This window comes from Sphingobium subterraneum (assembly GCF_014199435.1).
Lineage (GTDB): Bacteria > Pseudomonadota > Alphaproteobacteria > Sphingomonadales > Sphingomonadaceae > Sphingobium > Sphingobium subterraneum.
The window spans coordinates 115,344-173,014 of sequence record NZ_JACIJP010000002.1; the positions used below are offsets into that span (position 1 = coordinate 115,344).

Consider the following 57,671-nt stretch of genomic DNA (forward strand, 5'->3'; position numbering starts at 1 on the left):
AGCTTTTTCTGACGGCGCCGGTCCTGTTCGGTAAGCTTCATGTGCTGCCGGTCGTCAGCGCTCTGCTCACCCGACATGAGGGATTGAGCGTGCGCATGCTGCTGCTCGATCGCAATGTCCGCATCATCGAGGAAGGAATCGATGTTGCAGTCCGGATTGGGCCGCTGGCGGACAGTGCTTTGCGGTTCGTGACGATCGGATCAGTCCGCCGGACGACCGTCGCCAGCCCCGCCTATCTGGAGCAGCACGGAATCCCCATTACACCGGCGGACGTGCGGAACCATCGCGCCATTGTCGGCAGCGGAGTGCGCAGCGGCAATTCGTGGCTGTTCGGATCGAAAGGGGAGGTTGCGGTCGATGTTACACCGCGCCTGACGGTTAATACGATCGACGCCACCATCGCCGCGGCGGAAGCCGGTCTCGGGCTTGCCAATCTACTGAGCTATCAAACCGCTGAAGCGATCGCCGCCGGGCGGCTGGTACCGGTGCTCGCCGATTACGCTCCGGCGCCTTTGCCGGTCAGCCTGTTGTTCGAAGCGGGCCGCGCGGCCATGCCCGCCGTGCGTCTGTTCATCGAGGCCATGCAGGAACGGGCGCGGCATCAGGCCTGGGCTTGAACGCAACAGCCCTTCGTCAATGACCGCCTAAAAACGTCCCGCGACAAGGGGTGCGAGCTGCGCCAGGTCGTCGCGAAATCGCTGCTCCTCCTTCGCGCGGGCCTCCCCGTCGAGGCGCAGAAGATAGCTGGGATGCGCGGTGAGCAACAGATGGCTGCCATCGGGCAATGTGGTGAGCGTGCCGCGCTCTTTGGCAATGCTGGGGGTACGGCCCAGAAGTGCCCGACCCGCACTTGCTCCCAGCGCGAGGACAAGATTCGGCCGCACCAGACGCCGCTCGGCATCCAGCCACCAGCGGCAATGGTCGATTTCTCCCGCGGTGGGGCTCTGGTGCAGGCGACGCTTGCCGCGCGGTTCGAACTTGAAATGCTTGACGGCGTTGGTCACGCGGGCACGCGACCGGTCAATCCCCACGTCGTTAAGATGGTGGTCGAGCACCGCTCCCGCCGGACCGACAAAGGGTCGCCCTTCCCGCTCCTCGCTGTCGCCGGGCTGTTCGCCGACGATCATCAGCCGCGCATCGTCCGGCCCCTCCCCGGCCACCGCGCGCGTTCCGTTGCAGCCGATCGGGCAGGCGCGGCAGGCAACGATCCCTTCGGCGATTTCGGCCAGCGTGGCGGGCGGCGCGCGCGAAAACGGATCGCTCCCCTGCGCCACCATCGCCACCTCCCGCGCCTGCGCTCCGGCGATCAAATCCGGGATCAGCCGCGCCTCGGGCAGATTTTTCCAGTAGCGGCGCGGCATTTCCTTCACCATCATCGCCACTTTCAAACGCGCAGGGTTGAAGATCGAGGCATAATAACGCTGCCACAGATCCTCCGTTGCGTCCTCGCGCGGCGCGTCCTTTGGGTCCGCGCCTCCGGCTTCCAACAGCTCTCCGCCGTCCCAGTGCAGACACAATTCCGGCGTCAGGATCGACCAGCGCTGGCTTGCGAAACGGTTGAGGAAAAAATCGGCGTTGGCGCGCACGATATGATGGTCCGGCTCAAACCACGCCACATAGCGGTCGCGACCATCCGCCTCCACAGCCACGCGAAAGCGAACAAAGGCGCGCATCTTGTGGATGTCGCGACGCACCTGCCCCGCCATCAGGCCAAGCCGGTGAAGGTCGGGATCGCTTGTCTTGTCCATCAATTGCCGGTCGTCCTGCAAGCGCCAGAGCAGACGGTACAGCAGGGCGAACCGGGCAGGGTCGCGGTGCAGGATCACACTGCCCGCCAGCCGCAAGAAGGCCGCGTTCGCGCGCACCGCCCGCCGCGCAGGCGGCAGGGCCATGCCCTCGTCTGAGGACTGCGCGAACAGATCGCGTTCGCCCTCCGCTGCCAGCGACCACGTCACGCGCTCAGGGGGGACGCAGGCCGCCGCCATCGCCCGCGCCTGCTCCCGCCAGCCTTCGAAATCGTCGGGGCGATCGAGCAGGAGACTGTAGACATCGGCGGCGCGGGCAAGCGGCCGGTTCATCCGAACAATTCCATCTGCCGAGGCGGCGCCAGCCGGTGCCGCAGATCGAGCCGATCGATCAGCAGCGTCGGCCGCCAGTCGGCGGTCGTCACGAACGGACGCAGCTTCGTCACCGAGCGCGTCAATCGCCCAAGATCGTCGAGGCGCAGACGCTGATGCCGCCGCGCACGCAGGATCGCATCGACCGCGCGTGTTCCCAGCCCCGGCACGCGCAGCAACATCTCACGCGATCCCCGGTTCACATCCACCGGGAAATCCTCGCGATGACGCAGCGCCCAGGCCAGCTTGGGATCGATATCGAGCGGCAGCATCCCCCCTTCGTCAGCCGCCTGTTGCACCTCCGTCACCGAAAAGCCGTAGAACCGGATGAGCCAGTCGGACTGATACAGCCTGTGCTCGCGCATTAGCGGCGGACGCTTGAGCGGCAGGACAGCGCTCGCGTCCGGTATCGGGCTGAACGCCGAATAATAGACGCGCCGCAACCGGTACCGGTCGTAGAGGCGGTTCGCCCGCCCGATGATCTGGCTGTCATTGGCATCGTCCGCACCCACGATCATCTGTGTCGACTGCCCCGCCGGAGCGAAACGGGGCGCGTGGCGAAAGCGGGTGCGCGCGTCCTTTGCCTCGACAATCGCATCGCCGATCCGGCCGATCGCCCCCTCGATCTGCTGGCTGTCCTTGTCGGGGGCCAGCCGCGCGAGCCCCGCGTCGGTGGGCAACTCGACATTGATCGATACCCGGTCGGCCCACAGCCCTGCCTGCTCGATCAGCGCGGGGTCCGCCTCCGGTATCGTCTTGAGGTGAATATAACCGCGAAAGCCATGATCTTCCCGCAGCGACCGGGCCACCTCGATCATCTGCTCCATCGTGTGGCTCGACGATTTGACGATCCCGGATGAGAGAAACAGTCCTTCGATATAATTGCGCCGGTAGAAACTGAGCGTCAGGTCGACCACCTCTTTCGGCGTGAAGCGGGCGCGGCGCACGTTCGAGCTCTTCCGGTTCACACAATAATGACAATCGAAGATGCAATGGTTGGTCAGCAGGACCTTGAGCAATGAGATGCAGCGCCCGTCCGGCGCATAGGCATGGCAGATCCCCATGCCCTGCGTCGATCCGATCCCCTTGCCATCACGGCTGTGGCGCTTGGCCGTCCCGGACGACGCGCAGGACGCATCATATTTCGCCGCATCCGCCAGGATTTCCAGCCGTTCCGTTATGCTCGCTATTGCCATTTGTTCTTTATATGTTCACGCCCTTGCCAGGGCAACCTGATCCTGTCCGCCTAAACCGGAAATGCGATGAATGGCGCCGTGCCCTTGTAAACAGGACCGCGCCGACAAATCTGCCGTCTTCAACAGGAGAAAGACCATGGCCTTGCACGGACGGGAATTGCGATCGACGATCGACGAAAGCGGTGTCCTCACCCTCTCGCTGGAAGATGTAACGCTCTCTGACCCCGCTGAGGACGAGATCATCGTCCAGGTCGAGGCGGCGCCGATCAACCCGAGCGACCTTGGCATGATGCTGAGCGCTGGCGACATCGCGTCGCTGACGTCCGGCGGCACATCAGACCGTCCCTTCCTAACCCTGCATATTCCGGAAAGCCGCATGGCCGCTGTGCGCGGTCGGATCGGTCAATCGGTACCCATCGGAAACGAAGGCGCGGGCACCGTCATCGCCGCCGGCTCCGCTGTCCGGGAGCTGGAAGGCAAGCGGGTCGGCATGATCGGCGGCGCGATGTACGCCGATTATCGCAAAATTTCCGCACGCGATGTCATCCCCCTGCCCGACGGAGCGAGCGCGGCCGACGGCGCGGCCATGTTTGTCAATCCGTTGACGGCGCTCGGCTTTGTCGAAACGGCCCGGAACGAAGGCCACACCGCCATCGTGCACACCGCTGCGGCATCGAACCTGGGGCAGATGTTGCAGAAGATCTGCCTCGCCGATGGCATTCCGCTCGTCAACATCGTGCGGTCGGAAGAGCAGGCTCAAATCTTGCGCGGTATCGGGGCGCACCATGTCCTCAACAGCGGCGATTCCGACTTCAGGCAGCAATTGGCGGAGGCGCTGGAACAGACCGGTGCGACCATCGCCTTCGATGCAATCGGCGGGGGGACATTGGGCAGCACTATTCTCCAGGCCATGGAAAGTGTCGCCGTCGGCCAGATGAGCGAATATAGCCGCTACGGATCGGAGCGTTTTAAGCAGCTCTACATCTATGGGGCGCTCGACCCGGCTCCGACGGTGCTCAACCGGCTTGCCTTCGGTTTCCAGTGGGACGCAGGCGGCTGGCTGCTTTTTCCCTTCCTCCGCAAGATTGGACCGGAAGTCGCGCAGCGCCTGCGCAGCCGGGTGGTTGATGAACTCACCACGACCTTCGCCAGCCATTACACGCGCACCATCAGTCTTTCCGAGACGCTCCAGCCCGACATTCTGCGCGCCTATGAGCGCAAGGCGACAGGCGAGAAATATCTGATCGACCCGACACAGGGCTGATAATCGCTCCCGCTGACAGATGATACTATCTGACCGGAAAACGCTCTAGCGGGCCGATTCCCGCACGGTTTCCATCGCGACAAAGACGCGGCGTCAGGTCTGCATCTGACCAACCGCAGGTTCCTCCCGCCGGCGCCGCGCCGCTGAGCGGCGGCGCACGGAGCGGTTGGGGCGGGCGACGGGCCGCGCGGCGCTTTTGCCATCTGCACGTGCCGTGCCACCATGCGCCGCCATGACGCGCTGGATCAGCGCCCGCCATGCAGGCAGGCTCTGTTCGACATCATAGCGCTGGCGGACGGTCTCGATCGCCGCCTGGCGCAGTCCCTCGAAGCGCGCTGGGTGATCGAGCGCCTCGGTCAGTCGGTCGGCCAGCGCCGCCGGATCAAAGAAATCGGTCAACAGGCCGTTGACGCCATCGCGGATTACTTCGCGTACCGGTCCTGTGTCGGACCCGATGACAAGCGCGCCCATCGCCATCGCCTCCATGCACGACCAGCTCAGCACGAATGGATAGGTGAGATAGGCGTGCGCCCCGCTCACCGCCAGCACGTCAAGATAGGTGTCGTAGGGCAGCTTTCCCATGAAATGCACGCGCGCGGGATCGAAATCGACTTCCGCTTCCATCGCCGCGCGCCAGTTCGGAAAGTCGGCGGGCGCCCGGCCGTAGCTGACCTTGTCGCCCCCGACGATAATGATATCAGCATCGGGTCGCTTGCGCTGGATGTGCGGAATCGCGCGCATGAAGGTGCGGAACCCGCGATAGGGCTCCAGATTGCGGGCGACATAGGTGATGACGGGATCGCCGCGCTTGACGGTCCGTCCGTCCGGCAGCGTCACGCGGGCATCCGGCCGGGGACAGACCACGCGCGTTTCGATGCCATCGAATATCACGTCGATCTTCGGCTGCAGCATCCGGGCGTGGCTCGCCTTTTGCCAGATGGTCGGGCTGACCGCAGCGTCGGCCGCTTCCAGGCTGAGGAGCAGATGAGCGTTGCGTGCCCGCGCCCGGCAGATCGTGCTGAGGTTGCTCTTTTCCTCCGGGTCAAACCCCACATCGAGGCCTCGCCCGCGATAGCCTAGTTCGGCGAACAGGATCAGCGGCACCTTCGGCAACACGTCCTTGAGGAACATCGCCTCACCCCAGCCGGGATGCGCAATGATGAGATCGGGCCGGAAACCGCGCTTGACGATACCGTTGATGGCGCGGACCACCGCCTGCCCGTGCAGCACCGCGTCCTCGAACTGGCGCAGATAGTAATGCGTGTCCGCACCGCGCGGCGGTGGAGCAGGATAGATGACCTCCGTCACACCGGGCAGCTGTGCGCGGCACGCCTGCGTCAGGAACAGCACGTTATGGCCATCAGCCGCCAGCGCGGGGGCCAGAAACTTGAACTGCGCCGGCATGTTCTGGTGGATGAAGAGGATGTTCAGCGCCCGGCTCATGGCCCGAAGCCGATCCAGCGATCCTGCGTCGCGCGATAGTGCACGTCCGGATCATAGGGGGCGACTTCCAGATTGAAGTCGGCGGCGGTCGCCGTGCCCAGCGCGGAAATCAGACCAAATTTCGCCACATATTCGTCGTGCACGGCGTTGGCGTAGGCCGCGCGCGCATCGCGCAACTCGGCCTCCGCATCGAGCACGTCGATGGTGGTGCGCGATCCGGTCAACGCTTCCCGCTTAACGCCCTGCACCGCCGTCTCGTTCGCGGTGATCGCCCTTGCCAGCGACGCCCGCGAGCGCTGCGCGGACATCAGCCGGTCCCAGGCAACGGCCGCATCGGCATAGACTGCGCGAGTTTCCTCCTCGATCTCGATCTGACGGACGTTGCGCGTGTGCTTCGCCCGGCGGACGGCAGTGTACTCCGCCCCGCCCTGAAACAACGGAATGGTGATAGTCGCCTGAAAAGTCGCCAGGTCCTGCTTCAATTGCCGACCGAGAATCTGGACGATCTCGTCGCGATGATGGATCGACGCGATGAAGTCCACCTGCGGCGCCAGTGCGCCCTTGGCAGCGTCGACCTGATGCCCGGCGACTTCGGCTTCCAGCTTCTTTTGCCGGATGCGCGGGCTGAACTCCATCGCCATGTCGATCGCCTGATCGCGCGAAGAGGGCAACTGCGGCAAGGGCGGCAACGGGGCGAGATCGCCCGGATCATATCCGACCAACGAGCGGAACCGCGTGGCGCTCTCCGCCATGCGTTGCGCGGCCGCGCTGTAGGTCGCGTCCGCCGTCGCGAGCCGCGCTTCGGATTGCGCAACGTCCGTCCGGGTGCGGTCACCCAGTTCCATCCTGCGGTGTTCCGCGTTCAATATGGTGGTGAGGTTGCCCATCATCGTTTGCGTCAGCGCCATGATCTCGCGATCGCGCAGGACGGCAGAATATTGAACGGCGATGTCGCGAAAGGCATCGATCTCGCTCTGCCGCAACGACTCCCGTCCGGCACGGACATTCGCCTGCGCCGCACGGATGTTGTTGCGGATGCGGAAGCCGCGGAAAAGCGGCTGGGTGAGACGCGCGCCGACGATGTAGCCGGTGCCCTGCACGTCCATCTCCGCGCGGGTCAAAGTGCCCTCACCCTGCAACTGCGGTCGGCCCTGCGACCGGGCAGCCGCCACATCTTCGTCGAGAATTTTCAGCCCTTCGCGATCGGCGCGCAACGTCGGACTGGTGCCATAGGCAGCCGCGAACGCCTGTTCCAGCGTCGTCGGCTTGACCGCCGTTCCGCTATCCTGAGCCGCCGCGGGCATGGCCAGCAACGCCCCGACGAGAAAAAATGCTCGCATCATGTCCCCCCACATGTCTTTCAGAACGCGTTTATCTGCTGCGCGTGAGCCACATGCGCGGATGGAACGGTGCGCAGCGGAGGGGCCAGCGAAGCAAACAGCATGCCGAGTTCGAGCTGGCTGTTTATGCCCAGCTTTGCATAGATGCGCTTCATATACGTCTTTGCCGTCTGCTCCGTGATGCCGAGCTGGATCGCGGCCAGCGCGGACGATCCGGTTTTCACGATCGCGCTGACGAAGCGCGCTTCGGACGGAATGAGTCCATAGAGGCTGACCAGACGCGCGGCGAGCGTCAGCATATCGTTCTGGGGCAGGATAACCAGCACCGCGCGGTTCCCTTCCAGCCCCTGTCGCCCCGCGACCGGCCGCAAGACGATTACTTCCTCATCGCCATCGTCGCGCGGCAGCAGCAGATAACGGTCATTCTCTTCGTCGACGCGCGGCGGGGTCGAGATGACATCACTGATCGTCTCGCGCAGCAGTGCTGTGTTGGCCTGCATGCGGGACGCCAGCATATTGCCTCCGTTGCGGATCAGCAGACGCCGTTCGGCCAGGATCATTTCCGCACGGTAATTGGTCCAGAAGACCTGCGCCTGCCCATTCACCAGGATCAGCGCCGGAGCGAGTTCATCGACCATGCCCTCCAGAATCCGCAGACGCCGTTCACGCCGCGAATAATCGTTATAGGTGATGGCGCAGTGCCCCAACACGCGCAGTGCCAGCGACAAGCGCCGCCGGTTGACCTTGTTCTCGATCGGCCCGCGCCAGCCGATCAGAACCCAGAGCACGCCCTCACTCGACACTTCGGCACGGCCTGCCGCCAGTGCGGAGAGATGCTTCATCCACGGCAGGTTGGCAACCTCGGCCACCTCCTTCGGATCAACCATCGCGAGCCGCGATCCGTCAAAATCGCCGTTGCCCACATTGACCTCCAACCAGGCGCGCAGGCTATCCACATTCATGAACGTAAGGTCCGACTGGCTGCACCCGGAGGAAAAGATGATGCCGCGCACATTGGGATTGGCAACGTTCAGCACGCCCACACAACTGTCGCCCCCCGACAGCTCGACCGCCGCTTTCCATACACCCGCGATCGGGCTGCCGTTCACGCTGACTTGCGGATTGCCATTGGGCGGCAGGGGTCGGGGCGGTTGCCGTTCGCCCCTCCGCCGCTCTCCCGCCGACGCACGCGGAACGTCGCCGAGAACGTCCTGCCCTGCTGCTGCCGTCACGTCTGACATAGTCCCCCCTGTTTTCATTAATTTTCGCGGAACGACTTGCGGAAACTGTCGGTCAACGGCTGGAACAGGTAAGAAAACAACGACCTCTTACCCAGGATGATGTACGTATCCGTCGGCATGCCCGACAGCAGCTTGACGTTGAGCCCCTCCAACCGGCGGGGATCGTCCAGTTCGATCTGCACGGCGTAATAAGGCTGCGCCCCAGCCTCACCCGGCACGATCGCGTCTTGCGATACGGATATGACATGCCCCATCAGCATCGGCACCTGCCGACCACTATAAGGCAGCAGTCGAACTTCGGTCGGCAGGCCGACGACGACATTCTCGATATCGGTCGGCCGGACTCGCGCGGTAATCAGGAACTGCTGGCGATCCGGGACGATGTCCATCACCGGCTCGCCCGGCCGCACCACGCCGCCGACCGTTGTGTAACGCAACTGCACCACCTGTCCGTCCGCCGGGGCCAGAATGGTGCGCCGCTGGTTGACATCCGACGCCGATTTGAGTTTCTCACGCACCTCGGCCAGCTGCATCTGCACATCGCGCAGGCGCGACTGGGATTCGTCCCGGCGTTCGCTGGTAATCGCGGCAATCCGTGCTGACGCTTCGAGCATCGACCGACGGGCGCGCAGCACCTGACCGGTCAGGCTGCCGATCTGGCCTTCCACTCCGGCCACGGTGCGTTGCAGTTCCAGCAGGCGAGACCGGCGCTCCAGCTGCTCACTGACGAGCTGCTGCACCGAGACGAGCTCGCCACGGAGCAGCTCAAGCTGGGCACGCTGGGCCGCAATCTGCGCTTCGAGGCTGCCGATCTCGGCCTGCGCCTGTGACGCGGTCGCCCGCAGCACCTCGACCTGCCCGGAGAGCGACGCCTGCCGCGCGGCATTGAGCGAGCGCTGGTTCGTCATGATGTCCTGCACGCCATCGCCGCCCTTTTGCAATTCGTCTCCGAAAACGAGCGCGCCGCCCCTGAGCTCGGCTTCAAGCCGCTGCTTCTCGGCCAGCAGCGAGAAATACTCGGAGCGCGCCGCGGCCGCCGCCGCGCCGGACTGCACGGTGTCGAGGCGCATGAGCGGCTGGCCCTTGCGGACACGCATATTCTCACGGACCAAAATCTCGCTGACGATCCCGCCTTCCAGATGCTGCACGGTGCGGCGGCGGCCTTCGACCTCCACGACGCCGGGTGCGATGGCGGCCTTGCTCAACGGAGCCACGAAGCCCCAAAGCGTGAGTAGAGCGAGGAAGCCGAGCAGGACGAGCCCGCCCACCTTGAGCGCGTGGGATATTCCGGGCGTCGCACCGAACGGGGCGGTGTCGGCATGGTCGATGCCGCTCTGGTCGGTCAGCAACAGCATTTTCACGCTGCGACCTCCTTCGTATCGCCTTCATCTTCTTCGTTCGCCGGCGCCTCTTCAACAACCGCAGCAACGATTGCCCGTTCGGGGCGCGCGGCGTGGGGGCCGACCACCTTTGGTTCCTTGGCGGCCGTCCGGTTTTCACGCATGACCTCTTCGACCGGGCCGAACGCGCGGACCATGCCATTCTGCAGGACCAGCAGCTTGTCGACATGCGAGATCAACGCCTGACGATGGGTCACGACGATGGTCGTCACCCGCGCAGTGCGGAGCCGCTCCAGGGCCGATTTCAGCGCCTGATCACCCTGTGTATCGAGGTTGGAATTAGGCTCGTCGAGCACCACCAGCCGGGGCTGACCAAACAGCGCGCGGGCGAGGCCCACCTGTTGGCGCTGGCCGCCGGACAGCAGCAGGCCGCCTTCCCCGATTTCGGTGTCATAGCCATTGGGCAGGTTGAGGATCATCTGATGGCACCCGGCCATGCGCGCCGCACGGATGATCTGGCTATCCTCGCATTCGGTAAAGCGGGCGACGTTCTCGGCAACCGTGCCGCTGAACAGTTCGACGTCCTGCGGCAGATAGCCGATATGCCGCCCCAGGTCCTCACGCCGCCATTTGGATACATCCATGCCGTCGAGCCTGACCGCGCCCTGCGTTGGCCGTAAAATGCCGAGGATGATGCGGGACAGGGTCGTCTTGCCCGACGCCGCCGGTCCAACAATGGCGAGATGCTCGCCCGGCTCCAGCTCGAACCCTACTCCGCGCAGGATCGGCGACGGATAGCCGGGGAGCGCCATCGTCACGCTTCCCACCGCGATATGCCCCTTGGGCGTCGGCAGATCGGTTTCGGTCGACCGCAGGGCCGGCAGCCGGAAAAAGGCCTGGAGATGCTCATAGATCTCACGGATCTGCATCAGCGAGCGCCAGTGCACGAACATCGATTCCATCGGGGACAGCAGGCGGCTCATGACAATGGACCCCGCCATCATCGCGCCGCCGGTCATCTCCTGATTGAGCACAAGCAGCGCCGCCACGGCGTACAGCAGGATCTGGAGGATCGAGCGCGTGAAGCGCGTGAAGCTGACCAGCGTCGCGTTGCGGCGATGAACATCGTCCTGCAGTCGCAGTTCGCGGTACATGACGCGCGACCAGCGCTTGGTGACTTCCGGCGACATTCCCATGCTGTCGATCACCTCGGCATTGCGCATGATGGCGTCGCCGTCACGGAGGACCTGACCGCTGACGGCCGCCGCCGCGCGGATTTCCCCGTTGCTGAACTTCTCGTTGGCGTAAGCGAGGCCGAACAGGGCGACCATGCCGATCAGCGACACGAAACCCAACCAGGGATGAATGAGAAACGCGATGAGGAGATAGATCGGCATCCAGGGGATATCAAGCATCGCAGGGACGCCGGGGCCACCCACGAAGCCGCGCAGCTGCGACACTTCACGGATGATTTCGGTGCGCAACTGGTTGTCGACAAGGCGGCGCTCGATGGAGCGGGCCAGAACGTCAGGCCCCAGCCGCTGCATCAGCCATGCGCCCATCCGTCCCAGCACCAAATTCCGGACACCATCAAGGAAGGACGCCGTCGCAAGGGCCAGAACCCCAGCAATCGCCAGAAAAAATAACGTATCCAGGTTCCGGCTCGACAGGACCCTGTCGAACACCTGCATTGTATACAGCGGGAGGGTTATTCCCAATATGTTTATGGCGCCGGACAGAGCCAGCATAACCCCCAAGTAACGTCTAACCGGCTGTAAAGCCGTGGCCAACAGGTCATACCCCCCCGTTGCGCCCGCATTCTTCAAATGTCGTTCGCGCACGCGATCCTCCCTCGCAAACAGGGATAATCCATTAAACCGTGGGGAATTTTTTTATGTATCGAGGACTACTGATGCAGCTCTCGACCTTTGCGACTCGCCCCGCAGATGAATAGGACATCAATTTTAACTTGTCTTGTCAACTTCCAAGGAACTGGATTCAGTACTTCTGGAGCATCCCACAGTCCCAAATAGAGACACGGAAGCGCATTCTGTGTCAGCGAATCATTGCCGTTTCAAGACTGCGGGACACATGCACCTCTCCCATGATTTTATCCTTACGAATCAATGAATAAGACCCCCGATAGACACCCGGAGCCCACCCCGTGGCGGGTCTGCGCACCGCGGCATACCCCACCCGTTGAAGACTGGGTTCTTTAATGCTGTTTTTCGACTCTAAAATAAGTCCCCCATCGGGGGCATATATTCTGAAGATTTCAATATCTTCGGAGCGAATCCCGGAAATCATGCCCCAGATCAGTAACATGTCTTTATTTTGCAGATGCGAAGACCGATCTGTCTTCTGATAGGCTTCCAGCGCGGCCTGTGGCGAGTCGGCAAAGTCTGCCGAAAGAATCTCGGTATGCTTGTAAGTTAGCGACCGGACGGCAGCCGGTGACCACAGCCCGGGGGTGGAAATGGCGCATCCTTCGCTGCTCGCAGATGCGAAAGGATCAACCGCTTTCCCGGCATGGCGTATTTCGAAGTGCAGATGCGCAAACTCGGCATTACCGGACATCCCGATGGCGCCCAGTACCGTCCCCGCTACGACTCGTGTGCCCGGAATGACTTGCACGCTGCCCTGCTTGAGGTGGCTGTATTGTGTTTCCCACCCGCCGTCGTGACGAATCACCACGGCATTGCCCGCCATTCGATCACGAACGGGCGGCGCCGCAGGGTCCTTTACGGAAATGTCGGGCACGCCGTCCCGCACCCGTGCCACCACCCCCGGCGCGGCGGCCAAGACCTTTACGTTGAGGCCAAAATCCCAGGGCCGTCGTAGGCGGAAATCGGTGCCGTCATGCCCGTCGGTCGTCAGCGCGCCGCATCGGTAGTCGAGCCTTTCCGGTCCCGGATCACGGTCCACATATTTCTGAATGCTGCAATCGCGCTCCATGTCGCAATCGACCGGCAGCGCGAGAACGAGTGGAGCGCGGGGACCGCCCTGCGCATCGGCCACCGAAGGCCCCGCGCACAGCAAAACCGTCAGCAGCAGGCCGTCAGCTGAACGAGACCATGTCATAGCCGCCCGCTCCCTGGCTCAGGGCATTCAGGTCATCGACGCTGTCGACCCCGAGCGCGGCGAATCCGCCGCCCGTCAGCGAGGCGATGACCACGCCGGTATCGCCGATCATCAGGTGAATATCGGTGCCGTCGTCGACAATGCGGAGTTGCTCCATGTCGAACTGGGCGGGATCATCGACTTGCAGGACGACGCGGTCGAAATCGACAAAGCTGAAATCGGTGATGAGGTCGACGCCGTCATCGTCACCGCCCACATGGATCACAAAGATGTCGCGGCCCGCGCCACCAGTCAGCGTATCGTTGCCGATCCCACCTTCGAGCCGGTCGTTGCCGTCTTCGCCGAAAAGCGCGTCATCGCCGCCATCGCCGAAGAGCGCGTCATTACCGGCCGCGCCATACAGGCCGTCCTCGCCGCTGCCGCCTTCCAGGCCGTCATTGCCCGCGCCGCCGTCCAGAAAATCGTCGTCGTCGTCGCCCATCAGCCAGTCGTCTCCCGCATCTCCGAAGAGATCGTCAGCCCCGGCGCCGCCTTCCAGATCATCATCACCGTCGCCACCGCTGATGCTGTCCGCAGCGAGGCCACCCCAGATCGTGTCATTCCCTTCTACACCAAAAAGGGCGTCAAATCCATCCTCGCCGCGGATGATGTCCGCGCCTGTGCCACCATGGACCACATCGTCACCGTCACCACCGGCGATCTGGTCGTCGCCCGCGCCGCCGAACAGGCTGTCAGCACCACCGTCGCCGAAGAGAAAATCGTCGCCCGCCTCCCCGTCAATCAGGTCGTCGCCCGCGCCGCCGGAGACGCTGTCACTCTCGGAGGCTCCATAAAGACTGTCGTTTCCTTCGCCGCCGTCGATGCTGTCGACGCCGTCGCCACCATCGATCAGGTCGTTGCCAGCCCCGCCGGAAAGCACGTCATCGTCTGCCCCGCCCTGGATATAGTCGTGGCCTTCGCCTCCGGTGATGCTGTCCGCGCCGCCATCGCCGCGCAGGTCGTCGGGTCCCTCGCCGCCGTCGATCGCATCGGCGCCCATGCCGCCGTCAATGCGGTCGGAACCGCCGCCCCCGGACAGAATGTCGGCTCCGTCGTCTCCGTACAGCAGGTCAGCGCCGCCGCCCGCGACGACACGATCGTCGCCGCTGCCGCCGTGGATGACATTGTCGCCGTCGCCCGCATTGATGACGTCGTTCCCCGCATCGCCGTAAAGGCTGTCATTGCCGCCGTCCGCACCGATCGTGTCGTTGCCCGCACCGCCGCGAATGCGGTCGTTGCCGCCTTCGCCGAGCAGCAGGTCATCACCCGCTCCGCCCCAGATTTCATCGTCTCCCATGCCGCCGCGAATCTGGTCATTACCCGCGCCGCCGCTCAGGAAATCGTTCCCTGCCCCGCCGTAAAGAACGTCGTTTCCTTCGTCGCCGGACAGGCTGTCATCACCCCCGCCGCCCCACATCAGGTCGTTGCCATTACCGCCGTGGAGGTCATCATCCTCGTCGCCCGCACTGTCCAGGCCATGCAGAAGGCTGATGTTCGATCCGTCGAAGTCGTCGCCGATCAGCGTGTCGTCGCCGTCGCCACCCTCCAGCCGGTCACCCGTGCCGCCCTGGCCGTTGGAATAGCCGATGATAAGATCATTGCCTTCATCGCCGAGCAGGCGGTTCTGCTCAAATGTACCGAGCAGGATGTCGTTGCCCGCCCCGCCCCGCGCATTGTCCGGCATGCCCGAGCCATAGAGATCGATCCGCTCATCCGCCTCCGTGCCGATCATCTGCGCGCCAACGATGACGACGCCAGACGGCAGAGGCGCGGCCGGATCGCCGGGCTGAGTGCCGGGCAGCAGGCGCGGACGCCCGTCGCCATGGGAGCCGCCGCCGCGTCCAGGTCCGTCGTCCTGGCCAGAGCCTGTGCCGCCCGAGCCGCCTCCGCCAGTCCCACCGCCGGTGCCCGTACCGCCGCTTGATCCACCCCCGGTACCACCTCCACTGGAGCCGTCGCCGCCAGTGCCAGTCCCGCCATCGGAGCCTGAGCCGCTACTCCCACCGCCAGAGCCTGTGCCGGAGCCGGAGCCGTCCGTGCCACTGCCCGAGCCGGTTCCACCACCGCCGGAATCCTGCCCGCCGGAACCTCCGCCAGTGCCGCCCCCAGTACCGCCGCTTCCCCCGCCTCCGGCGCCACCGCCGCTGGAGCCGTCACCGCCACTCCCACTACCGGAACTTCCGTCGGAGCCGCTGCCGGAACCGGTGCCACCCGAGCCACCGCCCGAATTGCTTCCATTCCCGTCCCCACCTGGGGACCCCGAACCGCCGGTTCCGTCGCCGCCGCCACTGCCGCCTGCGCCGCTTCCCCCGCTATTTCCACTGCCGCCGGCGTTTCCACCGCTTCCGGTATCGCCAGGATCGAGGCGGGGTCGACCGTCGCCGCTATCGCTCCCGCCTGTGCCGCCATGGCCGGGATCGGAGGAGCCTGGATCCGATGAGCCGCCGCCGGGGGTCGATCCGCCATTGCCCGATGAGCCATTCCCTGGGTCCGTGGGATCCGTCGGTCCGACCGGATCGGTAGGATCCGTCGGATCGGTGGGATCAACAGGATCGGTCGGGTTATTGGGGTCGGTCGGATCCCCAGCGGCATTGGGCTTGCCGCCACTGCCTGAACCGCTGTTGAAGTTCAGGCTGAAGAATGGGCGCGCAGGCTGAACCGGCGTGACGGCACCTGGCCCTCCACGCAACGATCCCCCTTCTGCTGGCCGCAAACTGAACATCGCCTTTCCACTCCCCAGACACGGAGCGACTCGCACGGGCGAGTCTCCTTATGGGGGTGGTGACCGATTCGATTTGTCCGATATGCCCCCATTGGGGGTCATGTGGTTCCTGAACAGTCCGCAAAACCCTCATAAATGAAGCGGATGCGCCCCTGATGTGCCAGTATGGGGCTATTTGTGGCGGAGACAGACTCAAAACGGGGACAGATATGTAATCCAGCGCCCACAAAGCATAGGGTTGGGTTGATGCGGGCAGCGATTTGCACGGGGTGCGCCCGCAGCAGACGGGCTGGGCGAGTTGGGGTTGCGGGAGAGCGGGCTTGCGCACAAAGCTTGCCACACTCGCTATCGCAGCCTGTTTAGGGCGGGACCACCCCGCCTTGCCGCCGCATCAGGCGGGCCGACGGCTCCGGCAACAGTCCCGGCGGATTGCCCCGCTTCCACCTGCTGCATCGGGCGCAAAAAGAAGGGGGCGCTTTCGCGCCCCCTCCAGCAATTTGCAAAGCCCCCAGGGAAAAGGGCTATGCGGGTCGTCGATTAGACGAACTGGATCACGTCGTAGCCAGCATTGCCCTGGCTGAACGCATTGACGTCCGCGACGCTGTCGAACTGGAGAACCGCGAACGATCCGCCGGTGAGGCCTTCGATCACAACCGACTCGGTTCCGAAGGTCAGCGTGGTGTCCGTCCCGTTGTCGGTGACCGTGATCAGGTTCTGGTTGAACGTGAGCGGGTCAGCCACATCGATCTGCACCGTGTCACGGTTCGCCAGGCTGAGGTCGACGATCGTATCCGAACCGTCGTCATCCGCGAAGGAGAAGCCGAACACGTCACGGCCAAAGCCACCGGCGAGGACGTCATCGCCGTTGCCGCCGTCGATGAAGTCATCGCCACGGCCACCGGAGATGTCGTCGTCGCCGTCGTCACCCCACAGGCTGTCGTTGTCCAGCCCGCCGTCGAGAACGTCGTCGCCGTCACCACCGCCGATTTGGTCTTCACCCGTGCCGCCGGAAACATAATCGTTCCCGTCGTCGCCTTCGAGCGTGTCGTTACCGGCTGCGCCATAAACGCTGTCATTGCCAGCGTCGCCGTAGAAGGCGTCGTTGCCATTTTCACCGTTCATCCAGTCGGCTCCGTTGCCGCCTTCGGCATAGTCGTCGCCATTGCCGCCGAGCAGCGAGTCGTTGCCGTCTTCGCCGAACAGGTCGTCGTCGCCATCGTCACCGTAAATGGTGTCGTTGCCGGCGCCGCCGAACAGACCATTGACGAGGCCGACTTCGCCGTCATCGCCTTCATTACCGTGGATCAGGTCGTTGCCGTCACCACCGTAGACGTCGTCGTTGCCTTCGTTGCCGTTCAGCTGGTCGTCACCGCCATTGCCTTCGATATAGTCGTTGCCGGTGCCGCCGTTGCCGAAGTCGTCACCCGCCCCACCATACAGAAAGTCATTCTCGGCATCGCCATACAGCTCGTCATTCTCGGTCCCGCCGAGCAGCGTGTCGCTGCCGTCCGCACCGTTCAGGACGTCCTTGCCTTCATCGCCCGACACATAGTCGTCGCCCGCGCCGGCCTGTGCGAAGTCGGCACCTGCTCCACCAAAGAGCGTGTCGTTGCCGGTGTCGCCACGCAGATCGTCGTTGCCGTCGTTGCCGAAGAGCAGGTCGTTGCCGAGCTGGCCGTCGATGCGGTCGTCACCCGCGCCACCGAACAGGGTGTCGTTGCCACCCGCATCGGTGTCAACGCCGTCTTCCTGACCGTCATTGCCGATGTCGCCACCGGGAGCGTCGTTGCCATCGTCACCGAAGATCGTGTCGTTGCCGTCGTTGCCCTCAACAAGGTCGTTGCCCTGACCGCCGCGCTGCACGTCGTCGCCATTGCCGCCGACCAGAGAATCGTTGCCGGCCGAACCGCGCTGGTTGTCGTTGCCGTCACCACCGGTCAGATAGTCGTCGCCGTCGTTGCCGTACTGCCAGTCATTGCCGGTGCCGCCATCGAGATAGTCCTGGCCTGATCCACCGCTCTGGGTGTCATTGCCCGAGTCGCCATAGAGCTCGTCGTTGTCTTCGTTGCCAGCCTGGGCATCATTGCCCGAACCACCATAGATGGTGTCGTTGCCCGTTCCACCGGTTTCGGTGTCGTTGCCGCCGTTACCGTAGATCAGGTCGTTGCCGGCCTCGCCATCGAGCTGGTCGTTGCCGTCATAGAGGTTTTCGACCGGCGAAATGCCGTTGACGGCGGGGTTGATTTCGTCGCCGACGATGACGTCATTGCCGGCACCGCCCTTGATGAAGTCCTGACCGCTGGCGATGCGGGTGGCTTCGGTGCCGGGCAGGGTGCTGGACCCCGTCCCGCCAACCAGCGTGTCGTTGCCGTCATTGCCTTCGATGCTGTTCTGGTTGAAGTTGCCCATCACGAAGTCATTGCCTGCACCGGCACGCGCGTTGGCGGGCAGGTGTGCAGCCGAAGAGGGCTCACGCAGGTTGATGACGTCGTTGAGGTCGGTCCCGATGATCCACGGCGTCGCCGGCGGCGGCGCGGGGGTCGTTGTCGGGGGTGGGGGAAGGGAAGGACCAGAGCCTCCCTCGGGTAAACGTGTACGTGCCATTAGAATTCTCCCATACAGCCTGCTCGCCACCAGGAGGGGGGCGCAGGCAAAGCACGACAGGGCGGGTATCGCCATGTCAGCGGGTAGAATCACCGGATCGCGGTTTTGAATATATCCCCAGCCGGGGACCCTCAGGTTTTAGAAACGGGGGCCTGTATCTTGTCCCATTCAGGGACATGTTGAACAGCGGAACGAAGCGCTATTAACGGCCCAGAGCCGCGCTTTTTGCACGGCCCCTCAGCGGGATAGACCGCTATTCTGTGCAAACCAAATCCGATGAGCCGTGCTTTCCCCGCCATGAGTGCCTGCTGCTGCGATGCGAAAATTGGGCCGCAAGAGCGCATGCCGCGGGCGTTGTGGAAACCCTTGACGAACCGGACGATGGCGGAGCTTCTGCCGGACAGCGCGTTGGCCAATCATGTCGCCCGGCGGGTTAGCGTTCAGGGACAAGATAAACGCCTCGACAGAGGCGTTAGGTCGCTATTTCCTTTGCTACACATGGTGCGCAAACGCGAACTTCACGGCCATCGGCGTCGCCGCAACCCTCATCTTCTGGCTTCCTCGATGCGTCCCGAACGCAGCGCCTCCATCCGCGGAAGCGGAACGCCGAAGCTATTGTCCATAAAGTCGTAGTAGACCTGAAGGATCTCCTGTGGCTTCGTGTGCCCCTCCGTCATGGCCCGCAGACCGACATTTGATCGAAATGCCCATGTAATCAGGTATTGTCCGATCCAAGCAGGAAGATAGAAAGGAAGGAGCTCGGGGTGCTTCCGTACGTCGACACCGCGTACGGCCAGAACCTTGGCCGCTTCGCGCACATTGTAGATCATTTGCTTCGCCTGCCCGGGATCGGTCATGACAGCGCCAACCGAACCCGCGCGCAGCACCTGTGCAGACATACCCGCATGGGTAACGAAATGAACCCAAAGCCAATCGCGAAAATTGCGATGGTCGCTGATGCGCCACCCTGCGTCGCGGAATAATTGCCTGGCTTGCAGCTCGCGCGCGCTGGGCGCTTTACCAAAGGTTCCAAACACCACGGCGTTGAAGATGGCGCCACGCAGAACATTGTCGGCATCGACTCCTCCCCCGGCAAGGGGGAAACCCCATGCCAGCTGATCCTGCGGCAGACAGGCGGCCGCCTTTTGCGGATCGTCCCAGAATTGGGTCAATATGAGAATGGTGGCGTCACTGGCGCGTGTGGACAGAAATTGCGCAGCGCTCTCGAACTGGTGATGATTAACACCCAAAAAAATCAGGTCATAATCGTGATTGCTCGGCAGGTCGTCTCGCAAATGCGTGCGCAAGGTTTCAACGATGTGCCGATGCTTCTTCTTCTGTCGAAGATCAAAAATATCCAAACCTACTTCGGCAGGGAACTGCTCGATACGGCCGGGACGCACATAAAAGTCGATGTGGTGACCCATTTTCCCGAACGCCCAGCCATACAGCATGGTCATGACACCGCGACCGAACATCAATATTTTCATGTTGCCCCTACCCACTCTCACAGACGCATCGCGGGCCGTCAGGTCGACCACTCGTCACGGCTTGAATGTCCCGCCGTACCCGTCAACGTGTGGCCGACCCCACCTTCATGGCCGCAGGTTTATTTCGGGGCGGCGCTGGGCAGGCCGATGCCGAAATCGGGCAACTGCTTCGCACCGGCTTCGCGTCCGAAATAGGCATTAAAGGCTTCGGGATTCGTCCGGTTGGTCTCGATGAACTCCGCCATATCCTGCTGATAGCCCCGAACTTTTGTATAGACGCTGCCCACCGCGGGACGAACCTCCACCCGCGCATGCCAAGCACTGAGCGAAGGGTAGTCGTCCCAGGCATAGCCCATCGAGTTCATCCAGTGCAGCCAAGGATAGATAGCGATATCCGCAACACTATAGTGCTCACCGGCAAAATAGGAACGGTCGCGAATCCGTCCCTCCAGCACGTCCATGACGCGATTGGCCTGTCGCTGATACCGCTTTCCGGCGTAGGTATCGGTCTCGCTCGGATGCAGATAGAAATGATGGTGCTGACCGAGCATGGGCCCGACCCATGCCACTTGCGCGACGAGCCATTTGAGCGTTTCCCAGCGCGCCGGTCCCGACATCGGCAACAGCGCCTGACCATAGGTTTCGGCAAGGTAGATCAGAATGGCGCCGGATTCAAAAATGGGCTGATCCGGCCCGGCGCCGTCGGGGTCGATAAGAACCGGATATTTGCCGATGGGGTTCATCGCCAGAAATTCCGGGGAGTACTGCTGCAACCGGAAGGTATCGACCTTGTGCGCTCGATAAGGGAGGCCCAGCTCCTCAAGCAAAATCTGAACCTTTATCGCGTTGGGCGATACCAATCCCCACAGCTCGATCATGCTTTGTCCCCTCTCGATATTATGTCACTTCATGCCTCTTTATTCATTTACTGACAATATGCGAATGCGGAGATTATGGCTTGGCTGCTTGCCGGGCTTTGCCAAGCCGCCGTTCTTTGCGACCGGTGGTTCTGGACATTTGCCGCGCGGGCTCGGATAAGTGCCGGTCTTCCCTTCCATAACAGGATGGGCGATGGCTGGCCTGGCGAGGACGAAGGAAAAGCGTATCAAGCGTATTCAGGAGAACGTCCTAGCGCGTTCGGAACGCAGGCTGCTCGACTGGCTGTGCGCGCGGATGCCCGGCTGGGTAGTGCCGGACATGCTGACGGCGGTCGGCATGCTGGGTGCGCTGGTTGTTTTTGCGGGCTATGTGTGCAGCAATCTGGGCGATGGCTGGCTGTGGGCAAGCATCCTTGGCTATGTAGTCCAGTGGTTCGGCGACTCGATGGACGGCAGTCTGGCGCGCTTTCGCCGGATCGAGCGGCCACGCTACGGCTATTTTCTCGATCACAGCTGTGATGGGCTGGCGACGACGCTGGTGGTGGTCGGTATCGGCCTCAGTCATTATGTGCTGCTCGAGGTGGCGTTCATTGCGCTGGCCGGTTACCTGCTGCTGTCGATCCACGCGTTTCTGCTGGTCCGGGTCTTGGGAGAGATGAAGCTCTCCTATGCCTTTGCCGGGCCGACCGAGCTGCGGCTGGTGTTGATCGCTTTGACCCTGGCCATGATCTTTGCCGGGTCACAGCCGGTCCTGTTCGACACCTTGACATGGTTCGATCTGATCGTCGGTTCGATCGGCGCGCTTTTGATCGTGTTTTTCATCGGCCAGACGGTCATCACGGCGCGCCGCCTCGCGCTGGAAGAGCCCGCACGACGCCCGGAGCGCTGATCGCGAGCTGGCCTGAACGCGCCCCCGAGCCCCGTTACTTCCTTGGGGTCACGCGCAGCAAACGGCCATTCTGGCGGTCCTCGATCACCCAGAGCGCACCGTCGGGCGTAACCTCGACATCGCGGATCCGTTGTCCCATGTCCCACCGCTCGGCCTCCCGCGCGTTGCCGCGCCCGTCAAAGGCGATCCGGACGAGCGCGCGGCTCGATAGCCCCCCGGTAAAGGCCGATCCCCGCCACGCTGGAAACAGGCGACCGGCGTAAAAGGTCAGCCCTCCCGGGGATATGACCGGTGTCCAGGAGACGACGGGGCGCTCCAGTTCCGGCCGCGTGTCCGGCCGGGGGATGGGCACGCCGTTATAATTGATACCGTTCGACACCAGCGGCCAGCCATAATTCTTTCCCGGCTTGATGAGGTTGAGCTCGTCGCCGCCGCGCGGTCCCATCTCGATGCTCCACAATGCCCCACGCGCGTCGAACGCGAGCCCGGTGGGATTGCGGTGGCCCATGCTCCACATCTCGGACGGGCTGAGGTTGGGACGAGCGAGCCTCACCTTTCGACCGGCGACAGTCTGGGCCGCAGCGCTATCCTCCGGGGGATCGATAACGGTCACTGTGTCGGCGCCAAGCTTCCCCGCCATCGGGTTCCCCGGCGCAGGCTTGCCGTCAAGCGTCAGGCGCAGGATCTTGCCCGTAGCCTGATCGGGATCCTGCGCGGGCGTAAAACGCTGGCGCTCGCCCACGGCGAGGAACAACGATGTGCCGGAGGGATCGAATGTGATAATCCCGCCAAGCTGCCCGCCCTTGCCAGGCGGCACCTGCCTCCAGATGACGCGCACCCCGCGCAGCGCATTGCCGACCAGCTCCGCCCGCGCCAGGGCCAACCCCGTTCCCCCCGCGCTCGGTTCCGCATAGGTCAGGTAGATCGTCCGATCGCGCGCAAAACGGGGAGAGGGAACCACGTCAAGCAGGCCTTGCTGGCCGCCATAATAGACTTTTGGCACGCCGCCGATTTGCTGCTTCGCGCCGGTCGGCGTCACACGGAACAGGCGTCCGGGCTTTTCGGTCACCAGCAAGCTCCCGTTGGGGAGCGCGGCGATGCGCCAGGGGAAATTGAATGTCGCAACCGGCTGCACCACAAAGGATCGGCCACTGTTTCCGGTCTGCCGCTCTGCATTATCCGCGGCTACAGCGGGTGTCCCCGCGAGCGCGATACACGCCAATGTCCAGAATCGCATGCTCATCACTCCCATTCGCGACGGTTCTTCCACGTCGATCGATACTGTCGATACGCCTGAGCTTCGGGGTCGGGTCCAAACTCTGTGCAATCGCCGCGACCGAGCGGCCGACGGGACGACGCTCTAGGTCCGATGTCGCCCATGCGCGACCCGGCTGACCGCATCCAGCAACTGGTCGGCGCTGAACGGCTTTGCGAGGATTGGAGCATCGACGCCGGACGCGGCCAGCGCTTCGGTGTCGGAAAAGCCGGATATGACCAATGCTTTCACGTCGTGCCGAATTGCGCGGGCGCGGCGCAGTACCTCCGCACCATTCATCCCTGGCATCGCGAAATCGACGATGACAAGGTCGAAGGGTTCCTCCGCCAGTGCGGCCAGAGCGGTCCCTCCGTGCGTCACGGAATCAACCGCATGACCGGCAGCTTCGAGCAGCCCGGTGATGGTCGCGCGGACCGCCGGTTCGTCGTCGACCACCAGCAAGCGCAAGGGAGTCTGCTCGGTCGCCCCCTCCGCCAAAGCGCCATTCGCCACCTGGGCGTGCGGAACGGCACATCCCGGCAGTCGGATGGAAATGGTTGTGCCCGCTCCAGGAGTACTGTCGATATCGATTTTTCCGCCGGACTGCTCGACCACGCCCAGTACCTGCGCAAGGCCGAGACCGGTTCCGCGACCCACCGGCTTCGTCGTAAAGAACGGTTCCAGCGCCCTGCGGCGCGTCTCGGCGTCCATGCCGACGCCCTGGTCCACCATCCGGAACAGCACATCCGGCGGACCGACGGCGGCGGTGCCATCGGCCGGTGCAATCGACAGGGTGATGGTCGAGCCCGGGGGAGACGCATCGCGCCCATTGATCGCCAGATTGAGGAGCGCGAGCTCCAGCTGATTTGCGTCGCTGGAAACGCCTTCGACGCGCGGGTCCACCACGACGTCAAAGTGATGATCGTTGCCGAACGCCCGCTCGACAAGACCGGCAAGGTCGTTGGCTAACGGATGGACATCGACCGGACCGATCTGCAGGTGCTGCCGCCGCGAGAAGGTGAGGAGTTGCCCTGTCAGCTTGGCCGCCCGCTCCGCCGAGGCCAGCGCACCGGCGGCCAGCCTGCGCCCGCGCTCATCCAGTGTTTCGCGCCGACGCAGCTGGTCGAGAGCTCCGACGATCGGCGTAAGCAGATTGTTGAAATCATGGGCGATGCCACCTGTCAACTGACCCAGCGCCTCCAGCTTTTGCGCTTGCTGCAAGCGTTCGTTCACCCGCCGCGCGGCGTTGAGCTGGCGCACGGCAAAGCCGATCAGCAGACCCGCCAGCACCAGCGACAGCAGTCCCGCAACCGTCAGGGACGCCATGAACTGTCGCGCGGGCGCATCAATGTACGTCGAGCTAAGCGCAACATGGGCCGTCCACCCTGTCCGGTTCGACCGCGCAAACGCCGTATAATTCTTGAACCCTTCCAGCGTGAGCCCGCGATAGAGGCCACCCTTCCGGCCAGAAAATACGGCCTGACGCAGATAGGTTGACCCGAGCGAGCCAAAGCGGCGTTCATTGTCGAGACTGCGGGCGATAAACCGTCCGCGCGGCCCGTTGAACGCAGAAACCTCGTAGCTTTCCCCGGTATGGGGGAGCAGACGGAGGAAAAGGGTCGAGTCTGTAAGAAGAGTGAAAAGAAGGGGCTTCCCCACAGCGTCGGTCGTCGCAAGCTCGAACATGAGGCACAAACATCCGTCGCCCCGAGCGTAGCCGACAAACACGGGGCGCATAGCGTTTCGACCATCAGCGATGCGTGTGAGCCGCTTCGGTTGAGCTCCTGTCTCCAGCATAAGCTCGTCCGGACGCCGGACGGAAAGGCCTCTCATGTCCGTATTGAACGCGGCAAGTTCGTCAAAGCGCGCTGCCAGCCTGGGCCAGTTGTCGGTCTTGGTGGCGTTTGCAGTCGCCAGGACCTGAAGAATCGTGGCAATGCGTCCGAATTCCCCATCGGCCGCGGCAATCAGCTGCTCCGCCTTGGCCCTCGCTTGCGCTTCGGTCGTGCGGCGCTTTTCCTGCGCGGCAAACCCCGCCTGAAAAATCACGAAAAGAACCAGCGGCACCAGTGCGGCCGATGCGATCAACCAGATCGAGCGCCGCCAGGGATAAGCTGTTCCAGGATCTTTTGTCATCGTTGCCGCATCGATAGCGGATCAGCAACAATCTGGCGAGTTGGTAGCGGAAGAAAACGCGCGCGGTTCAGGAAATGGCTGTGGGCGCCGTACCGTAATAGCTTGAGACCCGATCGGCGTAGGACTGATCGAACTCGGGCGCGTTGTTTGACCAGCTCGGCCCACCTTCCAGCAGGCGACGATCGATGGTGACGACATAATCGTCCTGCGTGGCGTCATAGGCCAGCAGGCTGAACGGGACGGGATAATAGCTTTTGTTCATGCCGAGAAACCCGCCAAGGCTGAGGACCGCATAGGTCGCATGCCCGGATCGTTTATCGACCATCATCGCCTTGATATGGCCCAGATTGTCCCCATCACGGGTGCGCACCTTCAGGCCGGAAATATCCGCTTCGACCAGCTTGGGATTGGTTTCGGATATTTCTGTCATGATGATTGTCCTTGTCGTCAGATGGCATAGGCCGACCGGACCGATGCGGTGCGCACCGGTCCGGCCGACTGGAGGTCAGGCGCCCATCGAATGCTTGAGCGCACTCATTTCGTCATGCCCGGCGCGAACCGACTGCCACGCTTCCTCGACCGCTGCGCGGCCAGTGGGAGAAAGCTCCGTTTCGGCAAGTGCGGTTTCGAACTTGCCCTTAAGGTAATCCTCGCCGCGCTCGATCTCGCTTACAATGGCTTTGTCATCGCGACTCATCACCGCTTCCTTCAGGCTCTGGAACACGCGATGCGCTCCACCGAGCAATGTGCCGTCATCCTCGGGGTTGCCACCGGCTGCGGCCACGGCGGCCTGAAGCTTGGTAACAGTGGACTGGCGCTCGCGCGCCCGGGAGTTAAACTTTTCGGCCAGCGCACTGTTGTCGACGTCGCCCGCGGATTTCTGATATCCATCAACGCTGTCCAGCAGAGTGGCGATCAGCGTGTTGAGGACGCTGACTTCCTTCGTGTTCGTAATCATGGGAAATTCCTTGCGTGGTGTTGGGGGGTGCCGCTTAAACGCGTGCTTGCAGAGGGCGTTCCGTCATCCGCCGCAAACCCTCGCGATAATCGGGCGGCCGATCCGCGATCTCCCGCGGAGAGAACCGTCGAGGCCGGGCCGTTCGCTGCTTGGCGACGCTGTCCCGCTCTACGCCCCCCTTGGGCAGTTCTTGCGGGCGCCGAGCCAGCGGCGTTTGGTGCGTGGGAGAAACGGGTACGGGATGCTGACTCGCTATCTACTGCATTGTGCTAGTTATGCTTTTTGCCCAAACACCCACTGGGTGCCGAACAGGAGCTTTCTGCGACGACAGCTTCTGCCTTTTGCACAGCTAATGGTGAAATACAGAGCTGCCCCCGCGACAGCAGACGCCGGAACGGTAAGCATGGCGAGCATGCAAAAGGCTCAGCGGTTGTTCACATCGGGACGCGTCAAGTTACTCTTCCAACATGCTATCCCGCTCCGGGTGTTCATCTTGCCCTCCCCACAAATGAACGGCTGCTCTTGGCAACGCAATCATGGGTAGTGAAGCGAATATGCCTTGGAATGCCCAACCGTTGGCCTGATCCCGACAGAGAGAGAACCGTTCCCCCGCGCATTTTCTCCATGACTGTGTAGTCTTGTGGGGCAGCTCAGCAGCGGAGAACATCGCAGATGGCAACCGATCCCAATCGCCTCTTCCTTCGCAAGTCCCTCGACTCTGTCCGCCGTGACAGCAGCGAGACCGGCTTGCGGCGGCATCTTGGGCCGATCCAGCTGGTATTGCTCGGCATCGGCTGCATCATCGGGGCGGGCGTCTATGTCATGACGGGGACGGCGGCCGCCAATTATGCTGGCCCCGCCGTGGTGCTGTCCTTTGGCATTGCGGGTCTCGCTTGTGCGTTCACCGGGCTGTGTTACGCCGAACTGTCGTCCGTCCTGCCCGTGTCAGGGGCGTCCTACACCTATGCCTATGCGGCCCTGGGTGAGGTGTTCGCCTGGGCGCTGGGCTGGATGCTGATGCTGGAGTTCGGGCTGGCCGGGGCGGCGCTCGCTGTTGGCTTTTCCGGATATCTGCAGAGCCTGCTTGCGGATTTCGGGATCACCATACCGGCCATGCTCGCCGCACCGACCCTGCAGAGCGAAATGGGCCCCGATGGCCTGATGTTCGAAGCAGGCGCGTCGATCAATCTGCTGGCGCTGATCAGCTTGGGTGTCGCCAGCCTGATCCTCGTACGCGGTATCGCGCATTCCGCCGCTGTCAACACGCTGCTTGTAGTCATCAAGCTCGGCGTCCTGCTTGGCTTCGTCGCGGTGGGCAGCCGGCACATCGACACTGCCAATCTGACGCCGTTCATTCCCGCCAATGAGGGTGGTTTTCGCTATGGGGTTCCCGGCATCTTCCGTGCAGCCTCGGTGCTGTTTTTCGCCTATCTGGGGTTCGAGGCGGTGGCGACTGCGGCTTCGGAAGCGCGCAAGCCGCAGCGCGACGTGCCGATCGGCATCCTGGGTGCGCTATTCGTAAGCACGCTGGTCTATGCGGCGGTGGCGTTTGTGATGACCGGGCTGGTCTCCTATCGCACGCTCAACGTGGCCGATCCCATCGCCATTGCCGTTGAGGCAATCGGCATGCCGGTTTTCGCTATGGCCATCAAAATCGGTGCGTTGACGGGGTTGGGTTCGGTCCTCTTGGTCAACACCTATGGTCAGTCCCGCATCTGCCTTGCCATGGCCAGCGACCGTCTGATCCCCGGCCGGTTCGCTGCATTGCATGCCCGCTTTGCGACGCCGGCTTTCGGTACCTTCGTACTGGCGGGAATATCAGGATTGGCGGCCGCGCTCCTGCCGATCACCCTGCTGGCCGATCTCGTCAGCATCGGTACAGCCTTCGTGTTCGTGGTGGTGGCGATCAGCGTGATGTGGCTACGCACCAGGCATCCTGACCTACCCCGGCCGTTCCGCGTGCCGCTGGGCGGAATATGGGTGCGGGGCATCTGGATTGGGACGGTACCCGTGCTGGCCATTCTGTTGTGTCTGACGATGATGGGACCTGTGCTGGCCGACATTTTCAGCAAAGCCATCCACGGCGAATGGATCCCTATGGCGATCCTGCTGATTTACATCGTCATTGGGATACTGATCTATGCGCTTTACGGATCGCGCCATTCGCGCGCGCGCGCCGAAGCACTTTGACGATCGTAGAAGCGTTGTATCCGCTAGGGTGAGGGGCGCCGCCCGGCGACGCGATCTGGTCAACAATCTCCAGCACATGTCCCTCGAACGGCGTGGTCATGCCGCAAGGATCCGGGCCAGCCAGTCGGAGGCATCGGCAAGGGCACGGTCCGCCAAGGGGGAAATGCTCACCGCTTCGAGAAAACTGTGCGTTGCGCCGGTGTAGATTTCCGCCGTCACATCCACCCCCGCCTCGATCAGCCGCTCGGTCAGGGCAATATTTTCGTCCAGCAGGATATCGCATTGGGCAATGCACTGAAAAACGGGAGGCAAGTCCCGCACATCCGCACGCAGCGGCCGGGCGAGAGGATTTGCAACGATATCGATATCGCCCAGATAGTTGGTCCAGAAATCCATCATTTCCGGCACGTTGAGCATATAGGCGTCGCCGCCGTAGCGGTCGTGCGAAGGTCGAACGTCGGTATCGAATGCTCCATAATTGAGCAAAATCGCACGGATCCAGTCCTGGGACTGATCCCGTAACCGCAGGGCGGTCGCCAGAGCGAGATTGGCTCCGGCCGAGTCGCCGCCGATCGCCATCCGGTTGGGGTCCAGTCCGTGGTCTTGCCCGTGTGCCCGCACCCAGTGCAGTGCCGTCTCGCACTCGTCCAGCGCCGTCGGGAACTGGGCTTCCGGCGAAAGGCTGTAGTCGATCCCGAGAACCGCACAGCCACTGCGCGCCGCATATTCCCGCATCAGCCGGTCGTGCGTATCGATACTGAAGAGCGTCCATCCTCCGCCATGCAGATACAGCAGAACGGGCGCATCACGCGCGTCAGTAGGCCGATGGAGCCGGGCGCGACTAGGCTTTGGTCCAAGCGTGATGTCGACGCTGCTGGCCATGGTCGGCCCCCCGGCCGTCCACCGGGTGCGCACCTTTTCCGCGATGCGTCGCCGCTCAATGACATCCGTCGGCAGCGGATCTGCTAACGCACTGTAGTCGGCCGCAACCTGATCCAGAAATGTGCGGATATCCGGATCGACATCATCGAAGCTCTCCGGCAGCGTCTCGGCCATCTGACATTCTCCCAAGGAGCACAACTGCTCACCCGTTCATGCCCGGCTGGCGCTGGTGACGCCCCCGAGGGCGGGTCGAAAATTGTCCCGCGCGGGCATCACCCGGCTTCCGCTCGCCGCGCTTGCGCCCTTTTGGACGCGACGCGGGAGCGCCGCTTTTTCCACCAGACATAGCAGCCGGTACCACTCATCAGGAGGGTCGCGAGGCCGAGGACGAAGACAACAGCCTGCGTCACCGCCCCGCCAACGTCTCCGCTGTGCAGAGGGTAAAGGATGCGGATCATCACCAGTCCTGCACTGTCGGTATAGGGGTTGACCTCATGCGCAAAGCGGCCGGTCCGTGCATCGAAATAATAATAAATCGGTCCGAGCTTTTGATAATTGAGCAGACCGTCATGGGTGAAGGTCACGCCATAGAGGTTCCATTCCGGTTTGTAGAGCAGAGTTGCAGGTTGCCACTCCAACCGTGCCTTCCCAGCCTGCTTTTCCGCTAGCGTCAACGCGTCCCGATAGGCCAGCGTCGGGGTTGCTCCGTTGGGAAAGGGCGCGGGCCGATCGAACAGGCTGCGCTTGAGGGGCGACAGCTGTGTAACGGTCGGCTCGTACGCTTCGGTGTAGAGATTGAGTGCAACCGATGTGGCGGCAAGCACCGTAACTCCACCCAGCAACCACAACCCACTGGCCCGATGAAGATCGAGCAGCAGTCGCGCCGGCGAACTCGCGAACCGGAATTGCCACATCCGCTTCCATGTGCGCCAATAGGGGCGTTTGAGTGGCCAGGTAAGGTACACCCCCACGAAATTGCTGACCAGCCAGCCCAAAGCGACAGCAGCCATGAACCATTGCCCCCAGACGCCCGCGAGCAGATCGGCGTGAAACTGCGCGACGGCGGGCATCAGCCCGCGCCGGTTCCAGGCCGGTGCCGTATCGCGCGTTCCCACGATTTCGCCTGTGCCGCCATCGAGAAAAACGGTGTCGTAGGGCGGAGCAGGCGTCCCCGGTTTGGGGTTAACCGAGACGGGGATGTTCCGGTCCGCAGCCACATGCAGGGGGAAGCCGACCACCTGGACCGTTGGCGTGCTGCGTTCAAACCGTTCCACTGCTGTGACAGGATCAACCGACTTCGCCTCCCCCCGCACAAACAGGTCAGCGTTCAGCGCTTCGTCCAGAGGTTGGTCGAACACAAGCAGGCATCCTGTGAGTGCCGCAAGGGACAGAAAAAGCATCGTGACGAGTCCGATATAACGGTGAACCGCCATCCACATTTCGCGCTGCCCGGTCCGCACAGTCATTCTTCTCCTTTGGTCGCGGTACGATTACGTCGCACGGGAGAGCCGTTACCGAAAGGCGCATTGTGGACGCATGGCCGAAACGGAATAGTATCAGACCCGAATCCGAAATTGGCCTGACCGCATCAATGGTATTTATTGCAGTGCGATAAAAAACATCCACAGGGAAGGTGAAGCACCATGAATCTATATAAGGGAAATTCCTATCGACTTGGCCGGAAGGCCGCGCTGCTTTCCGGAGCGGTATTCGCACTGATGTCCACAGCCTACGCGCAGGACACGGCGCCGCAGGCTGCCGGAATCGAAACGACCCGGTCCACGATCGACGGCGAGGACGCAATTATTGTGACCGCGCCCAATTATGTGGCGTCGGGCAGCATGACGGCGACCAAGTCCGCGATCCCGCTGATCGAAACGCCACAATCGGTCTCTGTGATTACCCGTGACCAGATCGACCTGTTGAACTTCATCGATGCGCAGCAGGCGGTTCGCTACACGGCCGGTGTGTTCGGGGAGAATTACGGCCCGGACCTTCGCTTCGACTTTCTGACCGTGCGCGGCTTCACCCCCAAGCAGTATATCGACGGTCTCGCCGCGCCTGTATCGACATCGATCCTGAGCGTGGGCGTCGACCTCTATGCCTTTCAATCGTTCGATATATTGAAGGGCCCGGCATCGGTCCTCTACGGCAATTCACCTCCGGGCGGCCTTTACAACCAGACCAGCCGCCGCGCGAGCAACGAGTTCGATGGTGAGATCGGCGTCAAATACGGCACGGACGACTACAAGCAGATCGCCGGTACGGTAACGGGTCCGGTCAACGATGGATTGAGCGTGCGTTTCACCGGGCTTTACCGCGACCGCGACGCGGAGCGCGACAATGTGAAAGCGGAACGCCTCTTCGCCGCGCCGACGGCTACATGGGACATCGGGCCGGATACGAAGCTAACCGGCCTGCTCTATTATCAATATGACAAGGTGCAGGGCGACACCAACGGCTTCCTGCCGGTCTATGGCACCCTGCTTCCCAACCCCCTGGGCCGCATTTCGCGCAGCACGAACCTCGGCGACCCGTCCAACGTGTACCAACGCCGCCAGTTTGCCGCGGGCTATGACTTCTCGCACAACTTTGGCGACATCTCCTTCCACTCCAACACTAAATGGAGCGAATACAAGGAACGGACGCCAACCGGCGTTTATGGCAGCGGTGGCCTCATCGATAATAACTTCGACGGCGTACCGGACGATTATCGTACCGTGCTGCAGTCGAACTTCACCTATAAGGAAGATGTCTTCAGCTTTGCGACCGACAACCGGTTCGAAGCCAATCTGAATACCGGCGCGATTAAGCATAATCTGATCGCAGGTATCGATTATCGCAACGTCTACAGCAACGCTGCCTATGCCTTCATTTTCGGCACAGGAACGATTGACCTGTTCAATCCGGCGACCACACCGCTGAGCGGCGCTGGCCTCAACCCGGGCTATCCTACCCGCTTCAACACGCAGCGCCTTAAGCAGACGGGCGTATACGCCCAGGATCATGTCAGCATTGGGTCGCTTCATCTAACGCTGAGTGGGCGTTACGACTGGGTGAAAAGCCGCTATCTACCGCCCTTTGCGGCGGTGACGGTCGTGGCGCCGGTGACCGACGTCAAGCAGCACAAGTTCACCTACCGCGCAGGCGCCAACTATGTGTTCGACAACGGCTTCGCACCTTACGTCAGCTATGCGACGTCCTTCGAGCCGGTGCTGGGCACCGATTCCATCACGGGCGACCCGTTCAAGCCGAGTTCGGGCAAACAGTGGGAGGGCGGCGTCAAATATGACGCGCGCGGCCTGGGCGAGGGAATTAAGCTGTTCGTGACAGCGGCAGTGTTCCAGATCAAGCAGACCAATGTCGTCAGCACGTCGCCGAGTGTATCGCCGGTGTTTGGCACGCAGAGCGGCGAGGTCGAGGTCAAGGGCGGCGAACTGGAGTTCGTTGCACGTATCCGCGACCAGATTTCGATCAACGGCTCCTATTGCTACAACCACAGCGAGGTGTTGAAGAGCAACACGGCGGTCGAAGTCGGCGCGCCTTTGCCTACGACACCAAAGCACAAGGCGTCGCTGTTCGTGGACTATACTTTCCAGAAGGGCGGTCTCGGCGGTCTCGGCTTCGGGTTTGGCGGACGTTACACCAGCAGCAGCGCGGGCAGCCTGCCGGGATTTTTCAACCCGGTCGTCTATTATGGCGAATCGGCCACCCTGTTCGACGCGATCGTTCATTACGACACGCCAGGCTGGCGCTTTGCGGTCAACGGATCGAACATCTTTGACAAGGTCTATGTTGCGCGCTGTTCGGGTCCGGCTGGCTGTACCTATGGCGCCGGACGTCAGGTTATCGGCACTGTCACAAAGAAGTTCTGATCGAATGACAAAACAGGCATGATCAGCAGGATGACATACCGTCTTGCCGATCGCCTGAAACCTTTCGCCGGGGCGGCGCTCTGCCTTCTCGTCTCACTTTCGGGCGCGCATGCGCACGGAGGCGACGAGCTGGGCGTGCCGCCCCTGCCCTATCTGTCCCCAACGGGAACCGCGGGGTCGACCAATGGGGTATCGGGAACGCGCCCCACGCCGCTGGCGCGCGCGGGCCAGACTCTGCCTCTCAAGGCCACCCGCACCATCGCTTTCGACACCGACGAAGGCACGGCGCTGTCGCTTGACCTTTCGCCCGATGGCCGGACACTCGTTTTCGACCTGCTCGGGGACATCTATACGTTGCCGGTGAAGGGAGGGAAGGCGCGCGCCATCACACGCGGCATGGCTTTCGACAGTCAGCCGATGGTCTCGCCAGACGGAAGCCGGATTGTCTTTCTGTCGGACCGGTCGGGCGCGGAAAACCTCTGGACCATGCGCATCGACGGATCGGATGCGCGGCAGGTCACCCTGCTCGATGACAACCCGATCTTCGCTTCGCCGACGTGGACCGCCGACGGGAAAAACCTCCTCGTCACCCGCTTCTGGCCTGACCGGAATGCCTATGAATTGTGGCAATATGGTCTTGCCGGAGAGGGTCATGTTGTCGTGCCCAACCGGTCCACACCGGACACCCCCCGCGACGCGCAGGTGCACAGCCTGGGCGCGGCTCCGACGGCGGACGGACGCGCGTTCTATGTCGCGACGCGCACGGGATCGGTCGATTTCGACGAAGCAGGCGAGTGGCAGATCGCGAAATACGACATTGCGACCAAGGAAATCAGCATCATCGTCAAGGCCATTGGTGATATCCGCCTCGGCCCGGTCCAATCGAGCGCCTTTCGACCGGTTGTGTCGCGCGACGGGCGCTGGCTGGCCTATGGCCTGCGGTCCGTGGGCCGAACCAGCCTGCGCCTGCGCGAACTGGCGACGGGCCTCGACCGTGAAATTCTGCCTGTCGACCATGATTCGCTGCAATCTTCCCTCTGGAGCGATGTGATCCCGCATTTTGCGTTCACGCCGGACGATCAGGCCCTGATCGTCAGCACCGGTGGTAAGATCCATCGGATCACTCTGGCGACCGGCGCCGACACGCTGATCCCGTTCACGGCGCATGTCGACATGCCGCTCGGGCCGCTGACCCGGACGCCGATCGTCCAGGAAACCGGACCGGTGCGCGCGCGGCTGATCCAGCACCCCCAGCAATCGCCAGACGGGCAGACGCTCGCCTTTTCGGCACTCGGCCACATCTACCGAATGGCGCTGGACGGCACGGACACCCCGCGTCGGCTAAATGCCGACGACGCGCCCGCGTTTCACCCCGCGTGGTCGCCGGACGGGAAGTGGCTGACCTATGTCATGTGGACCGCGAAAGATGGCGGACAAATCCGGGTTGCTCGCGCGGACGGTTCCGAGCCGCGCACCATCACCCGCCTGCCCGCCTTCTACACCCACCCTGTTTTCCTCCCGGACGGCAGCGGTATCATCGTGGTGCGGTCGCCCCAGGGAGACCGGTTGAACAGCTATGTCGAGTTCGGCCAGTTGCGCGAGGCCGACCTTGTCCGCATCGCGCTAGCGGGGCGCGAACCGACGATCCTTATGCATGGCCGGATCGGGGGCATACCGCATTTCGGTCCTGACCCCTCGCGCGTTTACATCAACACACAGGATGGCGTGCGTGCCCTCTCCGAAAACGGAGGAGAGAGCACGCTTGTGACACAGGCGCTCGGGCCCGGCTGGTATTTTTCCGAAGGTGCCGCCCCGGCCGACGACATACGAATCAGCCCTGACGGCAAATGGGCGCTGGCGCAGATCGCGCAGCAACTTCACCTGTACGCCCTGGACGCCACGCCGGGGCAAAGCATCAATCTATCCCTGCCGCAGGTGCGCCACCGCCAGATTACCGATATCGGTGCCGACTTTTTCGGCTGGGCGGACGGGGGACGAATGATCGTCTGGTCGATCGGGTCAACCTATTATCGTCGGCCGCTGGATTCCGTGTCGCTCGATGCGGCTGGTGCTCCTCCCGGTCGTCCCGACGCCACGGGCCATGCCATTGCGCAATTCAAGGCTCCGGTCCTCGTACCGCGCGACACCCCGCACGGCGCGCTTCTCCTGCGGGGCGGAACGGCCATCACGATGCGCGGGACCGAAGTCCTTCTCAATGCCGACATCCTGATCGTGGACGATCATATCCGGCAGGTCGGACCGAGAGGATCCTTTCCGGTTCCGGCCGCCGCGGCCGTCCGTGACCTGTCGGGCGCGTTCATCATTCCCGGCTTGATCGACGCGCATGATCACGTGGCCGACATCCGGAGGGATGTGCTCGATCTGCACAATTGGGGACCGGCGGCGTCGCTCGCTTATGGTGTAACGACAACCTTCGACCCGTCATCGCTCACCATCGACATGCTGGCTTATCAGGATCTGGTCGATAGCGGCGCCATGCTGGGGTCGCGCATCGTTACCACGGGTCCGGCGTTGTTCTCGTTCAACGACTTCCGGTCCAAGGCCGATGTGGTTCAGGTGCTCAAGCGTTATCGCGACCATTACCGGATCACCAATCTCAAGCAATATCGCACCGGCAACCGCCGCGTTCGCCAGTGGATTGTCGAAGCGGCGGCGGAATTGGGTATGACGCCCACCAGCGAAGGTGCACTCTCGACCAAACTCGATCTCACGCATGTGATCGACGGCTATTCCGGCAACGAACACAGCCTTAATCCGCCGAAGCTGTACAATGATATTATCCGGCTCTACGCCGAGAGCGGAACGAGCGCGGTGCCGACCCTTCAGATCACGCATGGCGGAAGACCGGCACAGGATTATTTCATCACCCGAACCGCGCCGCATCATGACCCCAAATACGCCCGCTTCTCCCCCGCCTGGTTCCGCGACCAGAAGTTCTGGCAGCGGACATGGCATGATCAGCAGGAATATGCGTTTCCCGAGGTCGCGCAAAGCATGGACCAGTTCCAACGCGCGGGAGGCATTCTTGGCCTTGGCGCCCATGGCGAGGTTCCCGGACTGGGAACCCATTGGGAGATGCAAGCCTATGCAATGGGCGGCATGGCGCCGATGGATGTGCTGAAAGCCGCCACGCTCGGTTCAGCCCGCACGATTGGGCGCGAGCGGGAATTTGGCAGCATCGAAGCAGGAAAATACGCCGATCTCGTCATCCTCAATCGCAATCCGCTCGACGATATCACCCAGACGTTAGCGATCCGGCAAGTGATGAAGAACGGTCGGCTCTATGATGCGGACAGCCTTAGCCAGCTATGGCCCGTGGTTCGTCCAATGGCCCCGTTTTGGTTTTCAGAGGCCTCTTCGCCGCGACCCTGAAGGGTTCGCTTGCCTTACCATGGGCTGCGCTCTCGTCGGTCCGCTGCTGCGTTTGCGCCAGATACGCGCTCGGCGGCATGCCGAAGACGCGGTGGAACATGGCGGTAAAGGCGCTGGGACTTTCATAGCCCACATCAAATGCGACCATCGTGATCGGCTGACCTATCGCGAGGCGCGAAATGGCCGCCATGAGCCGCACATGCTGCCGCCAGACCGCCAGTCCGGCGCCCGTTTCCTGCCGGAACAGGCGCGTAAAGGTCCGTCGCCCCATCCCGGCAACACGGGCCCAATGATCAATGTCGTGCTGATCGGCCGGATCATCAAGCAGCGCGCGGCACACGCGGAGCAAGCGGGGATCACGCGGCATTGTCAATTCGCCTGGCGTCGACGGCATCCGCTCGATTTCTTCCAGCAGCAACCTGGCAATCCGCCCCTCGCGCCCTTCCAGATCATAGCTGGTCGGGAAATGTCCGACTTCGAAGATCAGTGCCTTTACCAGGTCGGATACCTCAAACACCCGGCACTGCGTCGGCTGACGGTCCAGTGCCGGATCGATGTACAAGGTATAGGAGGAGACCGGATTGCGGCAATGAACCTCATGTTTGATCCCGGCGGGGATCCAGATGGCGCGCTGCGGCGGTAGCATGAAGCTATTCGTCTCCGTGACAACGGACATGACGCCCGCTGCGGCATAGGACAACTGGGAACGCGGATGGCTGTGAAAAGGATCGACGAACCCCCCGGCATATTCGTCCGAGAAGCCCATAATCGGCCTAGAGGCCAATGGATAATCAAGCGATCTCTTCATGCTGAGCCTCCGCTGATGGACATGCAGCCATGGTCGTTCACGGGCCAGCTTAGGCTTGTGGCCAAGGAAAACAATACGGCCGTCGAGGGATCGGGTGAAAACGGGAGTCCGGCACTGGGCCGGCGCGTCTGGTTGCTGGTCGACTTGCGGGGCTAGCTCCACGCCATTTGCTCGGGCAAGGGATGGAAGTTGTTGCATGACTCGGGGGAGCTTCTGCGGGGTCAGCTTCTGCCTTTTGCACAGCTCGGACCGCTCGAACGGCTCCCTAAGTCAAGTAAACTCTTTAAATTCCGAGCGACTTCTCCACTGGACTGCGCGCGCGAAACGAGCGTCAATGCTCCGTGAAGGAGTACACGCATGCACGATTATTACTGGGGTTAGGGTAGGCCAATAAGCCGCCGGCTTGAAGGAGCAGGGGAGATCATTGCATGAATGTCTTCCGCCCTGGCTGGTCGTGGAACAGCGCCGGTATCAGCGCCTATACATCCGCCACTCCCGTCATCCATTTTGCTTCAAACACACATCAACCCGGTTTACCAGCGGAGCCGACCGGCGAGCGCCGCTTCAACGACATCATCGACGCCTATCTGGCGAGTCCGGAATGGGCGAACCTCGCCAAGGGCACGCGCCGGACATGGTCCGGCATCGTCGAGCGGATCCGCGACGAATGGGCGGACACGCCCGCCGCAGCATGGTCGAACCCGCAGCAGCTGATGGAGATCATCCGCTGGCGCAACACCCGCGCCCATCAGCCGCGCACCGCCGACCACCGCATCACCGTGCTGCACCATCTGCTTTCCTGGGCGCGACTGCACGGTGAAGTGTCCATCAACATCGCCACCAACATCCCGCGCCTCTATCGCAACGGCACGCGAGCGGAGATCATCTGGCTGGAGGACGAGATTGCCCGCTTCTGCGCCGCCGCCCCGCCACAGATCGCCGACGGCATGCGCCTTGCCGCCCTTACCGGCCTGCGCTGCGCAGATCTAATCGGTCTCACATGGCCGGAAATCGATGATGTGAAGGTCGTCCGCATCACCCTCAAGAGCCAGCGCCGCCGCAAACGCGCGATCATCCCACTCACGCCGGCATTGCGCCAGCTGCTCGACGAGCTCGCGATCCGCCATCGCCGGCCGGGTGTCAACACAGTCCTCGTCAACAGCTGGGGCCGAAGCTGGTCCGTCGAAGGCTTCGGCCATGGTTTCAATAAAATCCGCGATGCCTTCGACGTCCGCCATACCGACGGACGCAAGAAGCACCTTCACGACGTGCGCGGCACCTATGCCACACGGCTGGTCTTGCTCGGGCTATCGGATCAGGAAATCGGCGACATCATGGGCTGGAGCGCCATCCAGGTCAGCGAAGTGCGCAAGCTGTATGTGCAAGACGACGCGGCAGTGCGCATGATCAGCGCGCGGGGGAGCGGGGGATGGGTGGGCTGTAAGGTGCGAACTTAAGGCTGCAGGTCCACCCAGAATTTTTGTTCTGGAGATGCAGAACACACTTTGGATTACTGACGTTCTGCAATTACCATCGCATCAATCTATGTAGCTGTTGTTTGGGACAACTCTCGCGGTCAGTAATAAAAATGGGTATCGCTGCTGCCATAAATCTTCTTCGTGACCATCACGTCAACGCTCTCTAACGTGATGGGATGCACGACCCCTGCACGGGACGGCTTTCCGCAGATGGCCATAGAGCCGAATAAAGCGGGAGGCTCCCTATGTAGCAGAAGTATAGTGACTGTTGGAGTATCCCAGTCCGATGGCTTCTTAGCTTTGAGGCTTACCGGACAGATCCCTTTAGTTGCGCAACCATGGCATCAAACGAGACGTTAAACCAGAGCAAAATCAATCGCCAAAGGGGGTATTTTGAAAACGATATTCTTGCATGCTGGAGCCCACAAAACTGGGTCATCGTCCATCCAGACAAATTTAGCGGAAAACGCCAAATTACTCTCGACCGCAGGCATTTTCTATCCAACAGGCTGGGACGAAGACTTTACCTTTCTCCATGAAGGCTTCAAGTCGAGCGGCAATGCCAATCCGCTGGCATATGCGATGCACGGTGACCCAAGCGGCACCGCACCCGAGACTCAGCGCACATTTGATAGCCTATTTTCGAGGATCGAAAACAACGACTGTGTCATATTGTCTCACGAAGATCTTGTGGCGTCCTCTGAATGCTTTCTGTACCATTTTAAAACTGCGTGCGATGTCGCAGGCTGGACGCTCGAGCCCGTTATTTTCATTCGGGATCAGATGAGTTGGCACATTTCCAATTTCGGCCAACATGTACGGCAGCTCCGCTATTCTGGAGACCTGGAACCACTTGTTACTCGTTCACTTGAACACCCCGACTGGTATCAGAAGATAAGGCGTTTCGAAAACGTCTTTGGGTCCAACAACATAAAAGTGAAATTATTTGATAAGCGTATAGCGTCACGCGGAATATTAAAAATGTTTTTTTCTGCGATAGATATCAAAATAGCCAACCTGAAACTTCTTTCTGAAAAGAAAGTGAATTTTGGTTCAGATGTTTCAGATTACGTGCTTCTCTCGTACATCTTTCGTCAAACGATCGACTCGTTACAATTGCGGCGATTAGAAGAGTATGTCGTTGGCAATTCTAAGACCAATTTTAGGATCCAGATGCCACGAACAACCGCGCATATCATCCAACAATATTATAACGATGGAAATCACAGTATCGCGGAGCGATATTTTAATGAAACAGACCAAAAACGCTTTCATAGGTCTATGCAGGCTTTTGATGAAGTCGATGATCTCACCGGTTTGGCTTTGCAAAGAATGATGGAAATTTTCTGTCATTGGATAGAAGACGCCGAAAAACCCATTCCGTAAAGGCATAGATCTAGTGAATGCTTTCGTGACATATTAACGACTTTGGATAGGGTACGACGGAAGGAGTCGGACGGATTGACGCGCAGCCGGTTCCGCGGAGAGCAGATCATAGCGATTTGAAGGACCACGGAGCGGGGCGAAGACGGTGGACATATGTGGCCGTTGCGGGTTAGCGAAGCGAACTTGGGTCAAACCAGCGATGGAGCCTCAACTTCGCCTTCGACAGCCCAATCCGCGGTCGGCGCTTCTGCATTCTGTGCGTGGTCGATGACTACACAAGGGAATGTCTGGTGCCGGTGGCCGATACGTCTCTATCCGGTGCGCCGGTTGCCCGGAAGATGATCGGTATGCGCGGCAAGCCGCATACAGTGGTCAGCGACAATGGCGCGAAGCTAACCTCGTCAGCCATCCTGCGTTAGTCGCAGGAGCTGCAGGTTGGGTGGCGTTATATTGCGCTGGGCAACCCAATCCAGAATGGCTTCGTTGAGATTTAAATGGTCGCTTGCGCGACACATGCCTTAATGAGACGCTATTCACATCTCTGGCGGATGCCCGGTTGGTGCTCGACGCCTAGCGGCATGACTAAAAGACGGTGCGGCTACACTCGAAGCTGGGCGTGACGACACCCCCGTGGAGATCGCGGGCCCACACGTCTGGGAGAATAGCCCTAAACATGTTGCCCTTCTATCAAAACCACCACCATGAATGAGCCAGACGCCATCTCTGAATGGTAACAGTTAGCGAGCACGTCAGTGCATTTCTGCACGACGACTGTACCCGTTTCTGGGTGCCGATGGCGATGACGGGAGTCCTTGCACGAAATTCAAGCAGGAGCTGGCGGCTGTGAAGAAGCTAGCGGATAATCAGTTCTGTAAGGTCTGAACTGCACTGGTGACCGTCAATATCGGTGCGAAAAGCTGACTGATCAGCTGCACCAGCTTGCTAGGTTGATTGGCGGCGGCATTGCCAAAATAAAGCACGTCTTTGTCTCGCATAGTGAAGCGCTGGGCCAGGAAAAACGTACCAGCCTTCATCATGTTGAGATGATAAACGACTGGCACTTCAACGCCCTGTTCATCTTTCACATAGCGGAACAGGAAAATCGCGGCAGGATTACCGATACTGGGATTGACGCCACCCGCAGTTGCAATAGCTTCCGCCAGCGTGACCGATGATCGACTGAACGGCAGCTGCGCCACTTGGCCCGCCGCACCCAGAACCGAGTAAGTACGCGGATCGTTGATCAGCATGATGCGGTCACCAGGATAAATTCGCATGTCCGAGGATGGATTGTCGACAAGGTCATTCAGGCGGATGTCACTAATATCGTCCCCATGAAAAACCCGTGCCAGCAAATCCTTGGTATTACCACGATACCCGCCAGCCAGGGCGATGACATCGGTCAGCCGTTCCCTGTTCGTTTGGAGCACAAGCCTGCCTGACTTTGCGACCTCACCGCCGACGATCACACTGTTTGTAATCGCCTCCTGCATCGATATTAAAACCTGAGGGTTCTGCGATATGCCCTGCAAAGCCGCACGGATCATTGCCTCTGCTTCACGGACCGTATGTCCGACAACCTGCAGCCGCCCAGCATAGGGAATGGAGATATAGCCGTCATCATCGACACGGACCGGCGGCAGTTTCTGCACCTGTACACCCAACGCGGTGGCCATGCCGCCCCTTGCATCCCCGCCATTGCCGGAGAAAAGAGTAACGCCGGCCTCATAGATATTGATGTCGAGAATATCCCCCGGCCCTAGGGTATCCGTTGGCACAGCCGGAGGCTCCGGCGCGCCCGGTGCCTCGGGCGCTATCGAGCGCGCAAGAGGCACATTGGCAAGATTCTCAACCTGCACTAACTTGATCGGCAGACCATTTAACTGCTGCTGAGCGGACTTCTTTATCTGTCCACCTGTAGGGCCGTTGGTCGGGAGCGTCGCGCACCCCGCCAGCGCAGCGGAAAGAACCAAGAGGATCGAACTTTTAAGGTACATTATCGAAAAAACCCGAGAGCTGCAGATTTGAGGTTGCGCCTTAGCATCGAGTTTCGGATATAGCCAATAGTCTTGGTGCAGATAAAATCTAAGGGCAGTAGTAACGACCCGTCTATCTCACTGTTCGACGACTTGGCCTTGCGAAATGGTGCTTGTTGGCCTAGCGCATGGGAGAGAACGGGAGTCCGCTTTGGGTTTCCCGCGAGGCAACGCAAAGACAGATATGAACGTTGAAACTTCGTTCCCGATCGAAACCGAGTTAAAGGTCCGTCAATCTCCCTTTCTGGGATGGCTAGTAAAACGGCGCTGGTTTGCGGTGTTTGTGATCCTTCCGACCGCTCTCGCTGCGACGTATTACGGCTTTTTTGCATCAAACATCTATGTTTCGGAATCTCGCTTCGTCATCAAGAGCCCTGACCAGAAGCGTTCCTCCATGTCATCGCTTGCCAATCTGATTCAGACTACGGGCTTGTCAGGCGGGCAGGAACAGACCAGCGAAGTGCTGGCCTATGTACGCTCACGCGACGCGTTAAAGGCTTTGGAAACGGACCGCGCAGTCCGGCCAGGCGTTGCATGGTCGCATGGGGATTTCCTTGCCCGTTTTCCGACGTTGCTTTCCGATGGCAGCTTCGAGGGCCTATACAAATATTATGACAAGATGGTCAGTGCCCGTCTTGACAGTGAAACCGGTATGGCAATCATCAGCGCTAAGGCTTTCACCGCTGAGGATGCCTATGAAATCAACCTCCGTCTCCTTGAACTGAGTGAAGCACTAATAAACAGGCTAAATGCGCGTGCGCAGACCAAAGGCATAGCTGAGGCGCAAAAGCAGGTCGATCTAGCGACCGATCGCGCCAAAGCCGCGCGGATTGCGATGGCCCAGTTCCGCAACAGCCAGGCGCTGATTGACCCTGAGAAACAAGCGGTGGGGGTGATTGAGATATCCAATAGCATGATCGCCGAGCGCGCCGCATTGCAGGCACAACTCGACCTGATGCAGCGCTTGACGCCGCGCAACCCGTCCATCCCTGCTCTGCGCAACCGGATTAATGCGATGTCCGCGCAAATTGCTGGTCAGGACAGCCGGGTAGTGGGTCCCGGCAACGGGATCGCTTCAAAGGTGGGTGGCTATGAAAACCTTTACGTTGAACAGGAGTTTGCAACTCAAAACCTGAATGTTGCCAATGCAGCACTCGTGCAGACCCGCGCTGAGGCGCAGAAACAGCAATTCTATCTCGAGCGCGTTGTCGATCCGAACCTGCCAGATGCACCGATGCTTCCCAAGAGCCTAATCAATGTGCTGGTCGTCTTTGCCGCAGCAACCTGCCTCTATTTCATAGCATGGATGTTCGTCATTGGTGTGTTAGAACACGCCTCAGAAGATTGATAATGCACAATAGTTTCTTACTCCGATTACGAAACAGCTGGGCATTACAGCTGCGAGTTGTTCATGCACTTATGATTCGTGAATTGATCACCCGATTTGGGCGCGAAAATATCGGCTTTTTGTGGATCATGGTGGAACCCTTGTTGTTTGCAGGTCTGGTTGGCCTGGTGTGGCACTTCACGCACGGCGCAACTGAGCATGGCGTCAGCGTCATTGCGTTCGTAGCAACCGGTTACATACCAATTACCTTGTTCCGACATGGGGTAGCGCGCAGCGTTGCTGTTTTCACATCTAACCAAAGCCTACTGTATCACAGGCAGATCAAGATCGTAGACTTCATAATTTCGCGCTTTATAATCGAGTTCCTCGGTGCTATGATGGCGTATCTTTTCATGGCCGTTGTTCTGGTTGGTTTTGGCGAGTTTCCTATTCCATCGGATATTGGTTTGCTAATTGCCGGTTGGTTACTTTACTCTTATTTCTGTTTTTCCATATGTTTAATCATTGCGCCGCTTTCGGAAATGTCGGAAGCTATGGAAAAGTTTATCCCCGTTACTACCTATATTATGATCCCTTTCTCGGGTTTATTTTACATGGTGTCCTGGGTAACGCCGCAAGCTAGAGATTTTTTACTTTTATCGCCTTTTGTTAATGGCATGGAAATGATGCGCAAGGGTATCTGGGGTAGCGACGTAACGGCCTATTATAATATTTGGAACCCTCTAATCTGCTCAACTCTTCTGACCATGATTGGGCTAATCCTTTGCCGTCGCGTACGCCGCAGGTTGACCGTAGAATGATCGTCTGTACCAATATTTCAAAATATTATTCGCACAGCGGTAGACAGAAGGACGTTCTTCAAAACGTGAACTTGACAATCGGCCGAGGCGACCGAATTGGTCTCCTCGGCCGTAATGGTGCTGGAAAAAGTACGCTTATCAAAATGATTGGCGGTGTAGAAACGCCTTCATCCGGTAAGATTATCCGTCAAATGTCTATATCATGGCCGCTCGGTTTCAACGGGGGGTTTCAAGGTAGTTTAACGGGTCTGGATAATGCCCGATTTATAGCGCGTGTATACGGGCGAGAATATGCCGTCATCAAGCGTTTCGTCGAAGATTTTACTGAATTGGGTAAACAACTGCGAATGCCGGTGAAAACTTATTCTTCCGGAATGCGGGCCCGCTTGGCTTTTGCATTATCTTTAGCTATTGAATTCGACTGTTATCTTATTGATGAGATTATTCTGGTAGGCGATCAAAACTTTCAACGAAAATGCCAAGTTGAAATGTTTGAAAAACGCCAAAATAGATCAATAATCTTGGCGTCCCACAGTCCAGAATTTATCAAAAGCCACTGCAACAAAGCCGTCCTCATAAATCAGGGTCGAGCGACGCTCTACAATGATGTTGATGAAGCTTTGGCACAATATAGCGCGTTATAATCGTAATAATATGGTATTTTAGTAAGTTTCCCTCTCTTATGAATCGCTAATTCAACAAGAAAATTATACTTTTCCTGTGAAATCCTCAACCAACCTTACCCGTTCTATGCCATCGCTATAGGTAGCGAATTGTGGAAATTGCATGAACTCTAAGCCGTTATAAGACCCGCGCGGCATGACCGTAGGCTGAAGATTCTTTATATCGTCGCGTGCCGTCAACATAAACTGTGAAAATGTGTAGAGCTTTGCGGTTTTCCCAAAGTAATGATAAACAACACTTCGCCTACTAAGTGTTGGGTTTATCCGCGTCGCTCCACCATGAGCCAACAGAGAGTGCCAAATCACAACGTCACCAGCCCTGATCTTGGGTGTGATACGTTGACCACCACGTTCCCGTTCCATCGCGATAAAATCTTCGGTCCAAGCGTTGCCAACTGCTGATACTAAATCGCCCACCTCGTCAATATTTGCTGAAGAACTCCAACGCTCTTTTAGATCCGGACGTCGGTCAACGACGTCATCGCTATGAAAAAAGGGCCATTTATGGCTTCCAGGAATGTAAAAAAGTGGCCCCGCCTCAGGATCAACATCTTCTAACGCCACCCAGACACCTGCCATGGCGTAGGCGGGTTCCGGCCAGAAAAATATTGCATCGATATGTGGACTTTGCTCAGTTCCTTTTTCAAACTGCAGAGACCCAAAAAGAACTGGATCTTCGCCAAATGCCCAACTTAAAAAAGCGACAATCTCAGATTTGGCCGAAATGTTCATGAGATCAGGACAAACCTGATGAAGTTGGCCTATACGGTCACCAAAACCATAGGGATCCAAACAATCGTCTAAAAGTCGCCTGAAATCAGTAACTATTTTATTGTGATCCTCAATTTCCGAGCGGCTCGCGACACTTGGAATACAAACAAAACCCTCTTCGATCCACTGATTTTTGAGATGAATTGGTACCGAATTACTTCCGATACGATCAGAATGTTCTGGAACTAGCTGATGCGGCTTTGGACCACTAAGATTAACCATTATTAATCCTTAAAACACAAAAAATTGTTCACACCTGCCTGCTTTATGTCTTGCAATCTGTGAACATAGAAGACATCGCCCTGCTAAAAACAGCCATTTTGGCGCAGCTGCGAAAAACGCATCCGCCTGCTAAACAGCTCGTATTGATAGCACGCATCTACAATTACGATCTCCAACGCACTGGCACATAACCACCAATGGACTGTGTGCCCATTGTCGCAATATCAGTGGGAGCACAAAATGCCTGCCAAGCCAACTGAGTTGATAGTGGATCTCGCTCTGAGGACGGCAAAACCTCTGCTTGAGACCGTAAAAGCGGCGAATAGCCAACGCGTTTACCGTGCTTAGCAGCATAGGCTCCCATCCATAACGCCAGTTCGGTATGACTGACTGATCTCGGCGCAGCAGCCAATGACTGAGTGAGAAAAGATACACGCACAAAAAACGCTCCCGTAGGCGGCGCCGCTATACAATGTGGCTTCAAACCCAAGGCATAAGGGCCAGCATAATTTTCGTCCTGACCGTCGAATGGAGCATAAATTTTGCCTGCTGAGTCAATCGAAAAACCGGCGGAAACGATTTTTCCGTTGGCTGTTATAGGACCGCAGACAATGGCCAGTTCTTTTATGAAGTCGAAGAGCTTAACAACTTCGAGCGCAGCGATGTCGGAAAACGTCACCTCATGAGCGAGCACAGCGACAATCGCATCGGGATCTAGTTTAGCAACACATTCGGCCAGTGCAACCCGATCATATATGTCAGCCAATGTCACCAACGCAAAACCGGCCGGACTTGTAACACCAGAATGGGCCACCGCAATAAGGGGGGGCAAATCGATGGGCAAGCGTTCGATCCACCATTCTTCAGCTCCCCGCCATATCGGATAAGGAGCTGCAACAGCCTTATCCGCCATGCCAAGCCGTGCGATTTTACGGGTAAGCACATGACGGACCGAAGCAGACGATACGGTATTCGTTGCGTCAGAGTTCGATGTACTTCTTTCATGATGCCGCCAGTGGCAAAGGACCTGCGGAACATGAACTATTTCCGCCTCCGCAGCCGAGAAACGCTCCATACTGTCCCAGTCATGGCAATATTCCGCACCGGCGTCACTATACAAGTTCAGGTCCAGAGCCATCGTGCGGCTCATTGCCACCAAATGCCATATCCAAGAATTCTCTAGATCGAGCACGGGATCCCAGCTAGGACGGCAGTAGGGTAACTGAACAGTTTCGCCTATGATAATGTCCTCGTCACTATAGAGCACTGCAGGCAGCGTTTCGGCGGCATCTAGCACCGTTGAAAAAACTGACAGTGCATCGGGGGTCAGAAGGTCGTCACCATCAAGCGGCACAATGTAGTGGCCGCGGGCCGCCTCTAGCACATAACGCATACCCCCAATGATTCCGAGATTTTCGCTGAGGCGATGCACATGCACACGGTGGTCTGTAGCCAGCGTTTCAAGGATATGATTAACTTCTGGCGTAACAGGGCCATGAGCGAGAATCACCCATTCAAAATCTGCGAAGCTCTGTCCGATTACGCTGGCAGCAGTGGTTTGAAAGAATACAGCGTCCGTTCGGCTATACAACGTCGTCAGGATCGAGAAGACAGGCGTTTTTTTCCGCTCGTCCGATATCTTGCTACTCCGGCCAAGTGTTGACCAATCACCATAATGCGGCAATTCGACACCGTCAGGATTGCTATATTGCGCAGTAAGCCGCGGCTCATAAGCCTCCTCGGGCCGAATGCCAAAATTGGGCGATCTCAAGCGGCGTTCCGGCATCAATTCGGCGTTAGCTGCAAGAAAAATGCCCTTGTCACGCGCAGAAACCTGATTGGTCAAATCAAGACTACTCTGAGCGCTGATGAACGGCGAATAAATTATGCGACGTCTTGTCTTGGCAGCATAACTACCGATCCAAGCGGACAGGTGCGCTATTTGCGCATTGAATAGTATCGCGTGATTAATCGCCTCTTTCAAAAAATCTCCATTGAATACCGCATGTTGTACTGAAACCGCATTTACCGAACGTTGTTTAAACAGCTGTGCTGCATACCCGGCATCAGTAACTGCACGCCCGCGATCTGGTGAATCACAGCCACTACCGAACCCAAAAAATTGGCCCGCGTCGATAATGGTCGCTTTGTCATATATGCGGCCGCCAACAGCAACGGCATCTGAATGAAGCTCAAGCTGTCCAATCGCTTCCCATGCCCATTCATCATCGTCCGGGTAAGTGTCTGAAAACAGCAAGTGGACGAGGCGTGACTGAGCCGCTGCCTCAGTTACCAGCTTTTGCAATTGACCAAGGCCATCACTTATCGCCACTTCGACGACGCAATGTTCAATCCCATCTGCAATACGTGGATCGACTATCTTAGAACGCGAACTCCCACTATGCACAAAAATTGTCGTAATCGCGCGACCGTTAATGCGCCTGCGCTTCCACCACCAATCTGGCGTTTGTCCAAATAAGGGACTAGCCTCCAAAGAGAAGTTGTTGCCTACCGATATGCCCGCACGCATCCGCTCCAGCACAGCACATTGTGAATCGAACACAACCGGCTTAGTTTCCATGTTGCCGCCTGCAGTCGACTGGGTATGGAGTCGCCAGCTGTAAAGAATGTGTGGTATGTGGACTGGAACGTGGCCGGCGTTATAAAAGCGGGTGAACGTATCCCAATCATGGCTGCCTTCTGCCCGTTGATCTGAATAAGCTCCCAAATCCAGCGCAAGTTTCCGATCGATTACGCAGAGATGCGCAATATAGCACTGCACCAAGAACAATACCGGATCGAAATCCGGTTTTTGGAAAGGCATCGACAATCGCTCGCCGATCAACTTGTCCTCATCAGTATATAGCAGTGCAGGATAGTCGTGCTTTTGCACATACCAAGCAAGCGTGCGGATGCAGTCGGGAAATAGATAGTCATCTGAATCAAGAGGCAATATGTACCGGCCATCCGCCCGTTCTAGGCAATAGCGCATACCCCCTATGATGCCGAGATTTTCCTCAACTCTTTGAAGCTGAACATATGAACGACGTGCAATACGTTCGAGCATGGCGCGCGTGTCTGCTCGGGTCGATCCATTGTCGAGGATGAACCATGTAAAGTTGGTACCGCCAATTTGTCGTTCCAGGCTTTTGGCTAAGACGTCCAAATAGGCGGGAGCAGTATTCCATACAGTCGTTACAAATGTGAACAAGCCAGTTTCAGCGAGACCTACGTTAAACCTTGCGCGACGTTCCGCCACTTCTGCAAGAAAGGCGGCATATGCGCTGCCAGGCTCCGGCGTAGGAAGGCGTAGCTGAACTGGTTCATCGGTCGGCTTGCCAATATTTAGGTCCTTGATAACCCCCTTTTCAACAATGCAGTTTGATATGTTTGGGATGATTTGAGCGAAAGCCTCATCCCAACTCGCGGGCAATTCAAGCTTCGAAGCGATCTCTCGCGCTTCCACATCATCAATACGGCCGACAGCTGTCCGAAGCGCAGCGACAATAGCCCCAACCTTCGGTTCTGCAGCGATGATGTTAGCGGATATATCAGCAAGTTGTTCCGACGTCTTATTAGCATAGCTGTTTGTCACGACGAGGCCGCCTGAGCTTGCCATTTCTAGTGGCGGATAGCTTGGATGGGGTGAGAGCATTAATGATAATAGAATATCCGACTCTCGCATCTGCTCTGCATATCCAGCAAGACCGAGCCATGGCGCACATTCTAGCGTGGCGCCATGACCAAGCGGACGTGGCAGGAAATCTTCGCCCATGCCAATGATTTCCCATGTACCCGGATCAATAATATGTTGGTCGAGAGCCTCAGTCAGCGCAGCCAATCCGATTTCAAATAAATTGCGTACGCCGATTGAGGGGCGCGCGTAAAACAGCAGGCGACGCTTCTTAGGTGCCTTAGGGTTGGATCTGATTTTTGATTTCTGCCCAACTTCGATCCGAGGAGGAGACGAGACGCGGGGCGGATAGAATAAAGACCGATCAAGGGCTGGCTCAAAAACGAGCGAGTTTGCGACGTAAGAGGGTTGCGCAAACTGACCAATACCGTTCTTCACCAGAAAATCGTGCAAGAGATGCGTGTTAACGATAGGAATGTAAGAAAAACTGTAAGTTTCAAGAGCTAGAGCGTAGTGGCTAGACGCAGCATAAAATAATGGCTCGAAATCTTGAATTAAATAGACGAAAGGTTTCTTGCCAACGAGTGGAGAGGCCGCCTGTGCCATCACGGCGGTCCACCATGCCGTTGCAAAGAAGATGTCATTGTTGCCGATCTTCAATGGACGGCTACGATCCGACCCATCGACAATCTCTACATGTGGCAATCGCTCTGCGGTTCCGCTGAGGTTCGTCATCAATTCCCAAACCACGTCGAGATCATTCCCTGGCGGTAAATCGGTCGAAATGATCCGAACGCTGTGGCCAATGGCGGCCAAGCGATAGGCGATATTGAGAGCGGTGTTCGGTCCTCCGGACAAACTTTCCTTTCTTACCGCTGGGAGCAGCACATTGATCGCCGGGCGCTTACCTAAGTCTGGATCTATTATCAGATTGAGTGGTATTGCAGGGCTTAAGGTCCGGATTATGGAAGACGATGTCTCGCTTTGATCAGCCAAACTACCGAAACGTATTCCGATAGCAGTCAAATGAGTAGAGAAACCCCGGCTCGAGATAAGTTCTTTATGTTCTGCTAGCATCCTGCTGCGCCATGATGTTCCGGCACCCGTAAACTGGCGCAGATCATGTGCCACTTCTGCATGCAGACGACTGTCCAGAATAGTATTATAACCCAGTTGCGCACCTGCCAAGCACAATTCCAATCCTGCCTCGGCATCGTCATAGTCGATACCGGAGAGCTGGGCGCCTTTCCGCAACAAATCTGCGCGAATACACAATGCCAATGCCGGAAAAGCTACAACCGGACGGCGCACATTAGTCAGATGGGGTGGACAAGATTCAATCGGCCAACCGAAAAATGGTGTGCCGACAAAACCGTCTAGTCCAGCCATCAGCCCGATATTTTGTAATCCGCCGTCCTTATGTACCAAAGGCCCGCCAATTATTCCTGCGCGAGGATCCAGTTCAAATACACTAACCGCTTCGATCACCGCGTCCGCACTTTTGATCGCAGCACTAGAGGTAATGATTGCTTTAGCAAAGCTCTCGGGCCGCACTTGATTGATAGCATCAACAAATTCGCTATACGTGCTGATCGCAATCCACTCATCGACTGCCTTGTCAATCTTTGCAGCAGTACGCAGTCTTATGATCTTTTTTTCCAATGTAGCAGGGTAGACTACGCGACGCCACCCAGCCGTCTTGCTCAGCCTTCTCACATTATGTGCCGTTGCACCGAGTTCGATGGCATCGAACGGCAAGATGAAATCAATATCGATAGTCGGCAGTTCCCTGTTAAGGCGCTTGGTGCGATACCAGCCCGGCACTTCAGCAAACATCGCCTCTATTGAGAAGCGATTGCTCAGTCCGCGGCGCTGCAAGCTGGCAAGGACTACCTCGCGCTGAGAGTCGACGATATAATCCTTGGCCGTGGTATGGCTCGCAGTTGATTGGGCATGGACGCGCCAGCCATAAAGCACTTCAGGGACGTGAACGACGTCTGCGCCATTTTCGGTTAGTCGAAGCAAGGTATCCCAGTCATGAGACCCACGTGCGTAATCATCGCTATATACGTCCACCTTCTCGCCGGCAGCGCGCTCGAAAACAAGTAGATGCGCTGCCGGGGCAGTCTGCATCGCCTGGGACATAGAATAATTAAGGCGCCAGATGAGTTCGAGCGGCTCACCCTGCTCATCGACCTTTTGTTCATCGCTATAGATTAGAACCGGCAGTTTCGCAGTGTTACGGCGCAGTACATCGGCGATTAACGCTAGCGAGTCTGGATAAAGCAAATCATCGGAATCGATCGGCACAATATAGTGACCGTTAGCACGTTCAAATACATAGCGATTTCCGCCGATGATGTGCAGATTATGCTCGACCCGGAAAAGGCGGAAACGCGGATCACGGTCGGCTATAGCGCAAATTGCCGATCGTGTCTCCAGATCGTTCGAACCATTGTCGAGGATCACCCATTCAAAATCGTCAAACAGCTGAGCCTCTATTGAATCAGCGAGCTCGAAAAGAAACTTTGATGCCGTATCATAAACAGTGGTGATGATGGAAAAGGTGGGAGCAGCATCATCAAAGATTCGGCCGCCAATATTTTTGGCACGTGCGGACAAACGTTCAGACAATCGTCGCTCGAAGCTAGCCCGCCACGCCTGGTCCGCAGGTGGTGACCACAGCGTTTGATTTCGCGAAAAACGCGGTGCCGGATCGACTGCCAACCTGCCTTTCAGTATGTGGTGGACAAGTGGATTTACGCCGGGCAACCCTGCTACTGGATACTTAGCGACGTAACGCCTTATGCCAAAGTCCGGACTTGGATCACGCCTTTCCGCTGCACCTGACTGCACAAAATGGACCAACGGATCATAGCCGTGCTGCGCAACGTCCGGGAATCGCGCGCAATAGAATTCGCGATCAAAGATATTTGCCCGCTTAATTATATGATAATCAGCCAGATTGTCGGCAGAAAAGTATGGGCTTGGCGCACGTCCCGTGGCGATGCCGTATGTCAGAAAGTGGACAAACGGATTAATTCGCGTTGAGGCTACATCAGGATTTTTACGATCATACCATTCTGTTAAAAACAGTGGGCTCGGATTGCGCCTCTCGTAGACGCCATGTTCCAGATAATGCAAATAGGCATTAACGCCCGCAGCTTGGACATCGGGGTTTTGATCCAAATACCATCTTGTATCGAACCACCCATTTGGGTCTCGACCTTCATCTGCTCCAAATTGAATATAGTGCTGCAAGGCGCCAATGCATTCTGCGGCAACGTCGGGATATTGTTCAAGATACCACGCAGCATTGAACAATGGTCCCGGCTCACGCCCCTCGGAGCTACCATGTTTCAGATAATGCACGAGCGGATTGATGCCGGCCGCTGCTACATCCGGGTTATGTTGCAGATACCACTCGGTGCTAAAGAACCGATTCGGATCCAGCGCTAGCGCAGCGCCGTGTGTTTCGTAATGCTCATAGGCACTCATGCCGCGAGGGATTATTTTCCCATGCATGGAAATATACCAACCGGTATCGAACAGGGGCGAACATGCCGGTGCCTTAACCAATTTTGTGACACGCCTTACGAGGCGGCTGATCCAATTATGCACGCTACGAAATGACAATCCCCAACTCCATAAATAAATCTTAATCATGCATCCCTAGGTGGGTTTTCATCTTCCGTGGCTTTTTGACACCACCATTGTGCAGTATTGGTCAAGCCGTCGCGCAGATCAAAAATTGGGCGAAACCCGATGTCGTCATGCAATCGAGCCACATTGCCGTAAAGTACCGGTGGCTCGTCCGGTTTGGCAGATCTGGCGCCAAACCTGACATGCTCTGGCTTGCCCATTGCTTCTGCAAGGGAGCGGACAACATCACATACCGCAACGGCTGAGCCAGAACAGATATTGAAAATGCCCTGATAGTCGCCGCGAAGAGCCGCGACGAAAGCTCCTGCCGCATCTGCAACATGCATAAAATCGCGCATTTGCGTGCCTTTGCTGACTGCTGGCTCGTTGCCGTCGCGCAGTGCCGCTGCAACATCCGACACAAGCCTTCCGGCCGCCTCACCTGGACCATATAGCCAGAAAATTCGCCCCCAAGCTACCGAATGCCCATGCTGTTCGGCATCGCGCAGTACCAAACGGCGTAGTGCATCCTTGGCAACACCGTAGAGGGTAGCTGGATTGGCTGGCGAAATGCGTTCATCAAGTCGGCCATTGCCTGACCAGTCATACTCAGCACAGCTTCCAGCCAGCACCGCTCGTTGGCCCCCCGCAGCATGAAAAGAACGAATTAACTCCAGACTAGCGCCGCACCAATCAAGGTTATTCGCTGCCGTCCAGAATTTACCCGGCTGCGCATTCCACGCCAGATGTAGAAGGTGGGTAGGGCGCACCCGGTCAATCAGTGCAGCGGCCGCCCCTGGAACAATAAGGTCTGCTGTCACATGCTCTATACCTTGAATTTCCGTCGCGACGCGACTGCTGCCAACCACCGTAGCACCCTGCCTCACGAGTTGAGCAATAACCTGACGCCCAACAAAGCCGCTGGAACCGGTAACAAGGATTTTCATGTCAACCAGTCTGGATATGTCGCATCACGATCAGACAAAATAGGATCTGATATAGGCCAGGCAATTCCGAACGCCGGGTCGTTCCAACGTACACCTGCGCTAAATCCAGTACGAAATGCCGGAGTAATTTGATATAGCACATCAGTATTGTCAACGAGCGTCTGGAAACCATGCGCCAGACCAGGAGCGATATACAGGCCAATACTATTATCTGCGGCTAGGGTTTCCGCAATCCACTGCCCGTAAGTGGGGGATTCGGAGCGAATGTCAATGACTACATCCACCATTGCTCCGCGCACGCAACGCACGAACTTCGCTTCGGAATTCGGCGCTGCCTGATAATGCATCCCTCGTAAGGTGCCGGCCCGGACATTACGCGAAAGACTCGATTGCTCGAACACTGCTGGCAACCCCTGTGCGGCAAATTCCGCTGCACAAAATGTACGAGCAAAAAATCCGCGTTCATCGAATGCTGGAGACAATCCGACTCGCCAAACACCCTCAATTGACAAAGGCGTGAAAATCATTGGAGAATTTTAACCGTTGGAATAGGCGTAACAAACGCACATCCCCAATCGCGGACATGCGCCATCTGTTCCATAATTTCCTCACGCAGATTCCACGGCAGGATCAGGAGATAATCCGGTTTTTCACGGTCGATGCGGTCCGGCGTGTAAATAGGAATCCGCGTCCCGGGCAGAAATTTTCCGGCCTTGTGTGGACTCCGATCAACCGTGAAGGCAATAAGATCGCTCTTCACCCCACAATAATTTAGCAATGTATTTCCCTTGGCTGGCGCGCCATAGCCAGCCACAGTTTTTCCTTTCCGCTTGGCTGCGACAAGAAACTCAAGCAGCGCAAGCTTAGTATCAACTACCGCATCGGAAAACCTGCGATAGGTTTCCAGGTCGAGAAGGCCAGCGCCACGTTCCGCCTCAAGCATAGCTGCAACAGCGGGTGTGTCGGCTCGCACCATATCGTCCTGGTGGGCGATGTACACGCGCAACGAGCCGCCATGCGTCTGAAGCTCTTCTACATCGTAAACGCGCATTCCGTGCTCCGCGAACATTCGACGCACGACAGTAAATGATAAATAGCTGAAATGTTCGTGGTAGATCGTATCGAACTGACGCTGTTCGATAAGGCGTAACAGGTGAGGAAATTCGATATTTGCAACCCCGCCCTTCTTGAGCAGGATGGGGTAGCCAGAAATAAAGTCGTTAATATCGGGAACATGAGCTAAGACATTATTGGCAGCCATCACGTCGGCCTGGATGCCGCGATCTCGCAGTCGCTCTGCAGTTGCCCGACCGAAGAACGCGACTTCACTCTCGACACCGCGCTGCTCCCACGCGACTTGTGCGGTATTGGCTGTAGGCTCGATCCCCAATATTCGCACGCCAGATTGCTTGAAATATTGTAGTAGATAACCGTCGTTCGAGGCAATTTCGATAACGAGGCTTTCTTCGCTCAGCTTCTCGTCAACAATCATTTTGGCCGCATAACGCTCGGCATGGGCCAACCACGACTGAGAATAGGACGAGAAATAGGCGTACTCGTCCGAAAACATATTTTCGGCTTTCTCAAAATCTATTAGCTGCACAAGCCAGCAACTGCCACAAACATAGGCATGTAGTGGATAAAATGGCTCCATCGCGGCAAAATGTTCTGGAGCAACATAATCATTAGAAATTGGAGACATACCGAGATCGGCGAATGACACTGTCAATGGCGCACTACAGAAGCGACAGATAAGATTCATTTAGGAACTCCGGGCAGGGCTTCAAATGCCCTGATCTGATTGATTGTGACAGAGAGCGCGGACTGTCCGGCGGCGACCGACTTATACCAGTTAACGGTCCAGGCAAGCCCGTCCGCTATCGCTAGCCGGGGTTGCCAGCCCAAGTGAAGGCGCGCTTTGCTAGCATCTACGCGTAGCAACATAGCCTCATGAGGCCGGGCGGTCTCGTCGCGAACCCATCCCGCGCCTTGGCCCCACGCTTCCCTCAAAGCCTCGACGATTCGCTCTACTGGCCAGGCATCGCTATCTGGCGGACCAAAATTCCATCCCTGCGCGGCTTCGGCACCGTGTTCAACCAACGCCTGAGCCAGCATCAGATATCCCGTAATCGGTTCCAGCACATGTTGCCACGGCCGGGTCGCTAGGGGATTACGGATCCGCACGTCGGTCTGTTTACTGAAAGAGCGTATGCAATCAGGGACGAGTCTGTCGAGCGACCAATCGCCGCCTCCAATGACATTGCCTGCACGTGCGGATGCTAAAGGCGCGCTATCGGGCTGGCTAAAAAAGGAACGACGATAACATGCAGTGACCAGTTCTGCGCATCCCTTGCTGGCGCTATATGGATCGGAACCGCCCATTGGTTCCGTTTCACGATATGCCCAGATCTGCTCTGTATTTTCATAGCATTTGTCGCTGGTCACATTGACAATCGCTTGCAGGCCGGGACTGCGTCGTGCTGCCTCTAATATATTGACCAGACCCATGACATTGGTTTCGAACGTCGTGACAGGATCCTCATAGGAGGGGTGAACAAGCGCCTGTGCAGCCATATGCAAAACCACCTCAGGACGGGCTTTGGCAAAAGCCGCATTCACTGCTTGGGCATCCCGAATGTCGGCAAAGCGGTATCGGTCACCAGGGCGCCCGATTGCGTCCCACAATGCCTCTCCATTGGAGGGAGCGACAGGCGCCAGAGCCAAACCATAAACTTCAGCACCAAGTAGTTCGAGCCAAGCAGCGGTCCATGAGCCTTTGAAACCGGTATGCCCAGTCAAAAGGACACGTTTGCCCTGCCAGAACGAGGACGAAGGAAACGGGATCTGCATCACCACGTCTTCCATGGAGCATGGCCGCTCTGCCAAAGATCCTCAAGGTGATGCTTGTCGCGCAACGTATCCATTGGCTGCCAGAAACCCTCATGGTGATATGCCGACAACTGCCCGTCGCGCGCCAAACCTTCTAGCGGCGAGCGCTCCCAAGTCGTGAAATCGCCTTCAATCCGGTCGATGACCTTTGGCGAAAGCACAAAAAAGCCACCGTTAATCCAGCTGCCGTCACCCTGTGGCTTTTCAATAAAGCCGCGGACCTGACCATCGCTAATATCCAAAGCACCGAAGCGACCCGGAGGACGCACTGCCGTCACAGTGGCGTCACGACCACTAGCAGTATGGAAATCAATAAGTTTTTGGATGTCTACATCTGCTACGCCGTCGCCATACGTCATACAAAAGTCTTCATTGCCGAGATGCTCCGCAACGCGCTTCAGCCTCCCGCCGGTCATCGTATCCGCGCCGGTATCGACCAGCGTTATACGCCATTTTTCTGCTCGCGAATGATGAATATCAACACCATTCCGATCAAGGTCGATCGTTACATCCGCCATATGCAGAAAATAATTGGCAAAATATTCTTTTACAAAATAACCTTTATAGCCAAGACATATAACGAAATCATTCAATCCGGCGGCAGAATAGATTTTCATAATATGCCAAAGCATCGGCAAGCCGCCAATCTCTACCATTGGCTTAGGTCTTAAAGAGGTTTCTTCCGATAGCCTAG

39 protein-coding genes and 1 pseudogene (2 of these 40 cut by a window edge) are annotated in these 57,671 nt (G+C 58.9%); 12 read left to right on the top strand and 28 right to left on the bottom strand.

Annotated features, from left to right (window positions below):
- On the top strand, positions 1-617 hold the 3' portion of the coding sequence (locus FHS92_RS07250; RefSeq protein WP_184079089.1) for a LysR family transcriptional regulator. 277 nt of this gene lie to the left of the window's left edge; only the last 617 of its 894 coding nucleotides appear in the window; the start codon falls outside the window, past its left edge; it ends in the stop codon at positions 615-617.
- 27 nt (positions 618-644) lie between these two features.
- Here the strand turns inward: FHS92_RS07250 and FHS92_RS07255 are convergent, their stop codons facing one another.
- Both FHS92_RS07255 and FHS92_RS07260 read right to left on the bottom strand, forming a co-directional pair.
- Positions 645-2,078: a UdgX family uracil-DNA binding protein gene (locus FHS92_RS07255; protein ID WP_184079091.1), complete on the bottom strand. Its 1,434-nt coding sequence runs from the start codon at positions 2,076-2,078 to the stop codon at positions 645-647.
- Positions 2,075-3,313: a putative DNA modification/repair radical SAM protein gene (locus FHS92_RS07260; protein ID WP_184079093.1), complete on the bottom strand. Its 1,239-nt coding sequence runs from the start codon at positions 3,311-3,313 to the stop codon at positions 2,075-2,077. Before FHS92_RS07260 ends, FHS92_RS07255 begins: the two co-directional genes overlap by 4 nt.
- A gap of 136 nt (positions 3,314-3,449) precedes the next feature.
- Between FHS92_RS07260 and FHS92_RS07265 the strand changes: the two genes are divergently transcribed.
- Positions 3,450-4,577, top strand: a complete 1,128-nt coding sequence (locus tag FHS92_RS07265) for a zinc-binding dehydrogenase (RefSeq protein ID WP_184079095.1) — start codon at positions 3,450-3,452, stop codon at positions 4,575-4,577.
- A gap of 93 nt (positions 4,578-4,670) precedes the next feature.
- Here the strand turns inward: FHS92_RS07265 and FHS92_RS07270 are convergent, their stop codons facing one another.
- From FHS92_RS07270 to FHS92_RS07320, 11 genes are all read right to left on the bottom strand, one after another.
- Positions 4,671-6,020 (bottom strand): glycosyltransferase family 4 protein, encoded by a 1,350-nt coding sequence (locus FHS92_RS07270; RefSeq protein ID WP_184079097.1) that lies wholly within the window; start codon positions 6,018-6,020, stop codon positions 4,671-4,673.
- A complete protein-coding gene (locus tag FHS92_RS07275; protein WP_184079099.1) occupies positions 6,017-7,363 on the bottom strand; it encodes a TolC family outer membrane protein in 1,347 nt (448 codons plus the stop codon). Before FHS92_RS07275 ends, FHS92_RS07270 begins: the two co-directional genes overlap by 4 nt.
- A gap of 17 nt (positions 7,364-7,380) precedes the next feature.
- Positions 7,381-8,601, bottom strand: coding sequence for a helix-turn-helix transcriptional regulator (locus FHS92_RS07280; RefSeq protein ID WP_184079101.1), 1,221 nt, complete (start codon positions 8,599-8,601; stop codon positions 7,381-7,383).
- Between the two features lie 17 nt (positions 8,602-8,618).
- Positions 8,619-9,956, bottom strand: a complete 1,338-nt coding sequence (locus FHS92_RS07285) for an HlyD family type I secretion periplasmic adaptor subunit (protein ID WP_246351905.1) — start codon at positions 9,954-9,956, stop codon at positions 8,619-8,621.
- A gap of 2 nt (positions 9,957-9,958) precedes the next feature.
- Entirely contained in the window at positions 9,959-11,782 is a 1,824-nt protein-coding gene (locus tag FHS92_RS07290) for a type I secretion system permease/ATPase (RefSeq protein ID WP_221230962.1), read from the bottom strand.
- Positions 11,783-11,996: 214 nt separating this feature from the next.
- On the bottom strand, positions 11,997-13,022 hold the full coding sequence (locus FHS92_RS07295; RefSeq protein ID WP_184079107.1) for a M23 family metallopeptidase: 1,026 nt from the start codon (positions 13,020-13,022) through the stop codon (positions 11,997-11,999).
- Positions 13,000-14,793 (bottom strand): calcium-binding protein, encoded by a 1,794-nt coding sequence (locus FHS92_RS07300; RefSeq protein WP_184079109.1) that lies wholly within the window; start codon positions 14,791-14,793, stop codon positions 13,000-13,002. Before FHS92_RS07300 ends, FHS92_RS07295 begins: the two co-directional genes overlap by 23 nt.
- Positions 14,790-15,542 (bottom strand): hypothetical protein, encoded by a 753-nt coding sequence (locus tag FHS92_RS07305; RefSeq protein WP_184079111.1) that lies wholly within the window; start codon positions 15,540-15,542, stop codon positions 14,790-14,792. The genes FHS92_RS07300 and FHS92_RS07305 overlap by 4 nt, the downstream gene beginning before the upstream one ends.
- Before the next feature lie 778 nt (positions 15,543-16,320).
- On the bottom strand, positions 16,321-18,387 hold the full coding sequence (locus FHS92_RS07310; protein WP_184079113.1) for a calcium-binding protein: 2,067 nt from the start codon (positions 18,385-18,387) through the stop codon (positions 16,321-16,323).
- Between the two features lie 545 nt (positions 18,388-18,932).
- Positions 18,933-19,877 (bottom strand): ketopantoate reductase family protein, encoded by a 945-nt coding sequence (locus tag FHS92_RS07315; protein WP_184079115.1) that lies wholly within the window; start codon positions 19,875-19,877, stop codon positions 18,933-18,935.
- A gap of 119 nt (positions 19,878-19,996) precedes the next feature.
- Positions 19,997-20,755 carry a glutathione S-transferase family protein gene (locus tag FHS92_RS07320; RefSeq protein ID WP_184079117.1) on the bottom strand — a complete coding sequence of 253 codons (759 nt, stop codon included), beginning with the start codon at positions 20,753-20,755 and terminating at the stop codon, positions 19,997-19,999.
- A 193-nt stretch (positions 20,756-20,948) separates the two neighbouring features.
- On the opposite strand from FHS92_RS07320, the gene FHS92_RS07325 reads away from it, so the two are divergent.
- Positions 20,949-21,644: a CDP-alcohol phosphatidyltransferase family protein gene (locus FHS92_RS07325; protein ID WP_184079119.1), complete on the top strand. Its 696-nt coding sequence runs from the start codon at positions 20,949-20,951 to the stop codon at positions 21,642-21,644.
- Between the two features lie 34 nt (positions 21,645-21,678).
- On the opposite strand, the gene FHS92_RS07330 is transcribed toward FHS92_RS07325, so the two are convergent.
- From FHS92_RS07330 to FHS92_RS07345, 4 genes are all read right to left on the bottom strand, one after another.
- A complete protein-coding gene (locus FHS92_RS07330; RefSeq protein ID WP_246351860.1) occupies positions 21,679-22,887 on the bottom strand; it encodes a PQQ-dependent sugar dehydrogenase in 1,209 nt (402 codons plus the stop codon).
- 117 nt (positions 22,888-23,004) lie between these two features.
- Positions 23,005-25,035 carry a response regulator gene (locus tag FHS92_RS07335; RefSeq protein WP_184079121.1) on the bottom strand — a complete coding sequence of 677 codons (2,031 nt, stop codon included), beginning with the start codon at positions 25,033-25,035 and terminating at the stop codon, positions 23,005-23,007.
- A 67-nt stretch (positions 25,036-25,102) separates the two neighbouring features.
- Positions 25,103-25,465 (bottom strand): PRC-barrel domain-containing protein, encoded by a 363-nt coding sequence (locus FHS92_RS07340; protein ID WP_184079123.1) that lies wholly within the window; start codon positions 25,463-25,465, stop codon positions 25,103-25,105.
- Positions 25,466-25,540: 75 nt separating this feature from the next.
- The gene (locus tag FHS92_RS07345) at positions 25,541-25,993 is read right to left on the bottom strand and encodes a PA2169 family four-helix-bundle protein (RefSeq protein WP_184079125.1); all 453 of its coding nucleotides are present in this window, start codon (positions 25,991-25,993) and stop codon (positions 25,541-25,543) included.
- Positions 25,994-26,665: 672 nt separating this feature from the next.
- On the opposite strand from FHS92_RS07345, the gene FHS92_RS07350 reads away from it, so the two are divergent.
- Positions 26,666-28,183 carry an amino acid permease gene (locus FHS92_RS07350; protein WP_184079127.1) on the top strand — a complete coding sequence of 506 codons (1,518 nt, stop codon included), beginning with the start codon at positions 26,666-26,668 and terminating at the stop codon, positions 28,181-28,183.
- A 96-nt stretch (positions 28,184-28,279) separates the two neighbouring features.
- On the opposite strand, the gene FHS92_RS07355 is transcribed toward FHS92_RS07350, so the two are convergent.
- The gene (locus tag FHS92_RS07355) at positions 28,280-29,239 is read right to left on the bottom strand and encodes an alpha/beta hydrolase (protein ID WP_184079129.1); all 960 of its coding nucleotides are present in this window, start codon (positions 29,237-29,239) and stop codon (positions 28,280-28,282) included.
- Between the two features lie 98 nt (positions 29,240-29,337).
- Positions 29,338-30,531: a PepSY-associated TM helix domain-containing protein gene (locus FHS92_RS07360; protein ID WP_184079131.1), complete on the bottom strand. Its 1,194-nt coding sequence runs from the start codon at positions 30,529-30,531 to the stop codon at positions 29,338-29,340.
- Positions 30,532-30,708: 177 nt separating this feature from the next.
- On the opposite strand from FHS92_RS07360, the gene FHS92_RS07365 reads away from it, so the two are divergent.
- Positions 30,709-32,940, top strand: a complete 2,232-nt coding sequence (locus FHS92_RS07365) for a TonB-dependent siderophore receptor (RefSeq protein WP_184079133.1) — start codon at positions 30,709-30,711, stop codon at positions 32,938-32,940.
- A gap of 18 nt (positions 32,941-32,958) precedes the next feature.
- Entirely contained in the window at positions 32,959-36,333 is a 3,375-nt protein-coding gene (locus FHS92_RS07370) for an amidohydrolase family protein (protein ID WP_184079135.1), read from the top strand.
- Here FHS92_RS07370 and FHS92_RS07375 read toward each other — a convergent pair.
- Positions 36,260-37,141 carry an AraC family transcriptional regulator gene (locus tag FHS92_RS07375; protein ID WP_184079137.1) on the bottom strand — a complete coding sequence of 294 codons (882 nt, stop codon included), beginning with the start codon at positions 37,139-37,141 and terminating at the stop codon, positions 36,260-36,262. The two genes, FHS92_RS07370 and FHS92_RS07375, sit on opposite strands and share 74 nt — an antisense overlap.
- A 428-nt stretch (positions 37,142-37,569) precedes the next feature.
- Here FHS92_RS07375 and FHS92_RS07380 point away from each other — a divergent pair, with 428 nt between their 5' ends.
- From FHS92_RS07380 to FHS92_RS18295, 3 genes and pseudogenes are all read left to right on the top strand, one after another.
- Entirely contained in the window at positions 37,570-38,598 is a 1,029-nt protein-coding gene (locus FHS92_RS07380; RefSeq protein ID WP_184079139.1) for a tyrosine-type recombinase/integrase, read from the top strand.
- Between the two features lie 414 nt (positions 38,599-39,012).
- Positions 39,013-40,005, top strand: coding sequence for a hypothetical protein (locus tag FHS92_RS07385; protein WP_184079141.1), 993 nt, complete (start codon positions 39,013-39,015; stop codon positions 40,003-40,005).
- 191 nt (positions 40,006-40,196) lie between these two features.
- A pseudogene (locus FHS92_RS18295) lies at positions 40,197-40,570 on the top strand (integrase core domain-containing protein); the annotation flags it as partial.
- A 298-nt stretch (positions 40,571-40,868) separates the two neighbouring features.
- Here FHS92_RS18295 and FHS92_RS07395 read toward each other — a convergent pair.
- Positions 40,869-42,002, bottom strand: coding sequence for a polysaccharide biosynthesis/export family protein (locus FHS92_RS07395; protein WP_184079144.1), 1,134 nt, complete (start codon positions 42,000-42,002; stop codon positions 40,869-40,871).
- A 223-nt stretch (positions 42,003-42,225) separates the two neighbouring features.
- On the opposite strand from FHS92_RS07395, the gene FHS92_RS07400 reads away from it, so the two are divergent.
- The 3 genes from FHS92_RS07400 to FHS92_RS07410 are packed head-to-tail and all read left to right on the top strand — an operon-like array spanning position 42,226 to position 44,833.
- Entirely contained in the window at positions 42,226-43,389 is a 1,164-nt protein-coding gene (locus FHS92_RS07400; RefSeq protein ID WP_184079146.1) for a KpsE/RkpR family capsule polysaccharide export protein, read from the top strand.
- A gap of 2 nt (positions 43,390-43,391) precedes the next feature.
- The gene (locus FHS92_RS07405) at positions 43,392-44,189 is read left to right on the top strand and encodes an ABC transporter permease (protein ID WP_184079148.1); all 798 of its coding nucleotides are present in this window, start codon (positions 43,392-43,394) and stop codon (positions 44,187-44,189) included.
- On the top strand, positions 44,186-44,833 hold the full coding sequence (locus FHS92_RS07410) for an ABC transporter ATP-binding protein (protein WP_184079150.1): 648 nt from the start codon (positions 44,186-44,188) through the stop codon (positions 44,831-44,833). Before FHS92_RS07405 ends, FHS92_RS07410 begins: the two co-directional genes overlap by 4 nt.
- A 63-nt stretch (positions 44,834-44,896) precedes the next feature.
- On the opposite strand, the gene FHS92_RS07415 is transcribed toward FHS92_RS07410, so the two are convergent.
- The 7 genes from FHS92_RS07415 to rfbF all read right to left on the bottom strand — a co-directional run.
- The gene (locus FHS92_RS07415) at positions 44,897-45,865 is read right to left on the bottom strand and encodes a phytanoyl-CoA dioxygenase family protein (RefSeq protein WP_184079152.1); all 969 of its coding nucleotides are present in this window, start codon (positions 45,863-45,865) and stop codon (positions 44,897-44,899) included.
- A 163-nt stretch (positions 45,866-46,028) separates the two neighbouring features.
- Complete coding sequence (locus FHS92_RS07420; protein WP_184079153.1) at positions 46,029-53,165, bottom strand: rhamnosyltransferase WsaF family glycosyltransferase; 7,137 nt, start codon at positions 53,163-53,165, stop codon at positions 46,029-46,031.
- Positions 53,162-54,088 (bottom strand): NAD-dependent epimerase/dehydratase family protein, encoded by a 927-nt coding sequence (locus FHS92_RS07425; RefSeq protein ID WP_184079155.1) that lies wholly within the window; start codon positions 54,086-54,088, stop codon positions 53,162-53,164. The genes FHS92_RS07420 and FHS92_RS07425 overlap by 4 nt, the downstream gene beginning before the upstream one ends.
- On the bottom strand, positions 54,085-54,615 hold the full coding sequence (locus FHS92_RS07430) for a dTDP-4-dehydrorhamnose 3,5-epimerase family protein (protein ID WP_184079157.1): 531 nt from the start codon (positions 54,613-54,615) through the stop codon (positions 54,085-54,087). The genes FHS92_RS07425 and FHS92_RS07430 overlap by 4 nt, the downstream gene beginning before the upstream one ends.
- On the bottom strand, positions 54,612-55,850 hold the full coding sequence (locus tag FHS92_RS07435) for a class I SAM-dependent methyltransferase (RefSeq protein WP_184079159.1): 1,239 nt from the start codon (positions 55,848-55,850) through the stop codon (positions 54,612-54,614). Before FHS92_RS07435 ends, FHS92_RS07430 begins: the two co-directional genes overlap by 4 nt.
- Positions 55,847-56,953, bottom strand: a complete 1,107-nt coding sequence (gene rfbG / locus FHS92_RS07440) for a CDP-glucose 4,6-dehydratase (RefSeq protein ID WP_184079161.1) — start codon at positions 56,951-56,953, stop codon at positions 55,847-55,849. The genes FHS92_RS07435 and rfbG overlap by 4 nt, the downstream gene beginning before the upstream one ends.
- Positions 56,938-57,671, bottom strand: partial view of a glucose-1-phosphate cytidylyltransferase gene (gene rfbF / locus FHS92_RS07445; protein WP_184079162.1) — the 3' portion only. The gene runs 34 nt beyond the window's last position; the window shows 734 of its 768 coding nt (coding positions 35-768); its start codon lies beyond the right edge, outside the window; its stop codon occupies positions 56,938-56,940. Before rfbF ends, rfbG begins: the two co-directional genes overlap by 16 nt.

Excerpts from the sequence above, each read along its gene's own strand:
- FHS92_RS07295 (WP_184079107.1), bottom strand. The coding sequence starts at position 13,022 with ATGACATGGTCTCGTTCAGCTGACGGCCTGCTGCTGACGGTTTTGCTG.
- FHS92_RS07315 (WP_184079115.1), bottom strand. The coding sequence starts at position 19,877 with ATGAAAATATTGATGTTCGGTCGCGGTGTCATGACCATGCTGTATGGC.
- FHS92_RS07310 (WP_184079113.1), bottom strand. The coding sequence starts at position 18,387 with ATGGCACGTACACGTTTACCCGAGGGAGGCTCTGGTCCTTCCCTTCCC.
- FHS92_RS07340 (WP_184079123.1), bottom strand. The coding sequence starts at position 25,465 with ATGACAGAAATATCCGAAACCAATCCCAAGCTGGTCGAAGCGGATATT.
- FHS92_RS07380 (WP_184079139.1), top strand. The coding sequence starts at position 37,570 with ATGAATGTCTTCCGCCCTGGCTGGTCGTGGAACAGCGCCGGTATCAGC.
- FHS92_RS07305 (WP_184079111.1), bottom strand. The coding sequence starts at position 15,542 with ATGGCTCATCGGGCAATGGCGGATCGACCCCCGGCGGCGGCTCATCGG.
- FHS92_RS07360 (WP_184079131.1), bottom strand. The coding sequence starts at position 30,531 with ATGACTGTGCGGACCGGGCAGCGCGAAATGTGGATGGCGGTTCACCGT.
- FHS92_RS07350 (WP_184079127.1), top strand. The coding sequence starts at position 26,666 with ATGGCAACCGATCCCAATCGCCTCTTCCTTCGCAAGTCCCTCGACTCT.
- FHS92_RS07420 (WP_184079153.1), bottom strand. The coding sequence starts at position 53,165 with ATGATTAAGATTTATTTATGGAGTTGGGGATTGTCATTTCGTAGCGTG.
- FHS92_RS07300 (WP_184079109.1), bottom strand. The coding sequence starts at position 14,793 with ATGATCGGCACGGAGGCGGATGAGCGGATCGATCTCTATGGCTCGGGC.
- FHS92_RS07370 (WP_184079135.1), top strand. The coding sequence starts at position 32,959 with ATGATCAGCAGGATGACATACCGTCTTGCCGATCGCCTGAAACCTTTC.
- FHS92_RS07355 (WP_184079129.1), bottom strand. The coding sequence starts at position 29,239 with ATGGCCGAGACGCTGCCGGAGAGCTTCGATGATGTCGATCCGGATATC.
- FHS92_RS07330 (WP_246351860.1), bottom strand. The coding sequence starts at position 22,887 with ATGAGCATGCGATTCTGGACATTGGCGTGTATCGCGCTCGCGGGGACA.
- FHS92_RS07275 (WP_184079099.1), bottom strand. The coding sequence starts at position 7,363 with ATGATGCGAGCATTTTTTCTCGTCGGGGCGTTGCTGGCCATGCCCGCG.
- FHS92_RS07395 (WP_184079144.1), bottom strand. The coding sequence starts at position 42,002 with ATGTACCTTAAAAGTTCGATCCTCTTGGTTCTTTCCGCTGCGCTGGCG.
- FHS92_RS07280 (WP_184079101.1), bottom strand. The coding sequence starts at position 8,601 with ATGTCAGACGTGACGGCAGCAGCAGGGCAGGACGTTCTCGGCGACGTT.
- FHS92_RS07400 (WP_184079146.1), top strand. The coding sequence starts at position 42,226 with ATGAACGTTGAAACTTCGTTCCCGATCGAAACCGAGTTAAAGGTCCGT.
- FHS92_RS07335 (WP_184079121.1), bottom strand. The coding sequence starts at position 25,035 with ATGACAAAAGATCCTGGAACAGCTTATCCCTGGCGGCGCTCGATCTGG.
- rfbG (WP_184079161.1), bottom strand. The coding sequence starts at position 56,953 with ATGGAAGACGTGGTGATGCAGATCCCGTTTCCTTCGTCCTCGTTCTGG.
- FHS92_RS07325 (WP_184079119.1), top strand. The coding sequence starts at position 20,949 with ATGGCTGGCCTGGCGAGGACGAAGGAAAAGCGTATCAAGCGTATTCAG.
- FHS92_RS07435 (WP_184079159.1), bottom strand. The coding sequence starts at position 55,850 with ATGAATCTTATCTGTCGCTTCTGTAGTGCGCCATTGACAGTGTCATTC.
- FHS92_RS07255 (WP_184079091.1), bottom strand. The coding sequence starts at position 2,078 with ATGAACCGGCCGCTTGCCCGCGCCGCCGATGTCTACAGTCTCCTGCTC.
- FHS92_RS07425 (WP_184079155.1), bottom strand. The coding sequence starts at position 54,088 with ATGAAAATCCTTGTTACCGGTTCCAGCGGCTTTGTTGGGCGTCAGGTT.
- FHS92_RS07430 (WP_184079157.1), bottom strand. The coding sequence starts at position 54,615 with ATGATTTTCACGCCTTTGTCAATTGAGGGTGTTTGGCGAGTCGGATTG.
- FHS92_RS07260 (WP_184079093.1), bottom strand. The coding sequence starts at position 3,313 with ATGGCAATAGCGAGCATAACGGAACGGCTGGAAATCCTGGCGGATGCG.
- FHS92_RS07270 (WP_184079097.1), bottom strand. The coding sequence starts at position 6,020 with ATGAGCCGGGCGCTGAACATCCTCTTCATCCACCAGAACATGCCGGCG.
- FHS92_RS07375 (WP_184079137.1), bottom strand. The coding sequence starts at position 37,141 with ATGAAGAGATCGCTTGATTATCCATTGGCCTCTAGGCCGATTATGGGC.
- FHS92_RS07320 (WP_184079117.1), bottom strand. The coding sequence starts at position 20,755 with ATGATCGAGCTGTGGGGATTGGTATCGCCCAACGCGATAAAGGTTCAG.
- FHS92_RS07285 (WP_246351905.1), bottom strand. The coding sequence starts at position 9,956 with ATGCTGTTGCTGACCGACCAGAGCGGCATCGACCATGCCGACACCGCC.
- FHS92_RS07415 (WP_184079152.1), bottom strand. The coding sequence starts at position 45,865 with ATGGTTAATCTTAGTGGTCCAAAGCCGCATCAGCTAGTTCCAGAACAT.
- FHS92_RS07410 (WP_184079150.1), top strand. The coding sequence starts at position 44,186 with ATGATCGTCTGTACCAATATTTCAAAATATTATTCGCACAGCGGTAGA.
- FHS92_RS07345 (WP_184079125.1), bottom strand. The coding sequence starts at position 25,993 with ATGATTACGAACACGAAGGAAGTCAGCGTCCTCAACACGCTGATCGCC.
- FHS92_RS07405 (WP_184079148.1), top strand. The coding sequence starts at position 43,392 with ATGCACAATAGTTTCTTACTCCGATTACGAAACAGCTGGGCATTACAG.
- FHS92_RS07365 (WP_184079133.1), top strand. The coding sequence starts at position 30,709 with ATGAATCTATATAAGGGAAATTCCTATCGACTTGGCCGGAAGGCCGCG.
- FHS92_RS07265 (WP_184079095.1), top strand. The coding sequence starts at position 3,450 with ATGGCCTTGCACGGACGGGAATTGCGATCGACGATCGACGAAAGCGGT.